We start from the raw sequence: 57,671 nt of genomic DNA on the forward strand, positions 1-57,671 counted from the left end.
AAATCGTATCGACCTGACGTTGGTTCAGGTACTCATCATTATGATAAAGCTGAGTCCTCTCACGCAAAGTCCCTGCAACGGAGTAGGTCACTCTGTCGAGCTTTCCAATCATCGCCTGTTGTAACACCAGATCGACGAGAAAAGCGGTCAAAAAGGTTAACACTACGCCAATCATCGCAAACTCAACGGCTACTGAACCGGATTCATTAGTCAACAAAGGCCGAACGTTCATATTCTTGAACAAAGATCACCTCTCGATTTAATAATGTACTGGCCCACATTTTCGGAAACGGGAAGAACATCGGGTGGTATCGATAATTAAGCTGGTAGCGCGCCAGCGGGCTATCGGTTGACATAGCGCTATAGTTATTCGTCAGCAGGTCGTCAATGCTATGGGCAAAATTAACCCGAATTCTGACCGCATCCTTCGAGGTTAAGAATTTCCATAGCGTTCCGCTTTCTTCGGTTAGCCGTATTCTAAAACGGCGCTGATAAGCTCCTGAATTGGGCTGTTTAGCATTTTTGGCCTCTTTCGCGGCTTCAGTGACGGCTAGATCGATAACCGCAGACATATAAGACAAGCGGGCAATCTCGGCGACAAACATCACCATGCTAAAGAAGCCAAAAAAGACCATCGCAAACTCAATACTGGCAACCCCCTCCCTTCGGCGCCAAAAACTGAGCAATGGCTGTTTAATCATCCTTTATTCCCACCGTTGCCGTTAGTGACGTTATTGACCTGATTTAGCGCTTCAATGATGTCCTCTGAATTATCGGAGAGTTTTTCAGACTCAATGATGTCGCGGGCATAGCGGGTATCTCCAACTTTGACTAAAGAAAACACCAGATTGTGTAATAGGCGATCGCCTTTACGGCCGCGTAAATACTGAGGAAGAAGTAACCGCACTGAGTCGTCATAGCGATTATCAATCATGGCGATCATGGCCAGATTATTAATGGCGACATCGTCGGCAATAAACAGTTCTCGGGAACGTTCAATGGCGGTCTTAGCATCGGTTAAACGACCGCTTTCTGCCAACGCGATGCCTTTTAGATTGTAAGCATCGCCATTTTCAGGATTGCGCTGTAGCAGCATGTCCGTCACGTGCATTGCTTTGTCATACTCTTTTAGCGCAATCAGGTTTTTAGCCTGTAGCAAATAGATGGCATCGTCAGGCTTTTCCATTAACGGCTGTAGGTAATAAAGTGAAGACTTGCCGTCACCCACTAAGTAGTAATAGTTGGCCAGCTTATAACGAATCGTGGAGTCTTCTTTTTGCTTTAGCCAGCTGCGATAAAGATCGATAAGGCCATTGTAATTCTTGGCACTTAGCAAAATGTCTTCTTTATAGGTCAGTGACTTATCATCAATGCTTTGCAGGCTATGGCAGCCGCTTAGCAACAAACAAAACGCCAACGCCAGAGAAACAGAAATCAGTTTAGACATGAAATAAAATCCTTAATAAGCCCGGTGCGGCAATTAATATAACTATCGGGAACATGACAAAAAGAATGAGGGGTATGCTCATTTTTGCCGACAGGTTGCCCACTTTTTCTTCCATGGTAAGCAGTTGGAGATCGCGAATGTCTTTAGAGAGATCCATCAGCTGTTCATACACTGAAGTACCGAAATAAACGCTCTGCTGCAAAGTAGTACAGAACATTTTGATTTCCAGCGTTGGTAAGGTGTAGTAAAGCTCTTTTAACGCACTTTCTAGCCCCTTCACCTCAGAACGGCGAATAACCCGATCCACGGTTTTAGACAGATCCCGATTAATATCGCTAAAGTGATCCGCAACGTATCTCAGCGAGCTTTCGATGGTCATTCCCGCCTGAATGCAAACCGCAATCAGATCGATAAAATAGGGAATATCATTCATCATGATGCGAGTTCTGGCATTGATCATATATTTGCGGATCATCGCCGGGAGTACGATAACCGTGGCCAAAACCACCGTCAGAATCACGGCGCCATTCTCCAGAGTCAGCGACAGTACGCCGGTCAGGTTAAGCAGATACAACAGAAGCGCCACGATGCAGGCAATCATCAGCTTATAGTTGACATGCTTATCCAGTTGAGCAAAGAAGTTGATCGCCTGATTATTGCTTTCGATTAATACTTCATATTCCGCCGTCGGCGTGAGCTTAATCTGAGGATCGAGATCTTCACTCTCAATCACGCGTTTCACCTGATGAAAATGCTTACGTTCACGCATCTGAACCAGCAAAAATACGATACCGACAACAATCAACGCCAGATAATAGATAATCACCATTAGGTTGCCCTCTTGACTAAAATCCAGATGATCCCCAGCCCCAGCGCTTCACTGGCTAAAACGTAATAAAGAATGTACTGCCCGGTAGGGTCATCAATAATGTAATTAAAGTTCTCTGGGCTCATGAACTTCATGCCGATGAAGAAAAGCAACGGGATTGCAGCGACGATTTTGGCTGACATACGGGCTTCGGAAGTCATTGACATTTTTTTTCGCTCTATCGCTTTAGTACCGGCCAGTACGCGGGCAAGGCGCGCCATCAGGACACGCAGCTGACCGCCGCGCTGAATACTCACCAGCATTACGATGATAAAGAAGTAAAACTCTTTGTATTTGAAACGTTGGTAGGCATCGTTAAATACCACTTCAGCATCTTCCCCCAGATTGAGCCGACGCCCGATCAGGTGAAACTCTGCGCCCAGCGGCCCGGAGACATCTTTGCCGCAGCGATCCAGCGCATGATGGATGCTGCTACCGGAAGAGACCGCCGCATTAACAACCGAAATAATTTCTGGAAAGCTATTGTCAAACACCTTGCGATTAGTAATTCGCCCGAAATAGATCTGCCCCCAAAAAATCAGCGCTACCGTAGCCAAAATAAGCAGTGGCCAGTTAAAGTGGGTCCAGGAGCTATTAACGAACATCGCCCCGGTAAAAATAGCAAACATAATGACCGAATTTCGGATGGCTTTTTCATTGTGATAACCACGAAAATACTGCATCCATTCACTGAAAAACCGCCCCAGCTTGACGCTAACTCCGCTCTGAACAGGCTGCTCATTTTTAACCGCATTAAATGAATCACTCTGTTTGCGCCAGCTAAAAATGTTAATCACCATTAACAGCACGCCGGAAACAACGATCACGATATAAATCATCATGATATAATTCCAAACATCTGTTTTAGTTCATCGCCCAGATCGAACATGTAGGCATTGCTCATGATGGTAGAACGAATCAGTAGACCGTGATTTTTGAACTCACCGTCAACGGAACCCGCTTCGGTTTTGGTCTGTTTTGCCTGAAAGGTGAAGATGTCCTGTAAAATAACGTTATCCCCTTCGATCCCCATGATTTCGGTAATGTTCATGATTTTTCGCGAACCGTCGTTCATGCGAGAAACCTGAACGATCAGATTGACCGCTGACGCAATATTGCGTCGGATGGCGGTAATCGGCATGCTCATACCTGACATCATCACCATACTTTCCAGCCGGGCCACCGCATCTCTTGGCGAGTTGGCGTGCAGCGTTGACATCGAGCCGTCGTGTCCGGTATTCATCGCTTGCAGCATTTCAAACGTCTCTTCACCACGGCACTCACCGATGATGATGCGATCCGGGCGCATACGCAGTGAGTTGATCACTAAATCACGCATGGTGATTTGACCGGTATTTTCTATTCCGGCCAAGCGCGTTTCTAAGCGCACAACGTGGGGCTGCATTAGCCTTAGCTCGGCGGCATCTTCAAGCGTGAGGATACGTTCATTTTCACCGATATAGTGAGAAAGCGCGTTAAGCAGGGTGGTTTTACCGGAACCGGTACCGCCGGAGATAATAATGTTTACCCGACAGCGGGCCGCGATAATGAGCAGGTTAGCCATTTCGCTGCTCATGGTTCCCAGCTCAACCAGATCTGCCAACATCTTGTTATTTTTACTGAACTTACGAATGGAGATTGACGTTCCTTCCAGCGCAATAGGAGGAATCACCACGTTAAGCCGGCTGCCATCTGGCAGACGTGAATCAACCAGCGGGCGACCTTCGTCAATCCTGCGCCCAACCCGTAGTACCAGACGCTTAGCGATATCCGTTAGCTGGGTATTATCAATAAAACGTTTATTGGTCTTTTCTAACAGGCCAAAACGCTCAATAAATATCGATTCAGGTCCATTAACCAGAATATCGCTGACGGTATCGTCTTCAATAAATTCGCGCAACGGGCCAAAACCCAAAATTTCATCGGCAATATTTTCTACCATCTTGCGTTGCTGATAAGCGTTGATATACAGATTATTCGCCGTAATGGCTTTTTCAACATTCTTCGTCAGTTCGGCGATCATCGAGTCACGTTCAAGCACCAAATGCTCGATTTTTTCAATTTCGATATTCTTAAGCGTCTCTTCTCGAATCAATATCTGAGTTTCAATATCAAGTTCCATCTGGCCCTCCTTTACTTAGACCAACGCTGGCGCAATTGCAGTAGCATCGATGTATTTGGCTTATTACTTTTCGTTTCTTCAATACCCAGAATATAGCGGGCCAGTTGATCCAGTGGATTCCTGAGTCCCTTTTTCCAAAAACCGGGCGCAATGGCCTTAGCGCCGATCTTCTTCATATAGGGCAAAACGATATCAACCGGCCGCCCCAGTAGCGATTCTAAATCTATCAGAGAAATTCTCGACTCCATGGCTGGGCGGCTTTCGTTCAGACAAATGTACAGGCGGCTGGACAATCGCTTATTGCTGCGCTGTGACCGATCAAACTCGTCTAAAAACTGGCGAGCGGTACGCACCGATGAAGTACTGTGATCGATCATCAGGATCGCGCACTGGGTGCTTTCAGCCAGTGCGTTTAGCTGCTCTTTTTTGAAGCTATGAATCGACTGGTCATAAACAATAAAGTTATATTTAGCGAACTCCGGCTGGGATAAATCAGGCATTTCGTGTGAAAAATCCTGCTTTAAATCTATATGGTTGTTATATGAGACCAAGTCCTGATTCAGCTTTTTCCCCAGTAACAAATCGAGATCGTGAGAACCATGCCCACCCTGCATCAGCAGTAATGGTAATGGCTTGATCCCGACAACTGAGCGAGAAAGCTGGTAGCTCAGTAGCGTGGTGCCGATACCGCCTTTACAGCCCAAAATGCTGATATTGATTGCCCTACGCCGTTCTTCACGCACCAAGCCGTTGACTACCCCCTCAGCTAACTCATCGAGCTGAAAAGTGGAGTAGAAATAGGAAATTCCGTGATCCATAAAATTCTGAGCAACGGTAATCGAGTCAATGTCACCAACAACGGCACAGCCACAACCGCGGGGAATTTGGCTATTAATCATTGAAATCAGACGGGAAATGTCATTGCAGTTAACAATATCAATAACAACCCTACGCAGGGAGTCAGGCAGAACAATTTTGTCAGCGTTGAAAAAATCAACGCTCATTTCCTCAACCGTAGAGATGCCAGCTATGCGGATCCGCTGACAAATATCCTCACGCAACGCATCACGAGATGAGATCACCAGCGTACTTTTGTCGCCTTGATTCTTATTTTTTCGTACCTCATCTTTCTGTAAAAATAACAACATGACTTACGTCCTTAAAAAATAAAATCCATCGGGTTAACCAGACTTCGACGCAAAGAGTTATTCAGCGCACACCCGAGATCGTCCGTCTCTCGATAGCGGTAATTCTGAGTGTTGTAATTACAACGCTGAGCTCTCAGCCTAACGGTCTCAATATTCACTATCAGATTGGCCTGCGGTTGATTGTTAAAACCACCAACGGCCTGAGTGATATTGATGGAGTGAGGCGCAACGCCTTGCTTAATCAATTCCTGACGAACCTTGGTTGCAACCGGTTTGTAATTATTTTTTGACCAGCTAATCGTAATGGTGCTGGAACGATTGGTACCCAGACCATGCAACACCTTACCTATCAGTATTTCGCTATCGATGTCAGTATTACCGCTCAGGGTGAACGACTGCACTTCGACTTCAGGCGATGCGTAGAACCGGCTGTTATAAGCCTGATCCTGAGCCTGAACCCCGAGGGAATAAGCGCAAATTAGCAGGGCAAGCATCCATAGGTGTCTCATTTCACAAACCCACCTTTATTGAGGAAATCCATAGCGCGTTTTTGATTACGGCTGTCACGAAACCCGCTGAAGTTAAAGAAGCGCTCGGTTGTGCTACTGTGCACAAAGTCAGGGAATATGATGTCTCGCGATGAAACCGGCTTGACCAGATTGACCGTTGCGACCACAACCAGTTCGGTACGATTGCGGGTAGTTGATGCATTGCGGAAAAAAGCGCCGAGGATCGGGATATCGCCAACGTAGGGAACTCGGGACAATGACTCTTTCTCAGAGGCGTTAATCAACCCGCCGAGTAAAAAGCTCTCACCGTCACCTAGCTCAACGGTGGTACGGGCCCTGCGGGTTTTTAACGAAGGAAACGAAGCGCCAGCATCGGTTTGATATATGTCACTCAGGCTACTGACCTCTTCACCTAACATCAGGCGAATACGCCGGTTATCGCTGACTTTAGCGCCAATATTCAGCTTAATACCGAACTCTTTAAACTGAACGTTAGTGCCGTTTTCCGACGTGGTAACGATCGGAATTTCTCCGCCCACTAAAAAGTCTGCGGTTTCTCCTGACAATACCGATAGGTTGGGTTCAGCCAACACTCTGGCGATTGAATCATTGCTAATGGCGTGAACTAAGTTACTCAAAGAATCTGCATCAAACTTAATAAAATTGAAGGTTCCGGCGTTCTGGCCAATAGTCTTCCAGTCAATCCCAACGTTGTCCGTAAATTCTTTAGTGACCTCGACAATCGAAAGCTTAACGTTAACCTGATTGGTCAGCGGTAGCCGGAGCTTGTTGACTACGCCTTTATAGCTGACTTCGTTAAGAAAGTTAGAGGCGCTGTCACCGCCACCGCCGCCGCTGTCATCTCCGACTTCTTTTACCGTCTTTTTAACCTCGGTTTTCTCAGCGCCAATGCCCTCACCTACGATTTGATAAATACGATCGCGCGCGTCTTCATTAGGTACGAAACCGGTCAGAAGATAGGTACTACCCGCCCGCTGAATGCTGACGTTACTGTCAGGAAATTCTGCCCGAATGGTTTTATCAACGGTGCCCAGCAGATTATTGACCACCAGCGAAACCTGGACGATCTTGCGCCCGCTTTGATCAAAAATAGTAAAGTCGGCACGCCCCTCTTTGCGACCATAAAGTACCAGACTGTTATCATTAACCAGCTCATAGTCGGCAATCTCAGAGGCAGAGATAAATACCGTATCAATGATCTCCTGAGTGTTAATAACCCGAGATTCTCCCGGCTCCAGATAAACCTCATTAGCCTGCGCGAAAAACGAAAGCAGGAAACAGCCGGCCAACGCCGAAAATAGTGCAAATTTTCTGATCTTATCCCTGAGCACGATGTGATCCCCTGATTTCTTTAATTGTTCGTAGCTGAGGTAATAGTGTGTCTAATCGGATTTTTCCGTCCTCAGAGCCACCTTTAGCGGGTAGCAGCAATAGCTCACCGACTTTTTCTACGGTATGGATAAATTCCAGATCCTTGGTTTTTGCCTTAAGCTGGATATAGCCCAGTACGTCATCATCTTTACTGAGCAGTCCGCCACTGAGATCGACTTTAGGCATACGAAGTACTGTTAAAGGGGAAATTAGACGACTCAAAACGTACTTGTCGCTCTTATTTGGACTTCCTCCGCCGGATTCAAGCCCGATTTGTGCCTTCATACGGCTATCGTTAGAAACTTCTAGCATGCGTAAATAAAGGGCAACTTCATCACCGACGGCTAATGAATTAAGTAGATAGCTATTGGTAGCCTTGATCGGGAAACTGTAAGTCATTTCATCGTTATGCAGGCTATTGAGCACATAATCAGGGCTGTCGAAGCTTTCCAACATGTTGGCGACAATATAGCTTTCAGCTTTGATCGAACTTTTTAGCCTGTACCCACGTAAGGAGCCGGTGTTTAATGCAGAAATATCAAGAGAGGCTAAGTCACTGTTTTCCTCTACGCTAATCTCACTAAGTTGGTAATCTTCCGACCTGATAATATGGCCGTGAGTAAGATCGGTTTTAGCCACAGCCACCGTTAGCCTACGCTTGGTCGAATCCTGAGTATTTACGGCAGTCGTTGCCGGTGCAGCAGGTTCCCCACTGACAAAAACCCAAATACCGATCACTCCGACCACAATAACGATGAGTGAGATAAAAAACATTATTCTATGATTCACTGCGAATAACTCTCCTGAATGTTAAGGTTTATTAATACTGGTTATGACCTAATTGATAGCCAATAAGGCTAATTAAGTTATAAAAGAAGCGAAAAAAAATCCCACGGCGATTGCCGGGCCCATAGGCACACCCGACTGACAAATCGATCGACGAAAAAATAGGAAACCAATAAAAACAATAAGCCCGCCTGATACTGAAGTTAGCCATAAAAATGGCCAAATTTGCTGAGCGGTTAATGAGAGTGAAAGTGCAGAAATCAGCTTAACGTCTCCAGCACCCAATATATTGAAATTAAATAAAACAAATCCCAATGCTAAAAGGCTTACGGCAGCCAAAATATTAATTGTGCTGTGATGGTAATAACCAAAAAGAATAGCAACAATAAGAATAGCAGTAACAACTTTATTACTAATAATTCTGAATCGAATATCAGTATAAGTAGTCCATATAAGCAGCATTAACATGACTAAAAAAATGCCATTAATTAAAGTTGTCATTACTTTTCCTATTATAAAAGCTAAAGTGCTTAGAATTTGTAATCTCCAAGCACTTTAATCAAATCCGATACCCCATATAAATGAGTGTCAGTTCATCAATATCATCCTACGAGCGTTATCGGAAATTCAGACAACTACGGCTTAGTAGAAGTAACGGATAGAATTGCCGCCTGAATCTTCTGGAATGCTTGCTTTAGTTCAAACAGGAAACCAGTACTTTCGCCATTACCTAAAACAAGAGCCAGCAGTGAAGCTACAGCAACACCAATTAATGCGTATTCGATGGCAGTAATACCGCGCTGATCTTTAAGAAAGCCTTTAAGGCCTAAATAAGCCGCGATATAACCTTTGGTCATCACATTAAACATATTTCAATTCCTTTATGAAAAAATACTCACAATTAGTATTGTTGAGTGTATTTATATTTGCCTAGTACTTTAACCCTCATTCGTTTTTAAAATGAGTGAGTAATTAAGTCATCCTTGTAGAAACCCAGCAAAAATATAAAACTATTTGCGTTTATCAAGTCAAAAGCTCACCTGCAACAAAATAGTATTTTCCGGTTGCTAGAAGATAACGAGACAAATTTAACCACATTCGATTTTGATTACTCTATTCTTTCTCTCTCAATTAATTTGATACATTCTTAATAAGTTACCTTTCACCCTACTGATAACCTCAACGACTATAAATATGACTTTAATAATATATATATAATCAGCACTGACAGCGTGCTTAGCCAGCAAACGGCAACCACCGCCAGTATGGATACCAGGAAACTCCACCGCCTATCGGCAAATAGATTCGCCGCTTTGGCCTGCCTCTCACTTTCTCTTTTTTCGAGCGCAGTCACGAGGGTATTATCCAAACCGCCAAGCGGTGCGATATATTGCACCGGTTCTGGCTGAGCTGAAGAATGTAATGCCTTTTCTGGCATAGAGTCAGGCTTCTCAGTAGCTATCTTGGTCACTTTGCCTACGTACTGAGCGCCTTTTCTCGGAATAGTGCGAATCAACGTCTCTCTTAATCCCACTTGAGAAAATGCCTTACGCAGAGCATATAGCTGACCGTAATAGCTACTTTCACTGATAGCACCGCTTTGTTCTTTCCATACCTGATGAATGAGCTTCTCTTTTTCAGTCACACCGTTAAGCAATAAGATCAGAAAACGGAGACTGTTTTCAGTCAGCTCGAGAACGGTTCCGTCTGCACCAATCAGGCACCGTTCTGAGGGTGAAAACTCCACATCATTCTCTAACTTAAATCTCATATTCATAGGTCTATATATCCCTTTGTGATAAAACCTAAACCATACAATTACACAAAAAGCAGCGAATGAAGCTACCGGTATTTAATGTTTCCTACCATCAATATCTGTATACACTGATATATACAATAAAAATGTAAACTAACTAAAAACTAATGAGAGACAGGGAGAAATAAAAGTTTTTAGGAATATTAAAAACATTAACTCTCTGCTTTGCAGATGCCCCTGATATAGTACTTTCATGTCGGATTCATACGGTTGCTAGTTCATAATATTGATATAGGTTTATTACATCACTTGTTAAATCTTAATTTAAATATATCTATTAAGAAATGGCCTTAAACAACCGTTATATAACCAGTTGTGTCGAAATATGTCAAATACTCTTATCTCATTAACTTTTAACACCTCAATTATTCTTAATTAATCTCAATGAATGTTGAAAATCGCCAAATACAGTCAATTGAAAACAAAGTTATCATTAATTTTCGGAGCATTGATAGAATAGTAAACAGCAAAATCAAATCAATAATTTATCAAATTAACAATAAATATCTTACTTTTCATATAAATAATGAAACCCAGCCATTTTAGAAGGAAATGTGATCTAGATCAAAAAAATGATTATTTTATAGCTATTGATCGCGGATTGAGCAAGGGATTATTTTCTGAGTAATGTGAATAACTCAATAACTTAAGGAGTTGTCATAGAATTATTTTAATCAAATTCATCAAAAAATCTAAATAACATACTAGAAAAAACACTTCTTAAACATGTTGACAAGAATTCTCTTTCATTAAAATAGCATCATATTATAAACATAATCTGATATTACTTACATCAAAGAATCGGTTTGCAAAACAGTTACTACTTAATTATTAGTATATGGCGACAGCACAGTATGTAATATTTACGCAGTCAAATTATACAATAACAAAAAAGCTATTATAATGACTTTTAAATATGTATTAGCAGTAAATATGGGGGAGGATGAGATTTGAGTATAGTTTAGTCCGGGACTCGTAAAAAGTCCCAAATTAAATACGGAGTACAGAATAAGTAATAAATAATATGCAACAATTAATATTTAAATGCTACCGGGTTCTGCTTCTTCCTTTTATTCCATTATTAGATTTACCAGACTTTGACGAATGGGGGGATGCCGAAGGTCGATCGACCTGCGAAACTGTATTGTCAGGCTTAAGAGCAGGTTTCTTCGGTTTAGCTACCGGATTACCGCCTCGATTAGGCACTCGCTGCTGTTCTATATCCGTATGCTTAGTCATTGCCGGACGGGTGTTGTTGCGAAAACTGCGCTTGGCCGCTCTTTGCTCTTCAATCGTCGGTGTCGGAACTAGGCACTCACGACGGCTGCCAATCAGGTGCTTTAATCCCATTTCTTCCAGAGCATCACGGATCATTGGCCAGTTTGCCGGATCGTGATAGCGAAGTAAGGCTTTTTGCAACCGCCGCTGGCGATCGCCTTTTGGTATAGCCACCTCTTCGCTTTTATAGTCCACTTTAGCCAGCGGATTCTTACCCGTGTAATACATCGTGGTCGAGTTAGCCAACGGTGACGGATAGAAATTCTGTACCTGATCCAGACGGAAACGATTTTTCTTGAGCCATAAAGCCAGATTAACCATATCCTCATCCTCAGTTCCCGGATGGGCTGAGATAAAATAAGGAATTAAATACTGTTCTTTACCCGCTTGTTTAGAATAAGTATCAAAAAGTTCTTTAAAGCGATCGTAGCTGCCCATGCCCGGCTTCATCATTTTAGACAGCGGGCCCTTTTCGGTATGTTCAGGGGCGATCTTCAAATAGCCGCCCACGTGGTGAGTCGCCAGCTCTTTAATATAGCGAGGATCTTCAACCGCGAGATCGTAACGAACGCCGGAGGCAATCAAAATTTTCTTAATTCCTTTCAAATCTCTGGCGCGACGATACAGCTTGATTGTTGGCTGGTGGTTAGTATCCATATGCTGACAAATTTCAGGATACACGCACGACGCTCTACGGCAGGTTTGCTCAGCTCTCGGTGACTGGCAGCGCAACATATACATGTTGGCCGTCGGACCGCCAAGATCGGAAATAATGCCGGTAAAACCGGGCACGCTGTCGCGAATCTCTTCGATCTCTCGAATAATTGAGTCTTCAGACCGGCTTTGAATAATTCGGCCTTCATGTTCGGTAATCGAGCAGAATGAACAACCGCCATAGCAGCCGCGCATAATATTGACCGAGAAACGAATCATTTCATAAGCGGGTAAGCGCGAACCTTCATAGGCCGGGTGCGGTACTCGCTGGTACGGCAGGGCAAAAACGCTGTCCATCTCTTCGGTTGACAGTGGAACCGCCGGTGGATTGATCCAGACAAAACGGTCGCCGTGCTTTTGTAATAGCGCTCTGGCACATCCAGGATTAGTTTCATGATGCAGAATGCGCGAAGCATGGGCATACATGACTTTGTCAGCTTTAACCTTTTCATACGACGGCAGCAAAACATAGGTTTTTTCCCATGGCTTTGGCTTAGCCGGCTGAACCACTACTTCTTTGGCAATAGGCTGCTTTTCAATGGCAAACTTGCTGCTTTCATCAACGCAGGCTAAATCATCGCCATACGGATGGGGAATGGGGTCAATGCGCCCCGGCTTATCTAAACGGGTGGAATCTACGCCAGCCCAACCGGGTAACGGGCCTTTACGCATCACGGCGGTGTTACGAATATCCTGAATTTCAGCAATCGTTTCGCCGTTGGCCAGGCGGTGCGCCAGTTCAACCAGCGGACGCTCGCCGTTACCATAAATTAGCATGTCCGCTTTAGCATCGACTAACACTGAGCGCCGGACGGTATCAGACCAATAATCATAGTGGGCAATACGCCGCAGGCTGGCTTCAATACCGCCAAGAATAACCGGCACCTCTTTATAGGCTTCTTTACAGCGTTGGCTATAAACCAGCGAGGCTCGATCGGGGCGCTTTCCACCAACGTTATCCGGCGTGTAGGCATCATCATGACGCATACGCCGATCGGCGGTATAGCGGTTAATCATTGAATCCATATTACCGGCGGTAACGCCAAAAAAGAGGTTGGGCTTTCCCAAACGCATAAAATCGTTTTTATTCGACCAGTCAGGCTGAGCAATAATGCCAACGCGAAATCCCTGAGCTTCGAGCATGCGACCAACAATTGCCATGCCAAAACTAGGATGATCAACATAAGCGTCACCGGTCACCACAATAATGTCACAGCTATCCCAGCCTAAAGCATCCATCTCTTTACGAGACATAGGCAAAAACGGCGCAGTGCCGAAACATTCCGCCCAGTAAGGGGTATAAGAAAACAGATCTCGTTCTGGTTGAATCAGGCTAATGCTGGTACTCATAGGAAAACTCGTTAACACGTTATTCGGGGGCCGTCCGTCCGGCAGGTCGAAGATTATACAGCTTTATACCGGATGATCACGGATAAAAAGCAATATAAAACCCAGATGATTGTCGGGGTATACAGCACGAAGTTTCGGCTAAAAATGTAGATGCGTTTTTTTTCAGAATATCGTGGTCTTTTACTCACCTTTTTGCTCAAAAAGGATGCTGAAAATCTATTTTTTCGCCATTTTTAGGATGAAAAATAGACAACCGACAAAATCCTTGTCCTTCGTCAAGTAAACTGACTTCTCTTTGCATGAAATACAATATATAGTTGCAAACAATAAAAACACACCCATATGTAGTAATTACCCACAAGAGTTAGCGGTTCATTAGCGCAGCACTTGTGGATAACTGCGAATAAATTGAAGACGAAGCAGTAAGCTAGTCAAGGAGCCAGTTGTGAAACCAGTTGTGATTAAACGTGATGGTTGCAAAGTACCCTACGTTGAGGTACGAATTAAAGAAGCCATTCAGCGTGCTGCCAAAGCGGCTAATATCGATGACGAAGGTTATTGCGCCAGAGTTGCGCAGTCGGTAACGCAACTAATGGCCAATCGTGACGCTGTAGATATCAATGAAATTCAGCAGGCGGTTGAAAACCAGCTGATGAGCGGCGACTATAAAAAGTTAGCCCGTACTTACATTGAATATCGCCACGATCGTGACCTGTCCCGTGAAAAACGTGGCAAGCTAAACCAGGATATTCAGGGTCTGGTTGAACAAAGTAATATTGCGCTATTAAACGAAAATGCTAATAAAGACAGCAAAGTTATCCCAACTCAGCGCGATCTGTTAGCCGGTATTGTAGCCAAACACTATGCTACGCAGCATCTGTTGCCTCGGGACATTGTCTTGGCCCATGAGCGCGGTGAGATTCACTATCACGATCTGGACTACGCCCCATTCTTCCCAATGTTTAACTGTATGCTAATCGATCTCAACGGCATGCTAACCAACGGGTTCAAAATGGGTAATGCCGAGATCGAGCGCCCTAAGTCTATTTCAACGGCGACGGCGGTGTCTGCCCAAATTATTGCACAGGTTGCCAGCCATATTTATGGCGGAACCACCATTAACCGTATTGATGAAATCTTGGCTCCGTTCGTGACTGAGAGCTATAAAAAGCACAAGAAGATCGCAACCGAATGGGATATTCCTAACGTTGAAGAGTACGCTAAATCAAGAACGGAAAAAGAGTGTTACGACGCCTTCCAGTCGCTGGAATATGAAGTCAATACGCTGCATACTGCCAACGGTCAGACGCCGTTTGTCACCTTCGGCTTCGGTTTGGGAACAAGCTGGGAATCTCGTCTGATTCAGCAATCGATTCTTAAAAACCGTATCGCCGGTTTAGGTAAAAACCATAAAACAGCGGTGTTCCCTAAGCTGGTGTTTGCCATTAAAGACGGCCTGAACCATAAGTTTGGCGATGCCAACTATGATATCAAGCAACTGGCATTAGAGTGCGCCTCTAAGCGGATGTATCCGGATATTCTTAACTACGATCAGGTCGTTAAAGTAACCGGTTCATTTAAAACTCCGATGGGCTGTCGTAGCTTCCTTGGCGTGTATGAAGAGCAAGGCGAACAGATTCACGATGGCCGTAACAATATCGGCGTGATCAGCCTGAACCTGCCGCGCATTGCGCTGGAAGCCAAAGGTGATGAATCCCGCTTCTGGGAAATTTTAGAACAGCGTCTGGTGTTATCGAAGAAAGCGCTAATGACCCGCATTGCGCGTCTTGAAGGCATTAAGGCGCGAGTTGCACCGATTCTGTATATGGAAGGAGCCTGCGGCGTTCGCCTGAAGGCCGATGACAATATTGCCGATATCTTTAAAAACGGCAGAGCGTCTATTTCATTAGGCTACATCGGTATTCATGAAACGATAAATGCGCTGTTTGGTAACGCGGTTCATCCTTATGACAACGAAACGCTGCGTGAAAAAGGTGTCGCCATTGTTAAGCGCCTGAAAGACGCTACCGAGCAGTGGAAAGAAGAAACCGGTTACGGATTCAGCCTGTACAGTACGCCGAGCGAAAACCTGTGTGACCGTTTCTGTCGTTTAGATACCGCTCAGTTTGGCGTAATCGACGACGTAACGGACAAAGGTTACTACACCAATAGCTTCCATCTTGACGTTGAAAAGAAAGTAAATCCTTACGATAAACTGGACTTCGAGGCACCGTATCCTCCGTTAGCCAACGGCGGTTTTATCTGTTACGGCGAATACCCGAACCTTCAGCATAATCTAAAAGCGTTAGAAGACGTGTGGGACTATAGCTACACCCGAGTACCTTACTATGGTACTAACACGCCGATTGACGAGTGCTACGAGTGTGGATATTCCGGTGAGTTTGAGTGTACCAGCAAGGGCTTTACCTGTCCGAAATGCGGCAATCACGATTCCGCTAAGGTATCCGTAACCCGCAGAGTATGCGGCTATTTGGGAAGCCCTGACGCCCGCCCGTTTAACGCCGGTAAGCAAGAAGAAGTAAAACGCAGAATTAAGCATTTAGGCAACGGACAGTTAGGATAAAACGCCCTATTCATGTTGCTCTATGGAACCTCTATTCCGGCTTAGGCTGGAATAGAGGCTCAAATTTCAGCCTAAGTTTCGCCCGAAAATAGCACGTCAGAATACGGTCATTTAGCTATTTTCAAGATCAAAACGCTCGACGTTAGCGTTTGTTATTAACCGAGTAAGCTGTCATTTATTTATGAATATCCACCAATACTATCCCATTGATGTGGTTAACGGTCCCGGCACCCGCTGCACGCTGTTTGTTTCCGGCTGCGTTCATCAATGCCCCGGCTGTTATAACAAAAGCACCTGGCGGTTAAATTCCGGCGTTCTGTTTACTCAGGCGATGGAAGACCAGATTATTGCTGACCTCAATGACACCAAAATTCCCCGCCAGGGCCTGACGCTTTCAGGTGGCGATCCGCTGCATCCACAAAACGTGCCTGCGGTTCTTAAGCTGGTTAAGCGAGTTCGTGCGGAATGCGCAGGTAAAGACATCTGGCTGTGGACCGGCTATTTACTGGCAGAACTTAGCCAACAGCAGCAAGAAGTTGTTGATTTAATTAATGTACTCATTGACGGTAAATTTGTGCAGGCGCTGGCCGATCCGGCGTTAGTCTGGCGCGGGAGCAGTAATCAGATAGTGTATAAATTACGTTAGGCCAGAGAAATCATCTCTCTGGCTGGGCCGATAAAAGGCTCACTTTTCCCACTCGAAGCACTCCCTCCGTTTTTCCCAAAGTCAGTAGATTAACTAACATCCCCAGAATAATTTGATTTATAGGACAAAAAGAACAGTGGGTTAAGCTTAATCATCGCCGCGCTGCCAGTATAACTTCTTACCAAACCCTAACTTATTATCGGTCATCTTCAGTTCATCCAGCGTCAACCGCCAGACTGGCGCAGAAACCAGCTTAGCGACCGGAAAACGGTGAATATATTGCCGCCTTACCGTCGTAGCCTGTTCACCGTCAAGCAGGCTGAGTCGCCCGCGAAACTGAACGCCTTGGATCAGAGCTACGTTTTTAGTCTGAGCGGCAACCGTGCCGGCAACTAAAGGGTTTACTAACGCCATTTTTGCGTGCCGGGTATGGGTTTCTGACATAATAATAAACGCCATCCGCTCTGGCTCGAACGTATAAAAACAGCTGGCACACCATAAATCCTGCTCCGCTACGGTGCACAGAGTCAGCACATGATTTTTAGCCAGATAGCGACAAATCGCGGTAACGCTCTGAACATCATCAGTCACAGTCAGTACTCCAGATAGCCGGTAAAAAGATGGCGTTAAGTTAACATAAAGCCTTATCCATAGGTACGTCGCAGATAGGTACGCCACATATAGCTACGCCGCAAAATGCTGAATATCCCTGACGTTCAGGCAATCTCAACGCCAGCGAATAACCAAACGGTTAATCAGAAAAAACGTTGACGAACCCGTTCTAGCGGACTCAGTAGCAGCATGATTAACGGCTTCCGGTCTATCGTTATATCGGCGTTTAGCGTCATCCCGCCTAGCAAAGGATGCTTAATGCCGAGGTTATCAACAAAGTGGTTTGGAATGGTTAAGCGAGCCAGATAGTAGCTCTCTTTTTCATTGCGATCGCCGATGAGCATGGCATTAGAATCGATGCTAATCGGATGCATAATATCCAGTTTCGCCGATACCGTACCGTATTTATCAACCGGAAAAGCATCGAAGCGCAGTTTGACCTCTGTCTCTTTTTCAATGGTTCCCATACCGGTAGCGGGAATATATAAGTAGGCGTGCATCTGTTCAGATTCGGCCCGACGCACCACCATTACGGTTTCCAGATTGGCACCAATTGCCTTCCCCTGAGGCAAATTAATCGCCACCACGGTACCCGAATGAGGCGCCAGAACCGCAACTCTATCGCTGCCCTCGACCAATAGCTGTCGAGCAATTTCATTAGTTCGGTTATACAACCGGAACAGTTCATCGTCGATATTACTGCGGCTAAGGGAGTGTTCACTTTCTGCAGCACTACGCCGATTAGCCAATTCCAGAATACTGGATTGCTCAATTTTCTCATTCAGTGCCTGGGTCATTACCTCAGACTGCACTTCATCTAACGATGTGCGTGACACCAGATCTTTTTCAGCCAGCTTTTTGGTAGCTAAATACTTGCGCTGAGCGTTAGCTGACAGAACTTTCATTTGTTCAACTTTTTTATTCAGCGTCTGCTCCGTGCGTTGATAGGTTTCCAGTTGCTCAGTAAAACGCTTTTCCCGCTCTGCCCGTAGCGCCTTCAATAAAGTAATGCGCTCTTTTACTCTTTCAGCCTCTTGGGTAAGCGTCTGATTATTAAACTGACTGACCGAGGTTGAACCAATACTGCCGCGATCTTTTGAAACCCAGAACAGCACCCCGTTTGCCTCAACTTTAGCCCCCGGAATAACGGCAAAATCGATAATAGAACCTGACTCGGGAGATTTAATTTGTATATCACCCTGAGGGCTAATAAGTACCCCTTTTGCCGCCACGCTCTCATTAAATTTGAACAAAATAGAAAAGAGAAAAAAGCTCATCATTGCGGCCAACAGCAGGCTAATCACCCATCGGGTAGTCACCAAATCAATGGAATAAAATGTAGCGATGTTACGCAGCGATAGCGTTACCTCACCCACATCGGACTGCTCGTCATGTTGATCCTTTTGCGGCATATATTTACCTTACTTGTATCCGTCAGGCTATGAGTGAATAAATTATTCCGATTGCTGATTGCAATAGGCTATAGGGTCTTCGATCTGGCTTAATGTTCCTTTATCAAGCAACACCATGCGCCCTGAGCGATATATCAGCTGTGGCGTGTGGGTAATAAACATCAGCCCAAGATCTAACTCGCGCAGATTAGCTAACACCCGCAGTGCCGTACTGGCATCCATATTGGCCGTCAGTTCATCGCACAGTAAAAAGTCAGGCTGCTGATATAACGCTCTGGCCAGAATCAATCGCTGCTTCTCCCCTGCCGATAAAAACGAATCTCCCGGCATAAGGTTGGTGTCATAACCGTGAACAAGCGCTTCAATCACTCCATCGACTTCGGCAATTCGACAAACTTGCTTCACCCGCTGTAGATCGGCCTGAACGCGAAAGCCGGAAACGTTTTGCAGCACGGTGCCGGTAAACAGCATTTCATCAGCGTGAATAATCCTAATGTGTTCGCGCAGGCTCGAGGGTTCTATATTATTGAGTGAAACGTTGTTAAACCGAATATCGCCCGAATTCGCTCTGCTCATGCCGTTAAGTAAGCGCAGCAGGGTGGTTTTACCGGCGCCGCTATGCCCGACCAGAACCACCTCCTCATCCCGCTGCCAGACTAAGTGAACACCGTTAATCACCGGCTGCTTGTCCGGATAGGCAAACCGTAAGTTATCAATACAGATTTCATTGACATATTCGGGACATTTTAGATGGCCAAAACTTTCCCGCTCTTCTTCTGTCATCATCAGATCGGATATACGGCCCAGCGGGGCCTTTAACGCCGAACGATGCAGCAGCTGTTGGGAAAAATCTACCGTGCTGTCGGAAAAATACTGTTTGTAAGAAAGATAGGCATATAGCATTCCCACAGACAGTTCGCCCTGAATAACCATCCATGCTCCCAGACAAACGACTAACAGTTGCTCAGCGTCAACGATCATCTTGGATACGGCGTCAAATTTGGCCATCAAAAGATCTTTTTGCATGCTGGCATTAATATAGGCCCGCATGCCGATATCCAATACCTGATGGCGATCGTTTTCTAATGCATTAGATTTAATGTATGGCATGCCGGAATGCGTTTCGACCAGCATAGATTGGTATCGGGAAACCTCTGAGATTTCCCGGTCGACAGCCCGCTGATATGGGCCAATTAGGGCAAAGCGGACAATAAAAAATAGCGTCATCAGCCCACAGGTACATATCGCCATGATTGGGTTATAGATAAACATGGCTATCATGCTGATAATCGCCATTGCACCGGAGACCAGCATCTTGAGGTTGCCGTTGCTAATAAATTCGGCACAGGCCTCCAGCGATTTATCGATTGCCAACACGCTACTGACCGAACGCCGCTGAAAGTAGCCCAGCCCAAGATTTAACTTATGTCGCCATGCAGATCGAGTTAACTCGTCGTAGCTGAAATTTCTGGCTATCACTTCAAGCAACCCTTTGAACAAACCAGAAATCACCTGAAAGCTAAATACCAGAAAAAAGATGCCGGTTAGCAAAATAACCAAATCAAAATCATTCTTTTGTATAGCTTGATCGACAACGAGCTGAACATAGGAAGGGACAGCTAGCATCAGCAACATACCAAAAATAGCTAACGCTAATAGCAAAAGCTGATTTTTGCCGTGGTCGGTCACTTTATGAATCAGATGATCTAAGCTCAGGCCACTGCCTTGCTTAAGTGAACTTTTCTGGAATCCTTCTTCCGGACGGAGTTCTAACACGTAGTTAGAAAAATGCTCTTTTGCTTCAGCGTATGTGTACCGCCGTACTCCCAGTTCAGGATCGTGAACCACGATACCGGACTTGTTGGCTTTAACAATGACAACAAAGTGAACATTGCGCCAAAAAGCGATGACCGGAAAAGAGAGCTGCTCCAGCTGTTCTACGTTTCCAAACAGCAGCCGATTGCTCATGCCGTTTTTTGAAGCAAACTCCGCTAAATCGGCAATAGAGGTACCGCCCTCAAGGGATACGGTATAAAGTCGTCGTAATTCAGCCAAAGAAGTATGACGCCCATAAGCTCCCATCACCATCGCTATACAGGCTAACCCACATTCAGTATATTCATGCTGAAGAATAACCGGAACCTGCGTTACGGTTTTAATAGAACCAAGATAAGGTAATTGCATCTTTTCGCTTTATCTAAACTTGCATTTAATTTAAACAATAAAGCCCCCTCATGACTTAAAAAAACAGGCTGACCCCAACGCTATTTACATAACATTTATAATCAAATATTTTATTAAAGTCAGAGGGGGCTATTAAAGCCAGAACTTAGAAACCCACTAAAATAAAAATGAGAGTTAAGCTCCGTAATAAACAGCAAGATATTATGATATATTCATTTAATTAAATTAATATATTAAACATCGAACTCATTTATTAGAGAAAGTACGTCCACCACAGCCAATGTTGATCTTTATGTTAAAAAGATCGCCAATATGCTTAATAACAGTCCAGAAGAAAAAACCGCCTACTAACTCTTTGCCTTGACTCATTGATACTTCTTTCATATAAACTTCCTTATATAATAAATAATGTAGTTAAAATTAACTTTACCGAAAACCATATTCGGCGCTGGCATTATATAAGTACATTCAAAATAAAAACAATAACAATAACCGAATAAAATCATGGTGATTGAAAAATCAAGAAGTAAAATAGAGACATATGAAGAATAAATATGGAAACATAATCACGTCAAAGATTAATTAAGAATTTTTATTAAAAAAAAGTTATTTATTTAATACTGAAACATTCAAACTTTTATCTTAAAAAATCTCATTTCGCGACGCGTATATAATTTGACATCACAGTCTCATAACAAGGCAGAGATATATGCCAAACAGCTTTTGATGTCTTCCAACGTATAGTCAAGATATTGGAGAAGCAGGACAAAAGGGCCATAGGCATATTTGAACAGTACGGAACGTTGGTCATAAAGAAGCTAAATACAAAAACGGTTTTAATCAGTGGCTATCTGCGGGTGTGAAAACGAGGAACGGTGAATAGCCACGCCATTGAACCGTCTGAAACCGGTGCCGTATGGTATCTATATACTGAGCACGGCAGATAATTGGCTCTACACCAAGACCAAGATATCCGTAGGTATTATATCAATAGGGAAACGGTATAAAAGCTTCACGCGGTGCAGACCAGCTAACGTTGGTTTATCAGCAAAAAATGGGGGAATGCTTGAAGCCCTGAAGCGGGACTATCGAATTAAGTAACTCAGTATGCAGCAGAAAAAAACATTGGTCAGCAAGCGGGAGTCCATATTCATGCTGAATAATAACCGGAACCTGTAGTGCGGCCCTAAGAGAGCCAAGATAATTACACCTTTCCGTTTTATCTAAACTTTCATTTGATTTAAACAATAAAGCCCCCTCATGACTTAAAAAACAAGCCAATCCCAATGCTATTTACATAACATTTATGATCAAATATTTTATTAAAGTCAGAGGGAGCTATTAAAATAAAAACTTAACAATCTATTTTAAATAGAAACTGGAGTTAAGATTTATATAATCAGTAAGATACTATGATGTATTTATTCAACTAAATAAACGTATCAAGCATCCGACCAATTAACAGCAGCGGCGTGGCTTACATGGCTTCATCAGTTTTGGTGGTCCAAAACAGATTGTAGGTTTAATAGTAAAAAAACCAGAGAAAGCAACTGAACCACCAACTACTTTGTTGCCTTGAGCCATTGGTACTTCTTTCATATAAACTCCCTTATGAAATAATATAGTTAAGATTAATTTCGCCGAAATTATATCCGGCACTGGTATTATATATGTACATTAAAAATAAAAACAATAACAAAAATCGGATAAAATAATGACGATCAAACACGCAATGAGATTAATTAAGACATTTAACGATTAAATATGAAGATATAATTTCATCCAAGACAAATTAATGAGTTTAAATAACAAAAAACAACTCATTAAATACAAGCGCACTCCAACTTATATCTTAAAAAATCTCATACTCCGATGTATACATAATTTAATACTACCATCTCCTGATAAAGCAGGGGGGAAATGCCAAGCTTCTTCTCGATATTTTCTAATCGATAGCTACCATAGCCAACGCACCTACAGCTGGAAGTATGGCGGGCATCTATCGCTTGGTTGCCTATTATTGATAGAATGCGCGGAGCGCCTTAACGCGCTACCGAGCAACGGTTTTAACTTAACCAGTAGCTATTTGCCGTTGTGACTGCTGTTGCAAAAATGACTTAAAAAAGAGAAGTTGTGAATAATCACTCCATTCAGCCACCTGAAACCGATGTCATATGGTATCTATATATGCTGCGCACGGCAGATAATCGGCTATACACAGGAATAACCACCAGCATTGAGCGCAGATTTAAACAACATCAGACGGGCAAAGGTGCGAAAGCCTTACGTGGAGCAGGCCTGCTAACGTTGGTTTATCAGCAAAAAGTGGGCGGACGTTCTGAAGCCCTGAAGCTGGAGTACCGAATTAAGCAGCTCAGTAAGCAGCAGAAAGAAAGGTTGGTCAGCAATCAGGCCATTCCAATAGACTGCTGGAATGGCCTGATAAACAATAGCTAATCTAACCAGCGCCGCTATTTATTTCCTTTCTTCACCGGTTTTTTCTGTGTATGGCCCTTACCCTTTGGCTCAGCGTTCATCTGCTGTAGTACCGAACTGCACTGATTTTCCTCACCTTCGCTCGGTGAAGCCAACGCCAGTAGCGCTGCAGGTGGAGAGATAAAAACGCCCAGCGCGACGGCCGCTACGCCGCGCACCAACAGTGGACCCGCTTCAACGCCGGGATCTGGATTTTTAAACGTTCCTTTAACATACAGCGGTGAACGCAGGGTTAACACCCTCATCCCTTTGCTCTGTGGATCGATCTTTAAATCCATTTTTTCGCTGGCAAAGTTGGTATACCCGGTAATATTAATGATCACATTTTCAGTATCAAACACGAACAGCTGCGGAGTAGCCACACCATCTTTAACGTTTACATCCGCCGCCACGCAGTTAATCCCCACCTCATCATCACCGAAAATCTCTGAAACCAGATAGTTACCAACGTTGAGCCCAAGAATTTCCATCAGGCCGCGGCTGATTAAGCCGTCATTCATCAGAATACGTAGTTCACCGTTGCTGGTAGCCAGCAGCGCGGCCACTGAATTACCGCGTCCAGTTAACGTTGCATCACCGTTGATTTGCCCCTTACTGTTCATCATCGCCTCCACTTCAGGCAATAGCTGTTTCAGTTGGAAACGCCGGGCATGCATATCGACTCTTCCTGACATTGGGCTTTTACTGCCGTCTAAACGAACGGTGGAATTAAGCTTGCCGCCGGCGACGCTAAAGTTGAGAGGGTCCATCAACAGTAAACCGTTATTCAACACTAAGTGGGTATTCAGGTCGCTCACCGGCAGTGACTTACCGTGTTGAATATATTTGGCGCTAAATTTTACGTCTGCATCCATTACGTCCCAGCTTTTGGTTTCAAACGGCTCAACCGGTAGTACTTTGTCCGTTGGCTGGCGAGTTTTTTCACCGCGGTTGCTCTTCTCTTTATTGGAATCAGCACCAATTAGCGGAGCCAAATCGGTAAACAATAGCTGCTTAGATTCCAGCTCACCGCTGAGTTTAGGCCGCGGTTTAGCAGAGACATATTTGAGATTACCGCGAATGTCGCTACTGCCAATTTTGCCGTTGAAGTTCTGATAGTCAAACGATGCCCCGCCTTCCTGATGCAGTCGGGCGATTAGTCGGCCATCGGTTGAGTACGGAGGGGTATTAGGTAATAAGACACCGGTTAAACCATACAGGTTACCTAAGCTTTTACCGGAAAATTTGAGCTGTAGATCAAGCTCAGCAAGGTTCATCGGGTCAATCAAGGTTCCGGCCAATATCACCCTAGTGGTACCAGAACGCACATCGGCCTGTACGGGAAAAGGCTTATCGCTGCTTCTTAAAGAAAGCATACCGCCAATCTTTCCGTTACCGCTCAGAGGCTCGCCTTTATATTTACCGTCTACTTTCCAGCCAAATACATATTCAGGTACGCCGGTATCAGATGTTACGGCGACCTTACCCCCTTTGTTATCACCTTTGTCGCTACCCGTCACTTCGCTAAAGGGTAACGGCTTGCCCAAAGGGTCGATAGCCGCCCGAAAATCCGCCTTCAGAGTGACGTCTTTGAAATCAATCTGGCCTTTGTCAAACACGATATCGTTAATACTGACCGACCAGGCGGACGGTTTTTGGCCTGAGTCGGTGCTATCCGTATTGGCCAGATTGAAGGTCCAGTTGTTATCGCCATTGGCTAAACGCAGGAGGGAAGCCGTGGGCTGTTTCAGCCATATGCGCGGAATGAGTACTTCTTTATGCAATAAAGCCAAAGGCGCAATGCTGGCATCGATTCGTTGCAAAGTTACCATGCTATCGCCAGGAATATTAGCCGGGTTGCCTAACACAATATCTTCAGCATGAAGATGCGGCCACGGCACCCAGCTGCGCCAGCCCGTTTCGTCGGGCTGACGCGCCCAATTAACGCCAAAATCGCCGCGAATGGCAAACGGCCTTTGCAGCTCGGTAGAAACCTTTTCATTAATCATTGGCTTCAGGCGATTCCAGTCATAAACCATCACGAAAATAACCGCGACAGCAATCACCAGTAGTATCCCGCCACCAACCCAGCTGAAAGCCTTTCCTGTTCTAGTCATAGCACTATCCTACAGGCAGATAAAACGACGCCGCTAAGGATAAAAATTAATCGTGGGCAGGCGCTCGTCATTGAAAGGGAGTGTATTAAGCCTAGTTCAAAATATTAGGAAGTTCATGCAGCAGATTCACCGTGGCTAAAGCTTTTCGCTATTTTCCGAAATGTGCCGCGCGCCACGAAAGTTCACAAAGCAAACTAATTGAGCAAAAAAATGCTTTACATGAGGTATAGATCAACATTATTTTATTAAAAAATGCATTTGTGCATATTTCTCTAGCTAATTAGTTCGAATTCTAAACTAATTGGAGGCCAAGGTGAGTGCTAACGTACCTAATACCCTGAGACAAATGAATAAGTCTCTTGTACTGAACATTATCCGTGAACACACCTCACTTTCACGCGCTCAAATTGCGAAAATTGCAGGTATCACCAAGGCGACTATTTCAGAAATCGTCGCTGAGCTGTTGGATGAAAAAATCATCTACGAAAGCGGTGCTATGGAAAACAGCGGGCTTGGACGCAAAGGTATTATGCTTAACTTCGATGCAAATCACGGCGTGGGAGTGGGTATCGATCTGGGCGGAACAAAAATTTCCTTATCGCTGTTTAATCTGAACGCTGAGCTGTTAGCAACCGAGCAGGTTGAAACCTATAAAGTTGAGACCAGCAAACAGTTCCTGCAATTATTTAATCAGACAATATGCAATCTGTTAGCTCAATACGCCATCAGCGCCGACAAGCTAAAAGTTATCGGCATTGCCACGCCGGGCATCGTGGATTATCGCCGGGGTATCGTGCTAGAAGGCTCGCCTAATCTTCCTGAGTGGGAAAATATTGCGCTAGCGGATGAAGTATCCGCCGTATTTAACGTACCGGTCGTGCTGGAAAATGATATCCGTTCAGCCCTGATTGGCGAAATGTGGAAAGGTAAGTGCCGAAAAGTCCATAGTGCAGCATTGATTGGTGTTGGTACCGGGTTGGGAGCAGCCTTACTGATGGACGGAAAAATCATCCGCGGAGCCAACAACGGCGCGGGTGAAATCGGATATATGATGTTCAGTCGGGAGCATTTAAAGCAAAACTGGCGCAACAAAGGCTGCTTTGAAGTTCATAGCTCCGGATCTGGCATTAGCCAGCGTTATCAGGAAATGAGCGGGAAAACCTTCACCGCTGAAACCATCGCCCAGCTAGCTCAACGGGGCGATACTCTGGCTGATTCTTTGTTCCGAGACTTGGCGGACTATCTGGCGATCGGCATCTTAAACATTATTGCCATCGCTAATCCTGAGAAAGTCCTTCTAACCGGCGGAATAACAGGCTCATCGCCGCTGTTCCTGCATTACGTTCAGGCACATGTCAATCAGCACACGTTTACACAAACACAAATTCAGGTCGAGCAGTCTGAGCTGGGAACTCAGGCTCCTCTATATGGCATTGCGGTACTGGCGCTCAACAGAGTTTATCCGTCAATCCAGTTTATGCCTGATGCTCAGTTAAGCTAGTTTTAAGAGGATATAAGCTATGTCTGGTATACATCTCCATCCACACGATATTCTTGATGAAGGCACTGAGTCTATTCTTAAACGTTTGGCGAAAATGGGAGATATTGACCACCTTTTCGTCGAAGTAAATACCATTTTTGAACGAAATCCCTATCCGGTCGGGCACCTTCCCCACAACCCTGTTCACGACGTTGTGATGGGTAGCGGAACGCTGCACGTTAAATTAGAAAACCATCAGCAAGGCGCGCTTTACCAGCGGATTGATCCAACCATTTTAGACGGTCATGACCCGCTGATGTTGATAAAACAGAAAACCGACGGAACCGGTATCAAAGTCATCCCGTGGGTCAATATTCTTAACGGCGACTTCGGTGGTAACATCAACGACAATACGGTGGTTAATTTCCACGGAGATCCGGTAGAACATTGGCTATGCCCAAATGCGCCGGACGTTGTGGCGTTATGGAAAAATACCTTCAGTCGCCTACAGCAGGCCTACGGCTACGATACCTACCTGATCGACCGTATTCGGTTTCCTGACTGGGCCGGAAAGTCGGTCAATCCCGGCGGTTTGTTCACCTGCTTCTGCACTCACTGCCGGCAGAAAATGAAAAAAGAAAATATCGACGTTAAAACACTAATTTTCATTCTCGAACAGTTAGTCATTTTGTTGCGTCAACATCAGTATCGAACCGTCGCTGAATATCTCTTAAAGGACCCATTGCTTAAACAATGGCAAACGTTTCGCCAGCAAAGCATTACTAATTTTGTCCGTACCCTGCTGTGTGACATAAACCAAAATGACCGCTCACTGAAGCTATGGCTTGATTTATGGCCACCGGCCTACTCATGGATTTTGGGCCAGGATTATGCAGAGCTCACCAAACTGTCACCGGCACTTAAACACTTCCCATACCATAAGCTGGGCGGAGGCGCTGACGTTCAGGGGCTTATTGAGTTCTTCGCCACGACTCCAGAGGAGAAGGAAGACGCATTTCAGGCCTTTCTTCACCTGTTTAATCTGCCTTACGAAATCAGTTACGAGTATTTCAAGGCACAGGGGTTCCCTATCGCATTTGTTAAACATCAAAATGACATCGTAAGGCAGCAATCCCAGCCCGGCACCTTTATATTCAGCGGCATACAAATGTGGAATATCGATCCACAAAATCTAATAGACGCGGTTAACGCCGCCAAGCTTAGCGCCTGTGACGACCTCCTCTATTACTGCTATGGCTGGGCAACGGAAGAGTTGTTCAACGCCGTAGGACAACAATCGTCTGGCGCTTAACTCCGTAAACCTGATCTCAGGGGAGAACAAAACATGACTAACGAACAAAAGTGGAAAGTGTTCTTTTTACTGTTCACTACCATGTTTCTGCTGGGGGGAATCCAAAATACCAAAGGTATTATTCTCGAGCAGGTACACCATGATATTGGCCTTACGCTGTCACAGATCGGTACATTAATCTCAACCTTTCAGTATGGATTTCTGATTGCCAGCCTGCTAACCGGCTATTTTACCGATAAGAAAGGCCTGCGGTTTATGATGTTTATCGGCGCTAGCTGTATGGCCGTCGGGCTGGTCGGTACCAGCATGGCTTTTACCATCATGCTGTTTCTTGGCTTTTATATGGTTATCGGTCTGGGTATTGGCTCCATGCTGGTTTCGATCATCACGGTTATTCCTACGTTTTATAAACAGCGCGCCGGTATGATGTTCAACGTTGCCAACGCTATGTTCGGCGTTGGTATGATTGTCACCCCGCTCATTCTGAACATGATGTTTAGTCACCATATCTCATGGCGAATGTTCTATATTGGTATCGCCGTTATTGTTGCTTTAATCCTACTAGTTCTGACTACGCTAAAGCTGGAGAAATCTGGCGGCATGGAGATGAACGTAACGGATTTCATGCAGTTGCTGACCAACGGTCGCTTAATGTTAGTGGTTGCCTACTTGCTATTTTATGTTGCGGCTGAAGTCGCATTCCTCAACTTTTTCCCCATCTTCTATAGCTCTCTGGATATCACCAATGCAACGCTAGCAGAAAAAACCGCAACCGGCGCCTATGTCATTGCGAGTTTTGCCGTTCTGTTTACCGTAGGCCGCTTTATCGGTGGATTTATCAACATACGTTTAGGCGAACGCAAAACGCTGATCCTATTCTCTGCCCTGTCTTTGGTTACGCTGATTATCAGCCGGATGATGGTATACGAATGGATTTATACCTTTATGGCCTTTGGGTTTGCGATGTCAGTGCTGTTTCCAACCGCATCGGCTATCGGTACTCGTATGACCGATAAGAGCGGAAGTATGATGGGGCTTATCTACGTTGCCTCAGGGCTGGGCGGCGCATTTGCCGGTTGGCTGGTCGGGTTACTGTCTGAAACTTACGGAATAGGATTTGGCTTTAATACCCTAATTGGCTTTGTTTGCGTATTCCTGATTTTATCCTGGTTTGTACGGGAAACGCCTCTAACCTCAAAATGATAAAAAGCTAAAGGAACGGAAAGCGCTTCCGTTCCTTTATGAGTCGCTTAATCACGCCGGTAATTGATCAAACGGTGCAGAATACTCCACCAGCCCGGACACGCCAACCAGCGCATCGTCAGCCAGTGAATAAATCTGAAACGCCGATGCCACATCGGGCCACTGGCTGTGAAGATTAAACTCAGCCGCTGGCTTAAAGCCAAAAGGAGCGTAATAGGCCGGATCGCCTAAAACGGCCACGGCAGCATAGCTGAACTCATTTAGCGTATCCAAACCTTCATAAACCAGCGCTTTACCTATGCCTTTACCCTGATGCTTTTCAGACACGGCTAAAGGGGCCAGACCAACCCATAGGCGGTCTTCACCGTTCACCATCACCGGGCTAAAAGCGGCATAGCCAATAATTCCACCGTAATCGTCGGTTGCGACAACGCCCAGCGTGATGAGCCCGTCTTCACGCAGTTGCTGAATTAAGTCTGCTTCGCGATTACCGGCAAACACTTTACGCAGCAGTTTGGCTATCCCTGCGGCATCAACGGGTATTTCAACCCGAATTAACACGATGCGGGTGCGTGCGAAGTGGCTTCGCCGCCCTCTTTCAACCCGGCCTCAACAAAATCGGCCAACTGCTGTAAGCCAATACGTAACGGAGCGGGCATATTTTCCAGCTCGATGGCATCCATCAAGTTTTTGACATACAGGCCCAGTTCGGTATCGCCTTCAATCACTAAGCGACGCTGGAAAAATAAGGTGTCGGGATCTTGCTTACGGGCCGCGATAAGAATCAAATCATTGGCGTCGGCGCTAAAACTAACGTCTGCCTGTTGCTTATCGCTTACCAGCAACACGCCCTCACGTACGGTAACAAACCAGCACAGTTCAAGATCGCGTACTTCGACTTTTAGCCAGCGGTTTTCCAGAAAATCCAAGTCGCCTTCAGCCAGCGCATGGCGGAACTGCCAGCCTAATAGCTGTTGCAGTACCTGTTTTTGCAAGGCAAACGGGGTGAGTTTTATCGGTAAACGTAAAAGGGACGGACCCTGACGGACTAAACGAGCTCTAAGTTGTTCTAACACGGGCTCTGACTCCTGCTAAGCAAAATATTCTGGTTATTCTGCCACAATGGGCCTCAAGATCGTCGAGTCAGGTCAAAAAATTGTCAATTTATCGATAACAGAACATCATTCTGATTAAAAACATCACTTAATGGTTATATTTTTCATTCTGGTGTTCCTCAGTATTCCCCATGAATAAGTGATAAGCTGCCCCAAATCAAAAATCGTTATCAAAAGGTTAACTACAATGTTGGTAGCGAAAAATGTACCCCAGCTTAAAAGGGCTATTATTATCAATATGATGATGGCCCTTCTCTTTTGTAGGAATAATGGATGGAACTGCTGTGCCCGGCCGGTAATTTACCGGCGCTAAAAGCCGCAATAGATAACGGCGCAGATGCGGTATATATCGGTTTTAAAGATGATACTAACGCTCGCCATTTTGCCGGACTCAACTTCACTGACAAAAAGCTAGAAGAGGCGGTTAGCTATGTACACCGCCATAAGAAAAAGCTGCATATTGCGATCAATACCTTCGCTCACCCTGACGGTTACGGGCGTTGGCTGCGGGCGGTGGATTTAGCCGCCGACTTAGGCGCCGATGCGCTAATTCTGGCGGATATCGCCATGCTTGAGTATGCCTCAGAGCGCTATCCACACTTAGAACGCCACGTTTCGGTCCAGGCATCGGCGACCAATGAACAAGCCATTCGCTTCTATCAGCGTAATTTTGACGTAGCCCGAGTGGTTCTGCCGCGCGTACTTTCGATGCATCAGGTTAAGCAGTTAGCCCGTACTAGCCCGGTTCCTCTGGAAGTGTTTGCCTTTGGCAGCCTGTGCATTATGGCCGAAGGCCGTTGCTATTTGTCATCTTACTTAACCGGAGAATCGCCCAATACCGTTGGTGCCTGTTCACCGGCTAAGTTTGTGCGCTGGCAGCAAACCGCCGAGGGGCTGGAGTCTCGATTAAACGATGTGTTAATTGATCGCTATAAAGACGGTGAGAACGCAGGTTATCCAACGCTGTGCAAAGGCCGCTATCGGGTAGACGGTGAGCTATATCACGCGCTGGAAGAGCCCACCAGCCTGAATACCCTAGAGCTTTTGCCCGAACTGCTGGCGGCCAACATTGCCTCAGTGAAAATTGAAGGCCGACAGCGTAGCCCTGCCTATGTCAGTCAGGTGGCGAAAGTATGGCGTCAGGCGATTGACCGTTGTGTTGCCGATCCTGAGCGTTTTAGCGTCGATAAATCCTGGATGGACACGCTAGGCTCGATGTCTGAAGGCACCCAAACCACCCTTGGTGCTTATCACCGCAAATGGCAGTAGCCGGAGAACATCATGAAATATTCACTGGGCCCGCTGCTTTACTATTGGCCGAAAAGCGATACCGAAGCCTTTTATCATGCGGCAATGAAAAGCGACGCCGATATTATCTATTTGGGCGAAGCCGTTTGCAGTAAACGCCGGGAATTGAAGGTCAACGATTGGCTGGACTTAGCCCGAGCGGTCGCTCAGTCCGGCAAGCAGGTTGTGATATCAACCCTTGCGCTGCTTCAGGCCCCTTCAGAGCTAACCGAGCTAAAGCGTTACGTCGAGAACGGTGAGTTTCTAATTGAAGCGAATGATTTAGGCGCGATAAACATCGCCGCCGAGCAGAATCTTCCTTTTGTCGCCGGACCAGCCTTAAACTGCTATAACGCCTATGCGTTAAAAAACCTGCATAAGCAAGGCATGGTGCGCTGGTGTATGCCGGTAGAACTGTCCCGCGACTGGTTAATCAACCTGCTGAATCAGTGCGAGGAGCTAGGTATCCGCCAAAAGTTTGAAGTGGAAATCTTCAGCTACGGCAACCTGCCGCTGGCGTACTCTGCGCGCTGTTTTACTGCGCGCTCAGAAGATCGGCCAAAGGATGACTGCCAAACCTGCTGTATTCATTACCCTACCGGGCGCAACGTTATCTCTCAGGAAAACCAACAGGTGTTTGTGCTTAACGGGATTCAGACTCAGAGCGGCTATTGCTATAACCTTGGCAATAACCTGAACGAAATGAACGGGCTGGTGGATATTGTTCGCCTATCGCCTCAGGGAAAAGAAACTATCAGCCTGATTACCGCGTTTAAGAATAATGAACAGGGTCAGGCTCCGCTCAGGCTACGGGATCGGGCAGACTGCAATGGATATTGGAAGCGGGTAGCCGGGCTCGAACTGATTGAATAATGCAGGCTAATTCGGTGATATTACTTGGTGTGGCAAGGCCGTTTATCGAGCGGCCGTCCATCAGAGATAACGCCGGAAATAAGGCCAGTGTTAAGGAAAATCGCTACCTTTCAAACAATGGCTCATAACAATAATCTATTTTTTCTTAACCTTCATTTTGCGACAGCGCCTTCATAAAATATAAATTAACTGTTTTAAAGTAATAAAGCGGTCGTTTTTTGGCCATTCCCTGCTAAATTTAAAATAACCTACCGCGTTATCAACGATCGAAGTGTTGCACTATAAGCACCACTGGTTTCAGCGTTAAGGTTGTAGCAGTCAACGGTATCGGCGTTAATCGGCAAGATAATTATCCTTAAGTAACAGTACCCTATCCCGGTTATTACCGTACATCGCCAAAGCCATGGTGACTGGAGTCCATTAATTGATCCTGACGCTGCAAGCGTCAACATCAGGTCATGAAGGAGGCAGTATGGGTAACCCAACCATTCTTCTTACCGGAGGTACCGGAAAAACTGGTCGCCGGATTGCATCACAACTCAAGGCTGAAGGCCGATGCGGGCTGGTTGCGTCGCGATCCGGATCGTCGGTATATGGGCATCCCGGGGTTTGCTTTGACTGGTATAACAAGACCAACCATGCGGATATTCTCGAAGGGATTCAGGCCATTTATCTGGTTGCGCCATCCCATGAAATTGATTCATTAAAAGTCATGCAGCCGTTTATCGACCTTGCTCTAGACCGTGGGATCCGGCGGTTTGTATTGCTCAGTGCGTCACTGCTGGAGGAAGGCGGACCGATGATGGGCGCTGCCCATGCTTATTTAAAACAGCATGCGCCCGAATGGACAGTGTTACGACCAACGAGGTTTATGCAGAATTTTTCAGAAGAGTTCCATATGTCGTCGATTCTGGATGAAGGTAGGATTTACTCAGCCACCTTCTTTGGCAAAGTCCCGTTTGTTGATACTTATGATATTGCCTTGGTCGCCAATGCCGCGCTAACCAACCCAACGCCGCTTAATCGTGACGTCATTATTACTGGCCCGGAAGCGCTTTCTTACGCGGAAGTCGCCCAGATAATCGGCGGTGCTATCGGGCACCCGGTTTCTCATATCAGGCTAAGCGAAGACGATTTTTCCCAACGCTTGATTAATCTGGGTATGAATGAGAATTACGCCAAAGCGCTGGCGATGTTGGACACGTTGGTTGCCAGAGGCTACAAGGTTGAAATAACCGATGAAGTTGAGAAAATCACCGGCAAAACGCCGAAGAGTTTGGATACTTTTGCCAGAGAGATGCGAAAAATTTGGCTGCCGGATTAACCCTACGGCGCATCGTGGACGACAAAAGTAAAGTGGCTTAATTTGATTACAGTATAGGTTTGGTCCGCCATATAGAACGCGAAATATAGCTATTATCAGACGGCCAAAAGGGTGACTACAGAAAATAGCCAGCCCTTCGGCCACAAGGAAAAATGTATATTCCCGCGTTGCTTTCGCGAACCAAACCTACGCTACGACCAACTCAAACCGTTTAATCAAAAGCATTCATTGCATCAAAATCAGCGACAGCTCCGGGCGTTCCTGTACGCGATAAACTGGCAACACCGGCAATACGGTTGCTGCCTGAGCGTTATGGCTGGCTTTCTTTTTAGTCGCCGCTTTTGGCTTAGCCGGCAGCGATAACAAGCCATTAGCGATAAAGCTACTCTGAGTTTCCGGTTCCAGCGCCGCTATCGCCAAGTTAGCCAGCGGCTGATCTAACGGTACATAGTAATAACCAACCGCCAAATCTAACTCTTTATCCGACTGACTGGTTTTTACTTCAATCATAGAATTACCCGCCTTGCCAACGCTGCCGGTTACATCCTTCTTATTGGCATCGCTGCGTTCAACAAGGTTGTATTGCTGCACTTTTATGGTTTGAGGCTGATTAAGCTGATAAACCTCAATTCCCAGCGCCTGAAGCTGCTTTGCAGCCCGTTTTTCACTCGGTGCAAGGACATAAGCATAAGGCCGGGAGCGGGTGATAACCGGCGTAATACTCAGTGAAGAGCGCCAGTCGGCATCAACCGTTTTACCGTCGGCCGTTTTGGCATCAATCATCGAAATAGTGCGTTTCTCTGTTGTTGCTCTACCCTGAACGGTAATTGCGCCTTGGCCTGCCTGTAGGGCGATGTCTGCTCGAACTTCGCGCCCCATGATAATCAGGTCTTCGCTATTTTTAACCGCCGTTTTCACCAAAGATTGCATCGCAACAAGCTGAGTATAAACCCGGCGGGTAAAGTGGGCTTTGCCTAACCCAACACCTCGGGTTTCCAATAGGAAAGCGGTTGAATTACGTAAGCCAGCAATATTGCGGAAGGTATCAGCGCCGATCCCGCCCATCGATAACGTAATATTTTTCATCTCTTTTTTATCGGTAGTGAAATACCAACTATGGCTTAGGCCGTTGGTTTCCAGCGCGGTAATAATGCTCTCGCGAAACGGCTTATCGCTCATTGTCGTTATTTTAGCCGGTAAATTTACCGTGGTCGCGTACTGCAGCATTGCGTCATAGCGCTGAACCGCGCCAAACTTTTCCACCCAACGACCGGCGGCACTATATTCATGACTGTCCAACACCACATCGGGCTGGTATTGAGTCAATACACCGGCAATTGCCCGGCTTTCAGGCGTAGTCAGCAACAGGTGATCGCGGTTTAAATTGATGCCGTTAGCCAGATCGCGGGTGAAATTTTCAGCGCCGTCCGGATTAGCTCTAGGAATAATCAGTACGTTGACCCGAGACAAAACATCGCCCTCTTTACCTTCGGCCAGACTTTTTGCATAGGCCAGAGCCGCTTCACCTGACGCCGGTTCGTCACCATGCTGTAACGCAACGATCAGTACCGTCGGCTTATTGTTTTTGAGCAATACGGAGGGAGCCGCACTGTGGGATTCAGAAAACACCAGCAGGGGAATATCACGACCTTGCTGTGATTGGCCGATAACCTTGACCTTCATGGCAGACGTGCTTTTACTTAATGTACGGATGAACGCTTCCATTTCTTTTTGAGAGGTGAAATCTATTTTATCTTTCACCAGAGCTGGCGTTCCCATATCCACATTGGGTTCAGGAAACTGTTTTACGATAGCCGGAATTTCTTGATAATTCTTAGCCGGATCGTACTTAGCTAACGCCGCCAGCGGAGAAGCCAGTAGACCGATTAAACAGGGAAATAGCAGTGCCATTGCCGTTCGGGAAAAGCATTTCATTGATGTATCTCCAAAAAAGAACAGGGTACTCACCGCATCGCGTTATAGTTTTTTATCTTACACGCGCAGGTATAAAAGTTCCTAACTTCATCGAATCTTCATACTAAAAGGTAATCCTGTTTTGCATTCAGTAATAAGCTTTATTTTTCCAGACGCTTTGCAATACAGGACGCGATCATGCCAACGATTGTTACTCACGCTGCGGTTCCCTTATGTATCGGTTTAGGCTTGGGTAAGCAAACCATCTCTCCGGCCTTACTGATAGCGGGCATCGTCTTTTCAACCATACCCGACCTTGACGTGCTCTCGTTTAAACTGGGCATCGCCTATGCAAACGCCTTTGGTCACCGCGGGTTTACCCATTCTTTGCTGTTTGCTTTCTTATTACCCACTTTGGCGCTGTTATTTCGGCGATGTTTTAATGCCAGCTATTGGCGTATCTGGTGGTTTTTAACGCTATCGCTGCTTTCCCATAGCGTTCTTGATTCACTCACCACCGGCGGTCTGGGCGTTGGCTGGCTCTGGCCGTGGTCGCAGGAACGATTCTTCGCACCAGTGCAGGTGATTAAAGTCGCACCTTTTCAGCTTAGCCAGTATCTCAAACCGAATGGAATCGCGGTGATTAAATCAGAACTCTGGTGGGTGTGGTTGCCGGGCGTGACCTTAATGCTGGGCTTGATGATAAACAGAATGGTCAAAAGCAGACATTGATAATGTGACTTACCCTTCGTCATCCCCGCGGGGAGGGTCCGATGATATTTTTTTACCCGATGGACACTTTTAGTACCTGATATGTAACCAACTGCCGTTTTTTTACTATACTTTAACTAGGGCCAACATCTGTGGCTCGTATTGAGGTGGCTCATGGACACGTTCGGACTTGCACGTACTCATTCAGGCGTATTAATCATCCATAGCTGTCAATGCGCTCAGTACGATCATATTGAAGAGTATTTTAAAGCTGCCCTTAAGCAATACAGCTATTTGGTTAAGCGTGGCGAAGAAATTGACTGCGACGAATGGGAACGTCGAATTTTAGAAAAAAAGCCAGCGCAGTCAGTTGACCATCTGCTGAATGCGATTCATGCCGTCATGCATAACGAACCGGAGCTAAAACATCAATGCAGCCGCTATTATACGTTGTAATGACGTAATCCAGTCGCTTCCCGAGCGCACAGCCCCGGGATTCCACCACGCTTTCCCGATTAAATGTTAATCAAGCCACTTATACGATTAACGTTAATTCATTTCGCTATTTTTAATAGCAAATTTAATACAACCCACTGATTCAATACGTAACGATCTTTAATTCCTCTGATTTAAATCTGTTATTCGTCTAAAAGTAGCACAAAGCATTGGTATTGTTTTCTGACACGAAATTAATGTTATTTACATATTTGCAACTTTTCCATAAAATTAGCCTCACACGTAATATAGCAAAGCGCTTTTGTACTTTGTCATGAGGTTGTTCAATGAGTCTCAAACAATACAATAAGTTTTCTAAGGTGCTCGTTCTGGCTTTCGTTGGGTTACTACTCAGCGGCTGCGATATGGCACTGATGAATCCTAAAGGGCAGATAGGGATGGAACAAAAATCCCTGATATTGACTGCCACCTTTCTCATGTTGATTGTTGTTATCCCTGTGATCTTCATGACTTTTTACTTCGCATGGAAATATCGCGAAACCAACAAAAACGCCAAATATACGCCAAACTGGGCCCACTCAAATAAGATTGAGATGGTCGTTTGGGGTATTCCCTGCATTATTATTATCATTTTAGGTACTCTGACCTGGAAGAGTACGCAGGAACTTGACCCGCGTCAGCCGATTCAAAGCGAAGCTAAAACCATTACGGTTGAGGCAATTGCTATGAACTGGAAATGGCTGTTTATCTATCCGGATCTCGGTATTGCAACGGTTAACGAAATTTCTTTCCCTGAAAACGTGCCGGTCAAATTTAAAGTCACTTCCGATGACGTAATGAACTCTTTCTTTATTCCTCGCCTTGGCAGCCAAATTTATGCCATGGCCGGAATGCAAAATATTGTTCACCTGATTGCGAACGAGAAAGGCGTTTATCCGGGCATGTCGGCTAACTATAGCGGAGCCGGGTTTTCAGGAATGAAGTTCAACGCCATTGTCACTTCTCAGGAAGATTTCGATAAGTGGGTTGAAAAAGTTAAGCAGTCCCCAGAGCAACTCCAATGGGAAGATTACAAGCAACTTGCTAAGCCAAGTGAAAATAATAAGGTTGAGTACTTCTCAACGATTAAACCTGGCCTATACCTAGAAATTATTAATCAATATATGGGTATGGATATGAGCAAGCACTCACATTCAGGAGCCGAGGAATAAACCATGTTAGGAAATTTAACACTTGATGCCATTCCTTACCGTGAACCGATTATTATGGGCGCGGTAGGAATGATGGTCATCGGCGGAATCGCCGTGCTTGCTCTGCTAACCTATTTCGGCAAATGGAAATGGCTTTGGAATGAATGGTTAACCAGCGTTGACCATAAAAAAATTGGCGTGATGTATATTCTGGTTGCCATCGTGATGTTACTGCGCGGTTTTGCCGATGCGTTAATGATGCGTACTCAAATGGCAATCTCCTCGGTCACCAACGGCGGTGAAGGGTTCCTCCCGCCTCACCACTACGACCAGATATTTACCGCCCACGGCGTGATCATGATTTTCTTCATGGCCATGCCGTTTGTTATCGGTTTAATGAATATCGTGGTTCCGTTACAAATCGGTGCCCGTGACGTTGCGTTCCCGTTCCTAAACTCCCTGAGCTTTTGGCTGTTCGTAGCCGGTGTGGTACTGATTAACCTGTCTTTGGGCGTGGGCGAATTTGCTCAAACCGGCTGGCTGGCCTATCCGCCGCTTTCGCTTAAACCGGGGGTCGGGGTCGATTATTGGATATGGAGCCTACAAATATCGGGGGTAGGTACGCTGCTCACCGGGGTTAACTTCTTTGCGACTATTCTGAAAATGCGCGCGCCCGGCATGACGATGATGAAAATGCCGGTGTTTACCTGGACTGCGCTGTGTTCCAACATTCTAATTATTGCCGCATTCCCGATTTTGACCGCTACTATTGCGATGTTAACCCTTGACCGCTATCTGGGCTTCCACTTCTTTACCAACGATTCAGGTGGTAACCAGATGATGTACGTCAACCTCATCTGGGCGTGGGGCCATCCGGAAGTTTATATTCTGATTCTGCCTTGCTTCGGTATTTTCTCTGAAGTGGTAGCAACCTTTAGTAGGAAGCGGCTATTCGGCTATACCTCACTGGTATGGGCTACCGTGGCAATTACCGTTCTGTCGTTTATCGTTTGGCTGCACCACTTTTTCACCATGGGAGCGGGCGCGAACGTTAATGCCTTCTTCGGCATAGCCACCATGATTATCTCGATACCAACGGGCGTGAAGATATTCAACTGGCTGTTCACTATCTATCAAGGTCGCCTGAAGTTCTCAACGCCAATCCTCTGGACGCTAGGCTTCTTGATCACCTTTACCATTGGCGGTATGACCGGCGTACTGTTGGCCGTTCCGGGAGCAAACTACGTTATCCATAACAGTATGTTCCTGATTGCCCACTTCCATAACGTGATTATCGGCGGTGTGGTATTCGGCTGTTTAGCTGGCTTTAACTTCTGGTTCCCGAAAGCGTTCGGCTTCAAACTGAATGAAACCCTAGGTAAATGTTCCTTCTGGTTCTGGATCGTCGGCTTCTTCGTTGCCTTTATGCCGCTGTACATTCTTGGCTTTATGGGTGCGACCCGTCGCTTAAATACCGTTGGCGGCGAGTGGAGTGGCCTATTGCTGGTCGCGGCCGGTGGCGCAGTGCTGATTATGATCGGTATCGCCTTCCAGATTTTACAAATCGTAGTCAGCATTAAAGATCGCAAAAAGAATATGGACCTGACCGGTGACCCATGGGGCGGGCGTACTCTTGAGTGGGCCACATCATCACCGGCTCCGTTCTATAACTTTGCGATTACGCCAAATATTAAAGACATTGACGCATTCTGGGACGAAAAAGAAGCCGGTATGGCTTATCAGCGCTCGGCTAAATATGAACCGATCCATATGCCAAGAAATACCGGCGCTGGCGTGATTATTGCGGCCTTTAGCATCGTATTTGGCTTTGCCATGATTTGGCATATCTGGTGGATGGCGATTGTCGGTCTGGTCGGCATGACCGTTACCTATATTGCCCATACCTTTAATGACGACACTGATTACTATGTAACGGTTGAAGAAATCAAAAAAATAGAAAACCAGCGTTTTGAACAATTAAGTAAGGCAGGGGTAAATCATGTCAACTGATACCTTGATCAACCCGAATGCTCATGCCCAAGGGCATGAGCACCACGATCACCACCATGAGACCAGCGCTAAAACCGTATTCGGTTTCTGGATCTACCTGATGAGCGACTGTATTTTATTTGCCGCCGTTTTCGCTACCTATGCGGTGCTGGCAAATAACGTGGCTGACGGCCCATCCGGTAAAGATATTTTTGAACTCCCTTACGTACTCGGCGAAACGGCCCTGTTGCTATTGAGTAGCTTTACCTACGGTATGGCGATTATCTCAATGTACAAAGGCAACAAAAGTCAGGTAATTGGTTGGTTAGCGGTGACTTTCCTGTTTGGCGTTGGCTTTATCGCCATGGAGCTGAATGAGTTCCATTTGCTAATTAGTGAAGGATATGGCCCGTCAACCAGCGGCTTTTTATCCGGATTCTTTACCTTAGTGGGTACTCACGGACTTCACGTGACCTTAGGCCTCATCTGGATGGCCATCATGATGATTCAGGTTTCGAAGAAGGGATTAACGCCAAAGAATAACACCCGCCTGATGTGCCTGAGCCTATTCTGGCACTTCTTGGACGTTATCTGGATCTGTGTGTTCACCGTTGTCTATCTACTGGGAGTCATTTAAATGAAAAATACCGTTGTAGACTCTTCCGGTGCCAGCCACGGCAGCGTTAAGTCTTACCTTATTGGCTTTGTGCTTTCGGTTATTCTAACGGCTATTCCTTTCTGGATAGTGATGACGAAGGCCGCAGGCCCGAGCACCTTGGTGGTATCGGTTGCCTTGTTCGCAGTGGTTCAGGTTGTTGTGCATTTAGTCTATTTTCTACATATGAATACCAAATCAGAGGAGCGGTGGAATTTCATCGCCCTGATCTTTACCGGATTGATTATCGCTATCGTTGTTGTGGGTTCACTATGGATAATGTACAACCTTAATATCAACATGATGGTTCACTAAGAGCTACTCTGATGATTAAGAAATACCTGTTAGTCACTAAACCGGGCATCATTTTTGGCAATATGGTCTCCGTTATCGGTGGTTTTCTCCTCGCGTCTCAAGGGCGCGTGGACTTTGTATTGCTCTTCGCCACGATTATCGGTGTTTCACTGATTGTTGCCTCAGGCTGTGTGTTTAACAACTACATAGACAGAGACATTGATAGCCTGATGGAAAGAACCAAAAACCGAGTTCTGGTTCGGGGGCTGATTTCTCCGGTAAATACCATCCTCTATGCCTGCCTGCTGGGTATTGCTGGCTTTGCACTGTTGTACTTCTATACCAACCTACTGGCGGTGCAATTCGCTGCGCTGGGATTTGTGGTTTACGTTGGTTTGTATAGCCTGTACCTAAAGCGAAGGTCAGTTTATGGAACGTTAATTGGCAGCTTATCTGGGGCAGTTCCACCGGTTATTGGCTACTGTGCCGTAAGCAATCAGTTTGATAGCGGTGCTCTGATACTATTAGTGATCTTCAGCCTATGGCAGATGCCTCACTCTTATGCCATTGCCATCTTTCGCTACAAAGATTATCTGGCAGCTTCGATTCCGGTTCTGCCGGTCAAGCGCGGTATTCCGGTAACTAAGCACCATATCACGCTGTATATCATTGCATTTATTGCGGCAACATTAATGCTGTCTATCAGCGGGTATGCAGGTTACAGCTATCTGGTAGTGGCAGCTGTGGTAGGCATTGGCTGGTTAGTCATGGCATTAAGCGGATACAAAACGTTAGATAACCGAATTTGGGCAAGAAAGTTATTTATCTTCTCCATTATCGCTATTACTACGCTGAGTATCATGATGTCGGTTGATTATTCACAGGCAACAATTTCAGAATCATTAATGACGTTCGCCCGGTAATCGGCTAATCCTTCACCAATGGCTTCACTAAACGGGTGAAGCCATTGGGCTTCAGATATCGTTTTTGCTTTTCAACAACATCTTTAACAGAAAAATAAAGCATTCCGCCTCATCAGACACTATCCTATCTACCTAAACGCTCATTGATTTACATCCACAGCATAACAATATTGAGCAACTGTGAATTTCGCTCACTGATATCGTTCATGAGTAGGAACAGTGGAATGGGCTCTAAGCTATTTGAGGTAATATGAACGATTATAAGATGCTCCCCGAAGAGCGCCTTGCAACGTGGGGACTCGGTCTGGTTTTCTCGCTGCGCATGCTTGGCATGTTTATGGTATTACCGGTATTGACCACCTATGGAATGGCTTTATCCGGCGCAACCAAGCCACTAATTGGTATCGCTATTGGTATCTATGGCTTGACGCAGGCCATTTTCCAAATTCCTTTTGGGCTGATTTCTGACCGGGTTGGCCGGAAACCGCTTATCGTCGGTGGGCTGTTGATTTTTGCCATTGGCAGCATGGTTGCTGCTACCAGCAACTCTATCTGGGGCATTATTCTTGGCCGCGCCTTACAAGGCTCTGGCGCTATTGCCGCCGCCGTCATGGCGCTTTTATCAGACCTGACCAGAGAACAAAACCGAACAAAAGCGATGGCATTCATTGGCGTAAGCTTTGGCATCACCTTTGCTATTGCCATGGTTCTAGGCCCGATTATCACCCATGCGTTTGGCCTTAGCGCGCTATTCTGGGGAATCGCTGCGCTGGCTATCGCCGGTATTGTTATCACGTTAACGGTAATTCCCAATCCCTCCGGCCATATTCTTAATCGGGAATCAGGCATCGTTAGAGGCGGCTTTAGTAAGGTACTGAAAAACGGCCGACTGCTTAAGCTAAATATTGGCATTCTGTGCCTGCACACGTTGTTAATGTCGACCTTTCTGGCCCTACCCGTGGCAATGGAAAATGCGGGTTTTCCATCGGCAGACCACTGGAAGGCGTATTTAGTCACGATGTTAGTTTCATTTGTCGCCGTCGTGCCCTTCATCATAATTGCTGAAAAAAAACGTAAAATGAAGCAGGTATTTGTTCTCTGCGTAGCGATGCTTTTTATTTCAGAAGCTATACTTTTGTGCAGCGGGCAACGCTTATGGATGATATTTAGCGGCGTTCAGCTGTTCTTTGTTGCTTTCAACGTGATGGAAGCTATCTTGCCTTCGCTGATCGCTAAAGAATCTCCCGCTGGCTATAAAGGGACGGCAATGGGTGTCTATTCCACCAGCCAGTTTATTGGCGTAGCGCTTGGCGGAAGCTTAGGCGGATGGCTATTTGGTCTTAGCGGAGTTAGCGCCGTTTTTCTAGGCAGCACCCTACTTTGCATTCTGTGGTTTGCTATTAGTATGACCATGAAGCAGCCGCCTTATGTAAGCAGCCTGCGCATCGAATTACCTGAATCAGCGCTTAAAGACAATCGGTTGGAAGCCTATTTGAAAATGAGCACCGGTGTTAACGAAGTGGTTATTGTTCCAAATGAACGGTCTGCCTATATAAAAATTGATTCAGGAAAAACCAGTCGTGCGAAGTTAGAACAGTTAATCAGCTCGTATCAGCCTCAGTTGGCCTATAGCTAGAGTCGTTGACGCTGTGGAAAGCGCCACAGCAACGTCAAAAGACCAAAGAGATAAGCCATAACGGGGAAAACTATTCATTAATAGCGATCGCGGAGATGACCAATATGTCTGATGCTTCTACTGTGCCACTTTCAGTTCTCGATCTTTCACCCATTACGCAAGGCAGCACCATCCCTCAGGCCTTTAACCGTTCGCGTGAACTCGCTATTCAGGCTGAAAAACTAGGCTACTACCGTTACTGGATGGCCGAACACCACAATATGACAGGTATCGGCAGCGCAGCGACATCGGTTCTGCTCGGCTATATTGCCGGAGCAACCTCAACCATTCGCGTTGGTGCGGGCGGAGTTATGCTGCCGAATCATGCACCGTTAGTTATTGCCGAGCAGTTTGGTACTCTTGAGTCATTGTACCCGGGGCGTATCGATCTTGGTCTGGGCCGTGCGCCCGGCACGGATCAGGCTACCGCACAGGCTCTTCGTCGCAGCAAAAGCGGCGGTGCCGATCGCTTCCCTGATGATGTAGTGGAACTGCAAAGCTATTTTGATGATGCCCAACCGCATCATCAGGTCAAAGCGGTTCCCGGTCAGGGGCTGCAAGTTCCAATCTGGCTATTAGGCTCAAGCCTCTACAGCGCTCAGCTAGCGGCCAAGCTCGGATTGCCTTTTGCCTATGCCTCACATTTTTCACCGGATATGCTGTTACAGGCACTGTCACTGTATCGCGAAAACTTTAAGCCATCGGCCGCGCTGGCAAAGCCTTATGCTATGGTGTGTATCAACGTTATTGCTGCGGATACCACCCGCGAAGCTAAATTCATGTTTACCTCACTACAGCAGCAGTTTATTCATTTGTTACGCGGCATGCCGGGCCCTCTTCCGCGTCCGGTAGAAGATATCTCATCAGTCGTTGCGCACCATGAAATATATAGCGCTGACCACACGCTAAGCCTATCGGTAGTCGGTGATAAAGACAAAGTGCGTACCGGTCTGCAAAACCTGTTGCAAGAAACGCAGGCAGATGAACTAATGATTAATGGTCAAATCTATGACCATCATGCCCGCATGCATTCATTCAAAATTATTTCAGAAGTTGGCCCCGAGCTGACCAAATAACGGCATGGTGAACGATGAAGATTGTAATTTTAGATGGAGAAACGCTTAATCCCGGAGATATTTCCTGGCACGCGTTCAACAAATTCGGTGATGTCACAATATACGACCGTACGCCGGATAAGCTAACCATTCAGCGTATCGGTGATGCCGAAATCGTTTTTACCAACAAAACGCGTATAACGCCTAAAGTTCTCGATAACTGCCCGTCGATTAAATTTATTGGCGTTCTGGCGACCGGCTATAACGTTGTTGATATTAAAGCCGCCCAAGAAAAGTCAGTTACCGTCTGTAATATTCCCAACTATGGCACGATGGCGGTTGCCCAGTATACAACGGCGTTATTACTTGAGCTTTGTCATCACATCGGCGAACACAGCAGTGACGTACGCTCAGGCGGCTGGTGTAACCGACCAGACTTTTGCTACTGGCACTCACCGTTAATCGAACTGATGGGGAAAAAGCTGGGGTTGATTGGCTATGGCCGAATAGGCTCAGCTTTTGCCAACATTGCGCAGGCTCTCGGCATGAAAGTGCTGGCTTATACCCCAAGCGGCAAGAGTACGGAAGCCCATGCCAAAGTTAAGTTTGTCAGCCTTGACAAACTGCTGGCTGAATCAGACGTTATTAGCCTACATTGCCCGTTAACCATCGATAACGCCGGGCTCATCAATCGCCATACCATCGCAAAAATGAAAGATGGCGTGATGTTGCTCAACACCGCCCGGGGTGGTCTAGTGGTTGAAAATGAATTAGCCGAAGCGTTAAACAATGGAAAAGTCTCCGGCGCTGCGCTCGACGTACTGGCCGCCGAACCACCGCCAGCCAACAACCCACTGCTCAATGCGCGTAACTGTATTATCACGCCACATATTGCCTGGGCGCCTACAGAAGCGCGGATACGCTTGATGAATATAGCCGTAGAAAATCTGGAAAAATTCCTGTCCGGTAACCCACAAAACGTGGTGAGCTAAAAACCAAAACCGGCTTTAGGCCTAGCTCCGTTGGTTAAGGATCGATTGAACGCTTCGGTAATGAATGTAAAAAGGGCACCCTATTCGGTGCCCTTAAGTAAAGTGGCATAAAATTAGAATTTAGCTTTAATGCCGATCCCGCCGCCGTAGCCATCAGAATCAGAATCGAAGCCTTTCTGGTAACGCACTTCACCGTAGACTGAAGTATGCTCACTGAAATTAATCGCCATACCGGCGCCGCTTTGCCACCAGCCATCGCCAATATCGGCATGTAAGCGCTCGTTGGCTATCTGTACCTCCGGCGCATCGCCGAGCGTCGTAACGGCATCTAATGTCAGATAAGGCGTGAACGCCGGATTTTCATCGGTAAACAAACGAACCCCGCCGCGCACTTCGCCGTTATTACCGGTGGCACCGGATACATTGCTGACATCATCATGGAAACTTCCCAGATTCAGGTATTGATACTTCACCTGAACCTGAGGTTCGAGCTTCACATGGTTATACAGAGTAAACGGTTTACCCGCTTCAACCGACAGGGCAACGCCATAGCCATCCTGTTTGGCTTCGCTAATGCTGTCGTAGTTGTTGCGATACCAGCTCGTCATACCGATAGTGTCAATATAGCTACCGTCTTCAAACTTCATCGTGTAGTAACCGCCCAGACTGTAAACGTCACTGTCAATATTCCCGGTATCCACGGAAAGAGCGGCATGTTTGCCGCGAGCGCTATCGCTGGCGTCGGTAGACTGTGTGCCCATGGTAAACAGGATACCGCCAGTTTGTTCCGTGTTTTGCTCATCTTTGCGGTAGTACAAATCAGTACCGAATTGCACAAACCAGACGTCGGTATCGTAGCTAAAACGCCCGCCATCGTATTCATTATGTTGACCAACCGTACGGCCCCACGCTCCGTCTTTGTGCAAAACGTCACCACCGGTACGCTGATGATAAGTCCCTAATATATCGAAGCCATAGCGCATATTGAGCACCGGTGCGGCAATGTATCCGGGCACTTCTTCGCGCCATGCAATATCATCCACGCTGGGTTTGGGATTGGGGCTGGGTACAACATTGCTGTTCGCTGGATCTGGGTCAACGGCGCTACTACAGTCGTAGCAGGAACGGAGATACCAGTCGTTTGCATCCGTTGAGCCACCCTGATAAAGCAGATACTCGTAGGCCCCTTCTACCACACGACCGTCAAGCTTTAGTGCGTCCGCTGCGCTGGTGCCGTTAACGACCACGACGTTGATGCCATTACCCGAGGTTACCGCACCCAAGCCGCCCGTATTGTTGACTAACAGCGAATGCTGACCTTCAAGATTGCCGGTAATAACGATTTTATCAGTGGGGGAGCTGTCATCGCCAAGCAAGGTATTGATAAAAAACGATCCACTGCCGGTCGAGTTGCCGTTAATGGTTAACGTGGAATAGTCGCTGCCAGCATGGGCGAACTGCGTTTTACCATCAGAATGCAGATTGTTGATGGTCGCGTCGTCGGCCAGCATCCATAGGCTGGTGGCATCAACGTTGATATCGTTGGCGGTCAGCGTTTCGCCACTCCAGGACGCATTATTATTGAGGAATAGATTAACCGTGCTGCCCGCATCGGCATAAACGGTTCCAGCAAGATTGGCATTATTGGCCGTCAGCCTAACAGTGCTGTTATAGCGCGTCGATGTAGCGCTGTCGGTATAGCTTTGCGCATTCACCAGCACATTATTGGCGCTTTGCAGGGATGAACCATTGTTTACGTTAACGTCAAGGTTAGCGCCAGCGGTATCGATACTGCCGCTTGCGCTGCGAAGCTGGCTGTTGTCCAGCGTCACCGTTGCCACATTGTTGCCAAAAGAGGCAGAGATACCGTTGGCATCAGCGCCAGTGGCGGTGAGCTGGCTGCCCAGCAGGGTCATGGAGCTGCCCATGTCAGCGTGTATCAGATCCGCATTTACCCCTACGCTAGTACCCGTTATCTGCTGCCCGTTAACGATGCCGCCGGTATTAGCTGAGAGCAAATAGGCTCCTGCCCCCACCGTTTTTATCTCGGAATCGCTCACATTCACTTCACCTGCCCGTATCGCCACGATGGCCGCGGAGTCTGTGCCTGTTGTATTGATAGTCATATCACTGGCAGTCAGAGTGGCTTGCCCGGCGGTGTCTACTGAATCTGCAAACAGAGCAAAGGCATTGTCACCCGCTGTCGTTATCACATCATGGTTCAACCTTGCCTTACCGCGCACATCGATGGCATTAACATATTTACCGGTGGTGGTTAACGTCAGGTTATTGGCTTCCAGCCCGTTATCAACGCCGCTAACATACAAGCCCGTAGTGGTGGTTTGTTCGGAACCATCGCCATTTAGGGTGTAGTTCCCCCCCTCAAGCTTAACGTCACTATAGTCGCCCGCATTAATCATCGCGTAGCCACTTGTTCCGGTAACGATAACGTTCGCATCTTTTATCGTGACAGAGGCTCTGTTGGCTGTACTGGTGCCATGGGTAGAAACAAGCGTGCTGGTTTCGCCCGCTGTCTGAGCAACGTTAAGTCCATTCACCGTGAGGTGTGATGTATTAACATCCAGAGCATTTATAGCGTGCGTTAAATTGAGGGCTAGATTATTTAATTCGGCATTTGAGTTATTTCTCAATTCTATCGCTTTGCTACTGAAACTATTACTTTCACTTTCTATCACTAAATTATTGCCGGTTAATATACCGTCGTCTACATAAATACCCGTAGCAGAATTTTTACTAAATATAATTTTTGTTTTATTTATTTCAGCCGAACCCCCACTGCTAATATTGATTGTTTTTGATGAGTTTTCGGTTTTAATCGTACTACCTGTTCCTCTTTCAACGTTATTGAAAATCAGTTTTCCTTTATCGCTAATATCAAATGCTAAAGCCTCTTCTCCTGATGTTTTGACGTTGGAAGGTAAATCTATAAATGGAGATACGTCAACTCCGCCATAGATATCCAGTATCGAACCGCTACCGGTAATTTTAAATGCTGGGTTTGTATCGGTTGTTTGAGTATCTAGAATGGCTCGGGAATCCGTTGTTCCACCATCAATTATTATCGAGGCAGAGGCATTTATTCCGGGCATTAGCAAACTACATATTGCTACAGTGATAAGCTTTTTCTTTAATCTAATCGGAGATGATGCATTGTTTCCCATAATGAAATAGTCCTTTTAAGTCTCATATTTGTTATTTTAAAATAGATATATGCATATCAAAAAAGTGTGTAAATATTACACACCACACTAAAATGATAAACATTCATATAAGTTGAATGTTATAGACAGGTATGTACCCCGTCAATTATAAAACAGATATATAAGAGGGATTTTTAATGAAAGAGTTATTAAGCTTTACTTAATTCGAAATAAAATGAATATATTAATTTGGTTTTATATAAATATTAATATTCTATTTTCTTATTTCAAAACAGTTGGTAAGTAATAATGAAAATCTTCAGTTTCTGTTAATTCAACAACAGCATAATGGAGGTAACTGACAATATAAGGGTAACCAGACTAAACGTCATTTTTCCCTTGGGTTCAAACTGGAAGCCATTAAGCAAGCCGTTAAATATTCGCTGTCCGCGACGCTGTCTGGTAAGCGGCTAGCCTAGAAAGCACCTGAGTAAGAAATACGCGCAGTCATACTGTGGAGGAATGGAAGTAATAAAAAAGCACCAGACGAAGATATCACCTGGTGCTATTTTTAAGTCATGACAGTTGTCTAATTTCTTGTCAATCTTAAACGGCTGTCAATCACTGCTATAAAGATTAGTCGTTGCTATTGGTTGGACGACGACGCGGTGCGCTTTGTGCACCATCGCGGCGCGGACCACGAGACGGACCGTCACGGTTTGCATCACGGGGACCAGTGTTGCGCTCACGGCCAGGGCCAGAAGAACGACGCTCACCACCGGCACCACCACCGCCGAACGGACGGCGATCGCCAGCAGGGGCTCCACCATCACGATCGCGACGAGGAGCACCGCTACGACGCGGCTCGCCTGCAGGTGCATCACCAAGAAGTTGCATATTTAACGGTTTGTTAAGTATGCGAGTCTTAGTGAAATGCTGCAATAAATCACCCGGCATACCTTTAGGCAATTCAATCGTTGAATGGCTGGCATACAGTTTGATGTTACCAATATAGCGGCTGCTAATATCGCCTTCATTGGCAATAGCACCAACGATATGACGAACTTCAACACCGTCATCACGGCCAACTTCAATACGGTACATTTCCATCTCGCCAACGTCACGACGCTCACGGCGTGGAGCAGCATCACCGCTCTCACTGCTACGCGCTGGACGATCCGCACGATCTGGACGGTCTCCACGACGCTCGCTACGGCGTTCAAAACGCTCTCCACCGCGCTCGTCGCGATCGCGGAACTCACGACGTGGACGACGATCAATCGGCGCATCAGGCGGCAGAATCAGAGGACGTTCGCCCTGAGCCATTTTCAGCAACGCTGCGGCTAAGGTTTCAATGTCTTGCTCTTCAACCGGTTGAAGTTTTGCTAACAGCGCACGGTATTGTTCTAAATCGCTGCTTTCCAGATGCTGATTAACGCGGGTAGCGAACTTCTCTAAACGACGCTTACTGAGTAATTCGCCCGAAGGTAATTCGACTTCAGGGATCGCTAACTTCATCGTACGTTCGATGTTGCGCAGTAAACGACGCTCTCTGTTTTCAACAAACAGCAGCGCACGGCCTGCACGACCCGCACGGCCTGTACGACCGATACGGTGAACGTATGACTCTGAATCCATAGGGATATCATAGTTAACCACTAAGCTGATACGTTCAACGTCTAGGCCACGAGCCGCAACGTCGGTAGCAATCAGAATATCTAAACGGCCATTCTTCAGGCGCTCTAACGTTTGTTCACGTAATGCCTGATTCATATCACCGTTTAGCGCTGCGCTGTTATGGCCACTACGCTCTAACGCTTCTGCAACTTCTAACGTTGCATTTTTGGTACGTACGAAAATAATCGCCGCATCAAAATCTTCCGCTTCAAGGAAACGAATCAACGCTTCATTTTTGCGTACGCCGTGAACGGTCCAGTAGCTTTGGCTAATATCAGGCGTATTAACAACGCTTGACTGGATACGGACTTCTTGTGGGTCCTTCATAAAACGGCGCGTAATGCGACGAATTGCTTCAGGCATAGTTGCCGAGAATAGCGCGGTCTGATGGTCAGCCGGGATTTGCGCCATAATGGTTTCTACGTCATCAATAAAGCCCATACGTAACATTTCATCGGCTTCATCAAGAACCAAGCCTTTCAGCTTAGATAAATCTAACGTGCCGCGTTTCAGATGATCTAACAGACGCCCAGGAGTACCGACAACGATCTGAGGTCCCTGACGCAGAGCGCGTAGCTGAACGTCATAACGCTGGCCGCCATAGAGGGCAACCACACGAACGCCGGACATATTTTTAGCATATTCAGAGCAGGCTTCTGCAACCTGAACGGCTAATTCACGCGTTGGGGCTAATACTAAAACCTGCGGGCAGGCCATATCAGCTTGAATATTGTTAAGGAACGGCAATGCGAATGCCGCTGTTTTACCGCTACCGGTTTGCGCCATGCCTAATACATCGCGACCTTCCAGTAAATGTGGAATACAAGCCGACTGAATCGGGGATGGTTTTTCATAGCCCATATCGGTCAGAGCTTTTAATAAAGGTGCTGAAAGACCTAAATCAGCAAAAGAGGTTTCAAACTCAGCCATGTAAACGTGCCTCACTAAAAATGGCGGCCAGTCTACATACCTTGTCGAGAAAATACTCAGTCATTTTCATTTAAAAGTGTGAACCAGCTCAAATTGGATTAAAAAACGAACAGAAAAACCAGCCTTGCCTATGCTTAATGCATAGCAAAGCGGTTGTTACTCGTTCGTCGAGTCTATTTTTTATCCGATTCTGATAGGTCGTCTTGTTCTAGCCCAGACAGGGCTAATTCCAACAGTGCATAGCGGTGCTCAACAAAGTTATGTACATTGTTGGCAACCGTCAGTTTGAACAGCGCCATGGCGGTGTTCTTGTCCCCCAGACTTAGGTAATGTTTACCTAAATAGAAGTCAGTTTCACTGAGATGCTCAGCGAGCGAAGTGTTATCCGTTGCTTCTACCTGTAATCGTTCAATCAGCGTTTTTTCACTGATATCACCCAAGTAGAATTCCACTATAGTCCAGCCCCACGCCCCTCTTTCAGCTAGCTCATAGCGCTTTTGAAGCGCCCTTTTTGCTTTGTCTGAGTCGATCTCTTTTTCAGCTAAATAAAGCCATAGAGACCGGAAGGGATCGTTAGGGTCGTCACGATAAAACGCCTGCAGATCATCCTGCGCCAAAAAGTAGCGACCGCCATAATACAAGGCAATCCCTCGGTTTAAACGCGCATAGTTATAAGTTGGATCAAGCTCTAATACAGAATCAAACGCATCATAGGCAGCATCAAAATTGCCACCCTGCGTCAGATATATCCCTAAATAGTTAAACGCTTCAGGAATATCAGGACGAATCATTAACGCTTGCGAGAAGTCGTTACGCGCCAGTGCCCGTAGCCCTAAGCTATCGAACAACACGCCGCGCTCATACAACAGCTGCGCTCTTTCATCGTTTGATAATACTTGACTCGCAAGGATCTGTTCCATGCGAGCCAACATCACTTCCTGTTGCAGCGTTGGCTGCAATGGAACTGCCAAAACGCCGTATTTACGCCCTTCAAGGCTGCTACATCCTGTTAACAGAATGGCTGTTGCGATAATGCAGCACCAGCGCAAAATAGGCTTCATTTAAACTCCCAGAGACAAACGTGGGATAGGTGTCCTACCATCCGCTTGCTTTTACACAAGAACTCCCTGTCCCAGTCATACAATCAGTGCCTTACCATTATTAATCAATAAGGCACTGTGTAATCACCTACGGCAAATACAGCTACCGCTTATTCTTCTTCGGATGCAACCGGCGCGTCTTGAGCTGGTGCAGTCGCTTCTTTGATACTTAAGCGAATACGGCCCTGACGGTCAACTTCCATCACTTTAACCTGAACTTCTTGACCAAGTTCCAGATAGTCAGACACTTTTTCTACACGCTTATCGGCAATTTGAGAAATATGCACTAAACCTTCTTTACCACCAACGATAGCAACGAATGCTCCAAAGTCAACAATACGGGTAATCTTACCGGTATATACGCGGTTAACTTCAACGTCAGCGGTGATCTCTTCGATACGGCGAATAGCGTGCTTAGCTTTATCGCCGTCGGTCGCAGCAATCTTCACTGTACCGTCATCTTCGATTTCAATAGTCGTACCGGTTTCATCGGTCAGCGCACGAATAACAGAACCACCTTTACCGATCACATCCTTGATTTTCTCAGGGTTGATCTTGATGGTGTAAATACGTGGAGCAAATTGAGAAATCTCACCGCGTGGTGCACTAATAGCCTGTTCCATTACGCCAAGGATATGCAAACGCGCCCCTTTAGCCTGACTCAAAGCCGCTTTCATGATTTCGCGGGTGATACCTTCGATTTTGATGTCCATCTGTAACGCGGAGATACCTTCACGGCTACCGGCTACTTTAAAGTCCATGTCACCTAAGTGATCTTCATCGCCTAAGATATCAGACAGAACAACAAAGTTGTCGCCATCTTTAACCAGGCCCATCGCAATACCAGCAACGGCGGCTTTAATTGGTACACCGGCATCCATCAGGGCTAACGAAGCACCACACACAGAAGCCATTGAAGAAGAACCGTTGGATTCAGTGATTTCAGATACGATACGAACGGTATATGGGAACTCAGCCTGATCTGGCATTACGGCTAATACGCCGCGCTTAGCAAGACGACCGTGACCAATTTCACGACGCTTAGGCGAACCAACCATACCGGTTTCACCAACAGAGTACGGAGGAAAGTTGTAGTGGAACAGGAAGCTATCAGTACGCTCACCGGTCAACTCGTCAATATTCTGTGCATCACGGGCAGTACCCAGCGTTGCAGCAACTAATGCCTGAGTTTCACCGCGGGTAAATAGCGCAGAACCGTGAGTACGTGGCAATACGCCAGTACGAACGTCTAGGCCACGAATCATATCTTTTTCACGGCCATCGATGCGAGGTTCACCGCGTAACACGCGGCTACGAACAACATTCTTCTCAATGCTGCCCAGCATATCTTTTACTTCTGATTCATCTAAACCCTCGCTTTGAGCTTTCAGAGCCTCAACAACGTCAGATTTAATCACATCAACTTGGGCATAACGCTCTTGCTTATCAGTGATACGGTATGCATCACCTAAGCGGCTAGCTGCTAAAGCTTCAACCTGAGCATATAACGCTTGGTTTACCGCTGGCGCATTCCATTCCCACTTAGGCTTACCGGCTTCAGCAACCAGTGAATTGATATTGTCGATAACAACCTGCTGTTGCTCATGACCAAACATCACGGCACCCAACATTTGCTCTTCGCTCAGAAGTGCAGCTTCTGATTCAACCATTAACACAGCGCCTTTAGTACCGGCAACAACCAGATCCAGACGGCTCTCTTTCAGCTCATCCATGGTTGGGTTCAGAACGTATTGGTCATTGATAAAACCAACGCGTGCAGCACCGATAGGGCCATTAAATGGGATACCAGACAGGCTTAGCGCCGCAGAAGTACCGATCATTGCTACGATATCCGGGCTAACCTGTGGGTTAACGGAAACAACGGTGGCAATAACCTGAACTTCATTTAAGAAACCTTCAGGGAATAAAGGACGGACCGGACGGTCAATCAGACGAGCAATCAGCGTTTCACCTTCGCTTGGGCGGCCTTCACGACGGAAGAAACCGCCTGGGATACGACCTGCTGCGTAAGTACGCTCTTGGTAATTTACCGTTAACGGGAAGAATGACTGGCCTTCTTTTGCTTTTTTAGCGCCAACAACGGTAACGAAAACCGCAGTATCATCAACGTTAACCATTACTGCGGCAGTTGCCTGACGCGCCATCATACCGGTTTCTAATGTAACGGTATGTTGGCCATATTTAAATTTACGAACAATAGGATTAAGCAAATTATTTTCCTTTCATTTGAATTCGAAGCCTAACAAGAGGATTGCCCCTCGCTGGCTATTTGCCTTCGACCGCATCCTCGCGACTAATGAAAATACTTTTTTAGCAGACGGTTAAGTCATGCGCACGAAACGTGCTCTCAATATTTTCATTAGCCGCGCGAACCTCTGCAACAGAAGGACCCAAAAAACTAACGTTCTATCATACTGCTATTAAACGTTTAATCCTAGAAGAAAGGGGCCATATTTGGCCCCTTTCTCCTGAAACTCATCGACTTAGCGACGCAGACCCAGACTAGCAATCAGTTGAGTATAACGTGCTACATCTTTACGTTTCAGGTAATCCAGCAGCTTACGACGCTGAGAAACCATACGCAGCAGACCACGACGGCTGTGGTGATCTTTTTTATGCTCGGAGAAGTGGCCTTGCAGGTGGTTAATTTGTGCAGTCAGCAGGGCAACCTGAACTTCCGGTGAACCACTGTCATTTTCGCAACGACCATACTCAGCAACAATTTTAGCTTTCGCTTCAACACTTAGAGACATTGTAGAACTCCAATTTTTGGGATTATAACTAATAAAAACGGGCGCCGATCTCTAATTCAGCCACCCAACACATAAGCGGACGTATTCTACTCCGCACCCTGTCAGATAGCAAGGCATGCCTTTATTTCCCAACCACTATGTTTAACAAATCTGAAACGGAGCCATACTAAATTTATTTTATGGAAGTTAAGTGTAGTTCAGAAACTGGTTGTTGCACTAAACGGTGGGTAATTACCCGCTAAACCTCCATAAAAGCGCTTTTCATCAGTCCTACAGGCTTGTATCATTAGGATGCTTTTTATACAGAGCTGAAAACCCATATCGTGTAAGAAGGCAATGAAAGAGATTGAAATCTTTTTAGCCCCAGACATAAGGATTTGGTTACTCTCGTGGGTTAACCATAAATATGCTTAAAGGAAGAAGGCGTCAGTAATGAATTTAGATAAAGAAACACATAATCCATACACTCCCCCAGAATCCAGCGTCAACGACGTTGTTCAGCCAGCCAACAATAATGAAACGTTTATTCCTGGTGCCCAGTCTGTTCAGGCCGGTGAAGGCGTAAATTGGATCGGTGAAGCCTGGCAGTTGATAAAACCTAAACTCGGCATGTGGGTTTTATTAGGCGTTATTCTTTTTGTTATCATGCTGGTTGTACAACTTATTCCTCTTGTCAGCCTGGTGTCTATCTTCGCCGGCCCGATCTTCATTGGCGGTATTATGCTGTTATGCGAAAAGCAGCGCACTACCGGCGAGTTTGATCTTGGGCTGATGTTTGCCGGTTTTCAGAAAAACCTTGGGCCACTGATTGGCGTTGGTGCCGTGATGTTCGGCATTCTCATGCTGTCATTGATTGTGATGTTTATTGTTGGCGGTAGCGCGTTGGTTGCATTAGCATTGGGTTCACAAGGTGGGGACCCATCTGCAGCCTTAACCGGCATTAGCGGTGGTATGGTTTTCTTAGCCTTCTTGCTGATGTTCGTTATCTATATGGTTGGCTATGCGCTAACCTGGTTTGCTCCAGCACTGATTGTTATTCATAACTTATCGCTGGGTCAGGCGCTTTCCATGAGCCTGTCCGCGGTGAAAAAGAACTTATTACCCGGCCTGATTTATTTTATCGTCATCGGCGTAATTATGGTAATTTCCATGATTCCACTGTTCCTTGGCCTTCTGTTGGCCGGGCCTCTATTTATTGCAACTTACTACACCAGCTATCGTAGTTTGTTTATCGCAAATAAATAAGTGAATCGTAAAGCCGGGTAAAAGCCCGGCTTTCGTCATCTATGTTAGATACCGTACGCGATATCACTACCCCTGAACTTATTGAAATCCAGTTACATCCGGCCGGATTCTTGCCGCGCGCCTTTGCTTTTATGATCGATACCGCGATTCGCTGGCTAATCATGGCGATTATAGCCATTCCCAGCGCTTTTATCGGCAAGTCTGGTATCGGCATATTTTTGATAATGCTGTTTCTGGTTGAATGGTTTTATCCGGTGATATTTGAAGTGTTAAACCGAGGCAGAACGCCCGGTAAGTACGCTATAGGACTCAAGGTTTTACACGATAACGGCACGCCGATTGGCTGGAGCGCGTCTATCATCCGCAACTTCCTTCGTTTCGCTGACTTTTTCCCGCTCTTTTATCTTTTTGGTCTGATCTCCATGTTGCTCAATAAGGAGTTCCGGCGTTTGGGCGATATCGTTGCGGGAACCTTAGTCGTCTACAGTGTTCCGACAACTTCACGGTTTACCGTACCGGAAGCTCAGCCAATTAATCCTAATTTTCCGCTATCGCGCGAAACCCAAAAGATGCTGGTTTCATTTGCTGAACGTACGCCCGGGCTCACAAAGCCAAGGCAAGAAGAGCTGGCAGCATTATTGCCAACGCTCACCGAAAGCCAACATCCAGAAGAAGCTCAAGGCGCGGCCCGGTTAGTGGGTATAGCTAACTTCTTAATAGGACGGAAGCTATGAAACAAGAACGTTTTGAAGCACTACATCAGGATGAATGGAATGCCTTTGAAAACTGGCTCGGCCATCGGCTCAAAATAATAAAAAATTACGATGGAAAACCGCCGGTAGCCTCTATCGAAGACCATAATATGCCAGACTGCTA

General features: G+C 46.1%; 51 protein-coding genes (2 of these 51 running past the window's edge). 22 read left to right on the forward strand and 29 right to left on the reverse strand.

Annotated elements, in window-relative coordinates; translation table 11 throughout:
• The 14 genes from tadF to GVI43_RS06315 all read right to left on the reverse strand — a co-directional run.
• Window positions 1-244, reverse strand: the 5' portion of a protein-coding gene (gene tadF, locus GVI43_RS06250) for a tight adherence pilus pseudopilin TadF (RefSeq protein ID WP_246201551.1). 347 nt of this gene lie to the left of the window's left edge; 244 of the gene's 591 nt are visible here — the first part of the coding sequence; it begins with the start codon at window positions 242-244; its stop codon lies off the left edge, out of view.
• Window positions 207-701 (reverse strand): TadE/TadG family type IV pilus assembly protein, encoded by a 495-nt coding sequence (locus GVI43_RS06255; protein WP_159565998.1) that lies wholly within the window; start codon window positions 699-701, stop codon window positions 207-209. Before GVI43_RS06255 ends, tadF begins: the two co-directional genes overlap by 38 nt.
• A complete protein-coding gene (locus GVI43_RS06260) occupies window positions 698-1,447 on the reverse strand; it encodes a tetratricopeptide repeat protein (protein WP_159565999.1) in 750 nt (249 codons plus the stop codon). Before GVI43_RS06260 ends, GVI43_RS06255 begins: the two co-directional genes overlap by 4 nt.
• A complete protein-coding gene (locus GVI43_RS06265; RefSeq protein WP_159566000.1) occupies window positions 1,440-2,276 on the reverse strand; it encodes a type II secretion system F family protein in 837 nt (278 codons plus the stop codon). The genes GVI43_RS06260 and GVI43_RS06265 overlap by 8 nt, the downstream gene beginning before the upstream one ends.
• A complete protein-coding gene (locus tag GVI43_RS06270) occupies window positions 2,276-3,157 on the reverse strand; it encodes a type II secretion system F family protein (protein ID WP_159566001.1) in 882 nt (293 codons plus the stop codon). Before GVI43_RS06270 ends, GVI43_RS06265 begins: the two co-directional genes overlap by 1 nt.
• On the reverse strand, window positions 3,154-4,437 hold the full coding sequence (locus GVI43_RS06275; RefSeq protein ID WP_159566002.1) for a TadA family conjugal transfer-associated ATPase: 1,284 nt from the start codon (window positions 4,435-4,437) through the stop codon (window positions 3,154-3,156). Before GVI43_RS06275 ends, GVI43_RS06270 begins: the two co-directional genes overlap by 4 nt.
• Window positions 4,438-4,448: 11 nt before the next feature.
• The gene (locus tag GVI43_RS06280; protein WP_159566003.1) at window positions 4,449-5,585 is read right to left on the reverse strand and encodes a CpaE/TadZ family protein; all 1,137 of its coding nucleotides are present in this window, start codon (window positions 5,583-5,585) and stop codon (window positions 4,449-4,451) included.
• Between the two features lie 11 nt (window positions 5,586-5,596).
• Complete coding sequence (locus GVI43_RS06285) at window positions 5,597-6,094, reverse strand: CpaD family pilus assembly lipoprotein (RefSeq protein ID WP_159566004.1); 498 nt, start codon at window positions 6,092-6,094, stop codon at window positions 5,597-5,599.
• Complete coding sequence (locus GVI43_RS06290) at window positions 6,091-7,446, reverse strand: type II and III secretion system protein family protein (protein WP_246201553.1); 1,356 nt, start codon at window positions 7,444-7,446, stop codon at window positions 6,091-6,093. The genes GVI43_RS06285 and GVI43_RS06290 overlap by 4 nt, the downstream gene beginning before the upstream one ends.
• Complete coding sequence (locus GVI43_RS06295) at window positions 7,433-8,275, reverse strand: SAF domain-containing protein (protein WP_159566005.1); 843 nt, start codon at window positions 8,273-8,275, stop codon at window positions 7,433-7,435. Before GVI43_RS06295 ends, GVI43_RS06290 begins: the two co-directional genes overlap by 14 nt.
• A 72-nt stretch (window positions 8,276-8,347) precedes the next feature.
• Window positions 8,348-8,773, reverse strand: coding sequence for an A24 family peptidase (locus GVI43_RS06300; protein ID WP_159566006.1), 426 nt, complete (start codon window positions 8,771-8,773; stop codon window positions 8,348-8,350).
• Window positions 8,774-8,907: 134 nt separating this feature from the next.
• Window positions 8,908-9,141, reverse strand: a complete 234-nt coding sequence (locus GVI43_RS06305) for a Flp family type IVb pilin (RefSeq protein ID WP_159566007.1) — start codon at window positions 9,139-9,141, stop codon at window positions 8,908-8,910.
• A 317-nt stretch (window positions 9,142-9,458) separates the two neighbouring features.
• Window positions 9,459-10,049 (reverse strand): winged helix-turn-helix domain-containing protein, encoded by a 591-nt coding sequence (locus GVI43_RS06310; protein WP_159566008.1) that lies wholly within the window; start codon window positions 10,047-10,049, stop codon window positions 9,459-9,461.
• 1,086 nt (window positions 10,050-11,135) lie between these two features.
• Complete coding sequence (locus GVI43_RS06315) at window positions 11,136-13,430, reverse strand: YgiQ family radical SAM protein (protein WP_159566009.1); 2,295 nt, start codon at window positions 13,428-13,430, stop codon at window positions 11,136-11,138.
• Between the two features lie 445 nt (window positions 13,431-13,875).
• Here GVI43_RS06315 and nrdD point away from each other — a divergent pair, with 445 nt between their 5' ends.
• Both nrdD and nrdG read left to right on the forward strand, forming a co-directional pair.
• The gene (gene nrdD / locus GVI43_RS06320; RefSeq protein WP_159566010.1) at window positions 13,876-16,014 is read left to right on the forward strand and encodes an anaerobic ribonucleoside-triphosphate reductase; all 2,139 of its coding nucleotides are present in this window, start codon (window positions 13,876-13,878) and stop codon (window positions 16,012-16,014) included.
• Window positions 16,015-16,195: 181 nt separating this feature from the next.
• Complete coding sequence (gene nrdG, locus GVI43_RS06325) at window positions 16,196-16,660, forward strand: anaerobic ribonucleoside-triphosphate reductase-activating protein (RefSeq protein ID WP_159566011.1); 465 nt, start codon at window positions 16,196-16,198, stop codon at window positions 16,658-16,660.
• Between the two features lie 147 nt (window positions 16,661-16,807).
• Here the strand turns inward: nrdG and GVI43_RS06330 are convergent, their stop codons facing one another.
• From GVI43_RS06330 to GVI43_RS06350, 5 genes are all read right to left on the reverse strand, one after another.
• Complete coding sequence (locus GVI43_RS06330) at window positions 16,808-17,251, reverse strand: YhbP family protein (protein WP_159566012.1); 444 nt, start codon at window positions 17,249-17,251, stop codon at window positions 16,808-16,810.
• Between the two features lie 164 nt (window positions 17,252-17,415).
• Complete coding sequence (locus tag GVI43_RS06335; RefSeq protein ID WP_159566013.1) at window positions 17,416-18,684, reverse strand: beta-barrel domain-containing protein; 1,269 nt, start codon at window positions 18,682-18,684, stop codon at window positions 17,416-17,418.
• A 42-nt stretch (window positions 18,685-18,726) separates the two neighbouring features.
• Complete coding sequence (locus GVI43_RS06340; protein ID WP_159566014.1) at window positions 18,727-20,868, reverse strand: peptidase domain-containing ABC transporter; 2,142 nt, start codon at window positions 20,866-20,868, stop codon at window positions 18,727-18,729.
• 246 nt (window positions 20,869-21,114) lie between these two features.
• Entirely contained in the window at window positions 21,115-21,252 is a 138-nt protein-coding gene (locus GVI43_RS06345; protein WP_159566015.1) for a hypothetical protein, read from the reverse strand.
• 1,074 nt (window positions 21,253-22,326) lie between these two features.
• On the reverse strand, window positions 22,327-22,467 hold the full coding sequence (locus GVI43_RS06350; protein ID WP_159566016.1) for a hypothetical protein: 141 nt from the start codon (window positions 22,465-22,467) through the stop codon (window positions 22,327-22,329).
• Between the two features lie 588 nt (window positions 22,468-23,055).
• Between GVI43_RS06350 and GVI43_RS06355 the strand changes: the two genes are divergently transcribed.
• Window positions 23,056-23,325 (forward strand): GIY-YIG nuclease family protein, encoded by a 270-nt coding sequence (locus tag GVI43_RS06355; RefSeq protein WP_159566074.1) that lies wholly within the window; start codon window positions 23,056-23,058, stop codon window positions 23,323-23,325.
• A gap of 14 nt (window positions 23,326-23,339) precedes the next feature.
• Here GVI43_RS06355 and GVI43_RS06360 read toward each other — a convergent pair whose 3' ends face one another.
• Window positions 23,340-25,460: an AsmA family protein gene (locus tag GVI43_RS06360; RefSeq protein ID WP_159566017.1), complete on the reverse strand. Its 2,121-nt coding sequence runs from the start codon at window positions 25,458-25,460 to the stop codon at window positions 23,340-23,342.
• 346 nt (window positions 25,461-25,806) lie between these two features.
• Between GVI43_RS06360 and GVI43_RS06365 the strand changes: the two genes are divergently transcribed.
• Genes GVI43_RS06365 through GVI43_RS06375 form a run of 3 tightly spaced genes read left to right on the forward strand, consistent with a single transcriptional unit; the run spans window position 25,807 to window position 29,455 of the window.
• Window positions 25,807-26,961, forward strand: coding sequence for an ROK family transcriptional regulator (locus GVI43_RS06365; protein WP_159566018.1), 1,155 nt, complete (start codon window positions 25,807-25,809; stop codon window positions 26,959-26,961).
• A 19-nt stretch (window positions 26,962-26,980) separates the two neighbouring features.
• Window positions 26,981-28,252, forward strand: coding sequence for a hypothetical protein (locus tag GVI43_RS06370; protein ID WP_159566019.1), 1,272 nt, complete (start codon window positions 26,981-26,983; stop codon window positions 28,250-28,252).
• A gap of 33 nt (window positions 28,253-28,285) precedes the next feature.
• Entirely contained in the window at window positions 28,286-29,455 is a 1,170-nt protein-coding gene (locus GVI43_RS06375) for an MFS transporter (RefSeq protein ID WP_159566020.1), read from the forward strand.
• 51 nt (window positions 29,456-29,506) lie between these two features.
• On the opposite strand, the gene GVI43_RS06380 is transcribed toward GVI43_RS06375, so the two are convergent.
• Both GVI43_RS06380 and ubiT read right to left on the reverse strand, forming a co-directional pair.
• Window positions 29,507-30,016, reverse strand: a complete 510-nt coding sequence (locus GVI43_RS06380) for a GNAT family N-acetyltransferase (RefSeq protein ID WP_159566021.1) — start codon at window positions 30,014-30,016, stop codon at window positions 29,507-29,509.
• Window positions 30,010-30,531 (reverse strand): ubiquinone anaerobic biosynthesis accessory factor UbiT, encoded by a 522-nt coding sequence (gene ubiT / locus GVI43_RS06385; RefSeq protein WP_159566022.1) that lies wholly within the window; start codon window positions 30,529-30,531, stop codon window positions 30,010-30,012. Before ubiT ends, GVI43_RS06380 begins: the two co-directional genes overlap by 7 nt.
• 312 nt (window positions 30,532-30,843) lie before the next feature.
• Here ubiT and ubiU point away from each other — a divergent pair, with 312 nt between their 5' ends.
• The 3 genes from ubiU to GVI43_RS06400 all read left to right on the forward strand — a co-directional run bounded on the left by ubiU (window position 30,844) and on the right by GVI43_RS06400 (window position 34,054).
• A complete protein-coding gene (gene ubiU, locus GVI43_RS06390; RefSeq protein ID WP_159566023.1) occupies window positions 30,844-31,839 on the forward strand; it encodes a ubiquinone anaerobic biosynthesis protein UbiU in 996 nt (331 codons plus the stop codon).
• Between the two features lie 12 nt (window positions 31,840-31,851).
• Window positions 31,852-32,730 (forward strand): U32 family peptidase, encoded by an 879-nt coding sequence (locus GVI43_RS06395; RefSeq protein WP_159566024.1) that lies wholly within the window; start codon window positions 31,852-31,854, stop codon window positions 32,728-32,730.
• 472 nt (window positions 32,731-33,202) lie between these two features.
• Complete coding sequence (locus GVI43_RS06400; RefSeq protein WP_159566025.1) at window positions 33,203-34,054, forward strand: ergot alkaloid biosynthesis protein; 852 nt, start codon at window positions 33,203-33,205, stop codon at window positions 34,052-34,054.
• 225 nt (window positions 34,055-34,279) lie between these two features.
• Here GVI43_RS06400 and GVI43_RS06405 read toward each other — a convergent pair whose 3' ends face one another.
• The gene (locus GVI43_RS06405; RefSeq protein ID WP_159566026.1) at window positions 34,280-35,989 is read right to left on the reverse strand and encodes a M14 family metallopeptidase; all 1,710 of its coding nucleotides are present in this window, start codon (window positions 35,987-35,989) and stop codon (window positions 34,280-34,282) included.
• 177 nt (window positions 35,990-36,166) lie between these two features.
• Here GVI43_RS06405 and GVI43_RS06410 point away from each other — a divergent pair, with 177 nt between their 5' ends.
• From GVI43_RS06410 to GVI43_RS06455, 10 genes are all read left to right on the forward strand, one after another.
• The gene (locus GVI43_RS06410; RefSeq protein ID WP_159566027.1) at window positions 36,167-36,700 is read left to right on the forward strand and encodes a metal-dependent hydrolase; all 534 of its coding nucleotides are present in this window, start codon (window positions 36,167-36,169) and stop codon (window positions 36,698-36,700) included.
• Between the two features lie 153 nt (window positions 36,701-36,853).
• The gene (locus GVI43_RS06415; RefSeq protein WP_159566028.1) at window positions 36,854-37,135 is read left to right on the forward strand and encodes a hypothetical protein; all 282 of its coding nucleotides are present in this window, start codon (window positions 36,854-36,856) and stop codon (window positions 37,133-37,135) included.
• A gap of 326 nt (window positions 37,136-37,461) precedes the next feature.
• Window positions 37,462-38,346, forward strand: a complete 885-nt coding sequence (gene cyoA / locus GVI43_RS06420; protein ID WP_159566029.1) for a ubiquinol oxidase subunit II — start codon at window positions 37,462-37,464, stop codon at window positions 38,344-38,346.
• 3 nt (window positions 38,347-38,349) lie between these two features.
• Window positions 38,350-40,335, forward strand: a complete 1,986-nt coding sequence (cyoB, locus tag GVI43_RS06425; RefSeq protein WP_159566030.1) for a cytochrome o ubiquinol oxidase subunit I — start codon at window positions 38,350-38,352, stop codon at window positions 40,333-40,335.
• Window positions 40,325-40,951, forward strand: coding sequence for a cytochrome o ubiquinol oxidase subunit III (locus tag GVI43_RS06430; protein ID WP_159566031.1), 627 nt, complete (start codon window positions 40,325-40,327; stop codon window positions 40,949-40,951). The genes cyoB and GVI43_RS06430 overlap by 11 nt, the downstream gene beginning before the upstream one ends.
• On the forward strand, window positions 40,952-41,284 hold the full coding sequence (locus GVI43_RS06435) for a cytochrome o ubiquinol oxidase subunit IV (protein WP_159566032.1): 333 nt from the start codon (window positions 40,952-40,954) through the stop codon (window positions 41,282-41,284).
• Between the two features lie 11 nt (window positions 41,285-41,295).
• Complete coding sequence (gene cyoE, locus GVI43_RS06440; protein WP_159566033.1) at window positions 41,296-42,186, forward strand: heme o synthase; 891 nt, start codon at window positions 41,296-41,298, stop codon at window positions 42,184-42,186.
• Window positions 42,187-42,436: 250 nt separating this feature from the next.
• On the forward strand, window positions 42,437-43,822 hold the full coding sequence (locus GVI43_RS06445) for an MFS transporter (protein ID WP_159566034.1): 1,386 nt from the start codon (window positions 42,437-42,439) through the stop codon (window positions 43,820-43,822).
• Between the two features lie 104 nt (window positions 43,823-43,926).
• Window positions 43,927-44,937 carry a luciferase-like monooxygenase gene (locus GVI43_RS06450; RefSeq protein WP_159566035.1) on the forward strand — a complete coding sequence of 337 codons (1,011 nt, stop codon included), beginning with the start codon at window positions 43,927-43,929 and terminating at the stop codon, window positions 44,935-44,937.
• A gap of 14 nt (window positions 44,938-44,951) precedes the next feature.
• A complete protein-coding gene (locus tag GVI43_RS06455) occupies window positions 44,952-45,908 on the forward strand; it encodes a D-2-hydroxyacid dehydrogenase (RefSeq protein WP_159566036.1) in 957 nt (318 codons plus the stop codon).
• Window positions 45,909-46,021: 113 nt separating this feature from the next.
• Here GVI43_RS06455 and GVI43_RS06460 read toward each other — a convergent pair whose 3' ends face one another.
• The 6 genes from GVI43_RS06460 to rpsO all read right to left on the reverse strand — a co-directional run bounded on the left by GVI43_RS06460 (window position 46,022) and on the right by rpsO (window position 55,550).
• Window positions 46,022-49,018, reverse strand: a complete 2,997-nt coding sequence (locus GVI43_RS06460) for an autotransporter family protein (RefSeq protein WP_159566037.1) — start codon at window positions 49,016-49,018, stop codon at window positions 46,022-46,024.
• 687 nt (window positions 49,019-49,705) lie between these two features.
• Window positions 49,706-51,676, reverse strand: a complete 1,971-nt coding sequence (locus GVI43_RS06465; RefSeq protein WP_159566038.1) for a DEAD/DEAH family ATP-dependent RNA helicase — start codon at window positions 51,674-51,676, stop codon at window positions 49,706-49,708.
• Window positions 51,669-51,746, reverse strand: coding sequence for a protein YrbN (gene yrbN, locus GVI43_RS16030; RefSeq protein WP_159566075.1), 78 nt, complete (start codon window positions 51,744-51,746; stop codon window positions 51,669-51,671). Before yrbN ends, GVI43_RS06465 begins: the two co-directional genes overlap by 8 nt.
• Window positions 51,747-51,849: 103 nt before the next feature.
• Window positions 51,850-52,737, reverse strand: a complete 888-nt coding sequence (gene nlpI, locus GVI43_RS06475; protein WP_159566039.1) for a lipoprotein NlpI — start codon at window positions 52,735-52,737, stop codon at window positions 51,850-51,852.
• A 149-nt stretch (window positions 52,738-52,886) separates the two neighbouring features.
• The gene (gene pnp / locus GVI43_RS06480; RefSeq protein WP_159566040.1) at window positions 52,887-55,007 is read right to left on the reverse strand and encodes a polyribonucleotide nucleotidyltransferase; all 2,121 of its coding nucleotides are present in this window, start codon (window positions 55,005-55,007) and stop codon (window positions 52,887-52,889) included.
• Between the two features lie 273 nt (window positions 55,008-55,280).
• On the reverse strand, window positions 55,281-55,550 hold the full coding sequence (gene rpsO, locus GVI43_RS06485) for a 30S ribosomal protein S15 (protein WP_159566041.1): 270 nt from the start codon (window positions 55,548-55,550) through the stop codon (window positions 55,281-55,283).
• Between the two features lie 432 nt (window positions 55,551-55,982).
• On the opposite strand from rpsO, the gene GVI43_RS06490 reads away from it, so the two are divergent.
• The 3 genes in view from GVI43_RS06490 to GVI43_RS06500 are tightly spaced (at most 41 nt apart) and all read left to right on the forward strand, a layout consistent with a single transcriptional unit that may run on beyond the window.
• A complete protein-coding gene (locus tag GVI43_RS06490) occupies window positions 55,983-56,795 on the forward strand; it encodes a BPSS1780 family membrane protein (protein WP_211959069.1) in 813 nt (270 codons plus the stop codon).
• Window positions 56,796-56,836: 41 nt separating this feature from the next.
• Window positions 56,837-57,529 carry an RDD family protein gene (locus GVI43_RS06495; RefSeq protein ID WP_159566042.1) on the forward strand — a complete coding sequence of 231 codons (693 nt, stop codon included), beginning with the start codon at window positions 56,837-56,839 and terminating at the stop codon, window positions 57,527-57,529.
• Window positions 57,526-57,671, forward strand: partial view of a stage II sporulation protein M gene (locus GVI43_RS06500; RefSeq protein ID WP_159566043.1) — the start only. Its footprint extends 853 nt past the window's final position; the window shows 146 of its 999 coding nt (coding positions 1-146); the start codon lies at window positions 57,526-57,528; its stop codon lies off the right edge, out of view. Before GVI43_RS06495 ends, GVI43_RS06500 begins: the two co-directional genes overlap by 4 nt.

This window comes from Budvicia diplopodorum, assembly GCF_009800925.1.
In the GTDB taxonomy this organism is placed as follows: domain Bacteria; phylum Pseudomonadota; class Gammaproteobacteria; order Enterobacterales; family Enterobacteriaceae; genus Budvicia; species Budvicia diplopodorum.

What these genes read in the sequence shown, in the direction of transcription:
- GVI43_RS06255 (WP_159565998.1), bottom strand. Translation starts at nt 701, where the DNA reads ATGATTAAACAGCCATTGCTCAGTTTTTGGCGCCGAAGGGAGGGGGTT.
- GVI43_RS06260 (WP_159565999.1), bottom strand. Translation starts at nt 1,447, where the DNA reads ATGTCTAAACTGATTTCTGTTTCTCTGGCGTTGGCGTTTTGTTTGTTG.
- GVI43_RS06265 (WP_159566000.1), bottom strand. Translation starts at nt 2,276, where the DNA reads ATGGTGATTATCTATTATCTGGCGTTGATTGTTGTCGGTATCGTATTT.
- GVI43_RS06270 (WP_159566001.1), bottom strand. Translation starts at nt 3,157, where the DNA reads ATGATGATTTATATCGTGATCGTTGTTTCCGGCGTGCTGTTAATGGTG.
- GVI43_RS06275 (WP_159566002.1), bottom strand. Translation starts at nt 4,437, where the DNA reads ATGGAACTTGATATTGAAACTCAGATATTGATTCGAGAAGAGACGCTT.
- GVI43_RS06280 (WP_159566003.1), bottom strand. Translation starts at nt 5,585, where the DNA reads ATGTTGTTATTTTTACAGAAAGATGAGGTACGAAAAAATAAGAATCAA.
- GVI43_RS06285 (WP_159566004.1), bottom strand. Translation starts at nt 6,094, where the DNA reads ATGAGACACCTATGGATGCTTGCCCTGCTAATTTGCGCTTATTCCCTC.
- GVI43_RS06300 (WP_159566006.1), bottom strand. Translation starts at nt 8,773, where the DNA reads ATGACAACTTTAATTAATGGCATTTTTTTAGTCATGTTAATGCTGCTT.
- GVI43_RS06305 (WP_159566007.1), bottom strand. Translation starts at nt 9,141, where the DNA reads ATGTTTAATGTGATGACCAAAGGTTATATCGCGGCTTATTTAGGCCTT.
- GVI43_RS06310 (WP_159566008.1), bottom strand. Translation starts at nt 10,049, where the DNA reads ATGAATATGAGATTTAAGTTAGAGAATGATGTGGAGTTTTCACCCTCA.
- GVI43_RS06315 (WP_159566009.1), bottom strand. Translation starts at nt 13,430, where the DNA reads ATGAGTACCAGCATTAGCCTGATTCAACCAGAACGAGATCTGTTTTCT.
- nrdG (WP_159566011.1), top strand. Translation starts at nt 16,196, where the DNA reads ATGAATATCCACCAATACTATCCCATTGATGTGGTTAACGGTCCCGGC.
- GVI43_RS06335 (WP_159566013.1), bottom strand. Translation starts at nt 18,684, where the DNA reads ATGCCGCAAAAGGATCAACATGACGAGCAGTCCGATGTGGGTGAGGTA.
- GVI43_RS06340 (WP_159566014.1), bottom strand. Translation starts at nt 20,868, where the DNA reads ATGCAATTACCTTATCTTGGTTCTATTAAAACCGTAACGCAGGTTCCG.
- GVI43_RS06345 (WP_159566015.1), bottom strand. Translation starts at nt 21,252, where the DNA reads ATGAAAGAAGTATCAATGAGTCAAGGCAAAGAGTTAGTAGGCGGTTTT.
- GVI43_RS06350 (WP_159566016.1), bottom strand. Translation starts at nt 22,467, where the DNA reads ATGAAAGAAGTACCAATGGCTCAAGGCAACAAAGTAGTTGGTGGTTCA.
- GVI43_RS06355 (WP_159566074.1), top strand. Translation starts at nt 23,056, where the DNA reads ATGCTGCGCACGGCAGATAATCGGCTATACACAGGAATAACCACCAGC.
- GVI43_RS06360 (WP_159566017.1), bottom strand. Translation starts at nt 25,460, where the DNA reads ATGACTAGAACAGGAAAGGCTTTCAGCTGGGTTGGTGGCGGGATACTA.
- GVI43_RS06365 (WP_159566018.1), top strand. Translation starts at nt 25,807, where the DNA reads ATGAATAAGTCTCTTGTACTGAACATTATCCGTGAACACACCTCACTT.
- GVI43_RS06370 (WP_159566019.1), top strand. Translation starts at nt 26,981, where the DNA reads ATGTCTGGTATACATCTCCATCCACACGATATTCTTGATGAAGGCACT.
- GVI43_RS06375 (WP_159566020.1), top strand. Translation starts at nt 28,286, where the DNA reads ATGACTAACGAACAAAAGTGGAAAGTGTTCTTTTTACTGTTCACTACC.
- ubiU (WP_159566023.1), top strand. Translation starts at nt 30,844, where the DNA reads ATGGAACTGCTGTGCCCGGCCGGTAATTTACCGGCGCTAAAAGCCGCA.
- GVI43_RS06395 (WP_159566024.1), top strand. Translation starts at nt 31,852, where the DNA reads ATGAAATATTCACTGGGCCCGCTGCTTTACTATTGGCCGAAAAGCGAT.
- GVI43_RS06400 (WP_159566025.1), top strand. Translation starts at nt 33,203, where the DNA reads ATGGGTAACCCAACCATTCTTCTTACCGGAGGTACCGGAAAAACTGGT.
- GVI43_RS06405 (WP_159566026.1), bottom strand. Translation starts at nt 35,989, where the DNA reads ATGAAATGCTTTTCCCGAACGGCAATGGCACTGCTATTTCCCTGTTTA.
- GVI43_RS06410 (WP_159566027.1), top strand. Translation starts at nt 36,167, where the DNA reads ATGCCAACGATTGTTACTCACGCTGCGGTTCCCTTATGTATCGGTTTA.
- GVI43_RS06415 (WP_159566028.1), top strand. Translation starts at nt 36,854, where the DNA reads ATGGACACGTTCGGACTTGCACGTACTCATTCAGGCGTATTAATCATC.
- cyoA (WP_159566029.1), top strand. Translation starts at nt 37,462, where the DNA reads ATGAGTCTCAAACAATACAATAAGTTTTCTAAGGTGCTCGTTCTGGCT.
- cyoB (WP_159566030.1), top strand. Translation starts at nt 38,350, where the DNA reads ATGTTAGGAAATTTAACACTTGATGCCATTCCTTACCGTGAACCGATT.
- GVI43_RS06430 (WP_159566031.1), top strand. Translation starts at nt 40,325, where the DNA reads ATGTCAACTGATACCTTGATCAACCCGAATGCTCATGCCCAAGGGCAT.
- GVI43_RS06435 (WP_159566032.1), top strand. Translation starts at nt 40,952, where the DNA reads ATGAAAAATACCGTTGTAGACTCTTCCGGTGCCAGCCACGGCAGCGTT.
- cyoE (WP_159566033.1), top strand. Translation starts at nt 41,296, where the DNA reads ATGATTAAGAAATACCTGTTAGTCACTAAACCGGGCATCATTTTTGGC.
- GVI43_RS06445 (WP_159566034.1), top strand. Translation starts at nt 42,437, where the DNA reads ATGAACGATTATAAGATGCTCCCCGAAGAGCGCCTTGCAACGTGGGGA.
- GVI43_RS06450 (WP_159566035.1), top strand. Translation starts at nt 43,927, where the DNA reads ATGTCTGATGCTTCTACTGTGCCACTTTCAGTTCTCGATCTTTCACCC.
- GVI43_RS06455 (WP_159566036.1), top strand. Translation starts at nt 44,952, where the DNA reads ATGAAGATTGTAATTTTAGATGGAGAAACGCTTAATCCCGGAGATATT.
- GVI43_RS06460 (WP_159566037.1), bottom strand. Translation starts at nt 49,018, where the DNA reads ATGCCCGGAATAAATGCCTCTGCCTCGATAATAATTGATGGTGGAACA.
- GVI43_RS06465 (WP_159566038.1), bottom strand. Translation starts at nt 51,676, where the DNA reads ATGGCTGAGTTTGAAACCTCTTTTGCTGATTTAGGTCTTTCAGCACCT.
- yrbN (WP_159566075.1), bottom strand. Translation starts at nt 51,746, where the DNA reads ATGAAAATGACTGAGTATTTTCTCGACAAGGTATGTAGACTGGCCGCC.
- nlpI (WP_159566039.1), bottom strand. Translation starts at nt 52,737, where the DNA reads ATGAAGCCTATTTTGCGCTGGTGCTGCATTATCGCAACAGCCATTCTG.
- rpsO (WP_159566041.1), bottom strand. Translation starts at nt 55,550, where the DNA reads ATGTCTCTAAGTGTTGAAGCGAAAGCTAAAATTGTTGCTGAGTATGGT.
- GVI43_RS06490 (WP_211959069.1), top strand. Translation starts at nt 55,983, where the DNA reads ATGAATTTAGATAAAGAAACACATAATCCATACACTCCCCCAGAATCC.
- GVI43_RS06495 (WP_159566042.1), top strand. Translation starts at nt 56,837, where the DNA reads ATGTTAGATACCGTACGCGATATCACTACCCCTGAACTTATTGAAATC.